The 50,469-nt window shown below is 58.8% G+C and carries 45 protein-coding genes and 4 pseudogenes; 26 read left to right on the top strand and 23 right to left on the bottom strand.

All coding sequences use genetic code 11. From position 1 onward, the window contains the following. Positions 1-90: 90 nt before the first annotated feature. Positions 91-306: pseudogene (locus DY251_RS21835) on the top strand (FAD/NAD(P)-binding protein); the annotation flags it as partial. A gap of 219 nt (positions 307-525) precedes the next feature. On the opposite strand, the pseudogene DY251_RS19805 reads toward DY251_RS21835, so the two are convergent. The 5 genes and pseudogenes from DY251_RS19805 to DY251_RS19785 form a co-directional block, all read right to left on the bottom strand. Then, positions 526-863 (bottom strand): annotated as a pseudogene (locus DY251_RS19805) (IS5 family transposase); the annotation flags it as partial. A 108-nt stretch (positions 864-971) separates the two neighbouring features. Next, the gene (locus tag DY251_RS19800; protein ID WP_109459821.1) at positions 972-2,597 is read right to left on the bottom strand and encodes an ABC transporter ATP-binding protein; all 1,626 of its coding nucleotides are present in this window, start codon (positions 2,595-2,597) and stop codon (positions 972-974) included. After that, positions 2,587-3,426, bottom strand: a complete 840-nt coding sequence (locus tag DY251_RS19795) for an ABC transporter permease (protein WP_245416055.1) — start codon at positions 3,424-3,426, stop codon at positions 2,587-2,589. The genes DY251_RS19800 and DY251_RS19795 overlap by 11 nt, the downstream gene beginning before the upstream one ends. 58 nt (positions 3,427-3,484) lie before the next feature. Then, positions 3,485-4,420 (bottom strand): ABC transporter permease, encoded by a 936-nt coding sequence (locus tag DY251_RS19790; RefSeq protein WP_109459984.1) that lies wholly within the window; start codon positions 4,418-4,420, stop codon positions 3,485-3,487. Between the two features lie 188 nt (positions 4,421-4,608). Continuing rightward, positions 4,609-6,393 (bottom strand): ABC transporter substrate-binding protein, encoded by a 1,785-nt coding sequence (locus DY251_RS19785; RefSeq protein ID WP_199498889.1) that lies wholly within the window; start codon positions 6,391-6,393, stop codon positions 4,609-4,611. A gap of 24 nt (positions 6,394-6,417) precedes the next feature. Between DY251_RS19785 and DY251_RS19780 the strand changes: the two genes are divergently transcribed. The 3 genes from DY251_RS19780 to DY251_RS19770 all read left to right on the top strand — a co-directional run bounded on the left by DY251_RS19780 (position 6,418) and on the right by DY251_RS19770 (position 10,235). After that, positions 6,418-7,845, top strand: a complete 1,428-nt coding sequence (locus DY251_RS19780) for an amidase (protein ID WP_109459822.1) — start codon at positions 6,418-6,420, stop codon at positions 7,843-7,845. Continuing rightward, positions 7,820-8,911 (top strand): histone deacetylase family protein, encoded by a 1,092-nt coding sequence (locus tag DY251_RS19775; RefSeq protein WP_281004485.1) that lies wholly within the window; start codon positions 7,820-7,822, stop codon positions 8,909-8,911. Before DY251_RS19780 ends, DY251_RS19775 begins: the two co-directional genes overlap by 26 nt. A gap of 61 nt (positions 8,912-8,972) precedes the next feature. Further along, positions 8,973-10,235 (top strand): NAD(P)/FAD-dependent oxidoreductase, encoded by a 1,263-nt coding sequence (locus tag DY251_RS19770; RefSeq protein ID WP_109459823.1) that lies wholly within the window; start codon positions 8,973-8,975, stop codon positions 10,233-10,235. On the opposite strand, the gene DY251_RS19765 is transcribed toward DY251_RS19770, so the two are convergent. The 7 genes from DY251_RS19765 to DY251_RS19725 all read right to left on the bottom strand — a co-directional run bounded on the left by DY251_RS19765 (position 10,236) and on the right by DY251_RS19725 (position 20,288). Then, positions 10,236-10,877 carry a TetR family transcriptional regulator C-terminal domain-containing protein gene (locus DY251_RS19765; RefSeq protein WP_116625628.1) on the bottom strand — a complete coding sequence of 214 codons (642 nt, stop codon included), beginning with the start codon at positions 10,875-10,877 and terminating at the stop codon, positions 10,236-10,238. A gap of 130 nt (positions 10,878-11,007) precedes the next feature. After that, positions 11,008-11,877, bottom strand: a complete 870-nt coding sequence (locus tag DY251_RS19760) for an amidohydrolase family protein (RefSeq protein WP_245416054.1) — start codon at positions 11,875-11,877, stop codon at positions 11,008-11,010. Beyond that, entirely contained in the window at positions 11,874-13,469 is a 1,596-nt protein-coding gene (locus DY251_RS19755; RefSeq protein ID WP_109459825.1) for a phytoene desaturase family protein, read from the bottom strand. The genes DY251_RS19760 and DY251_RS19755 overlap by 4 nt, the downstream gene beginning before the upstream one ends. 1 nt (position 13,470) lies before the next feature. After that, positions 13,471-15,126: a class I adenylate-forming enzyme family protein gene (locus DY251_RS19750; protein WP_245416053.1), complete on the bottom strand. Its 1,656-nt coding sequence runs from the start codon at positions 15,124-15,126 to the stop codon at positions 13,471-13,473. 58 nt (positions 15,127-15,184) lie between these two features. Next, positions 15,185-16,675 carry an aldehyde dehydrogenase gene (locus DY251_RS19745; RefSeq protein WP_109459827.1) on the bottom strand — a complete coding sequence of 497 codons (1,491 nt, stop codon included), beginning with the start codon at positions 16,673-16,675 and terminating at the stop codon, positions 15,185-15,187. 27 nt (positions 16,676-16,702) lie between these two features. Then, on the bottom strand, positions 16,703-18,094 hold the full coding sequence (locus DY251_RS19740) for an aminotransferase (protein ID WP_116625627.1): 1,392 nt from the start codon (positions 18,092-18,094) through the stop codon (positions 16,703-16,705). Positions 18,095-19,128: 1,034 nt separating this feature from the next. Then, positions 19,129-20,288, bottom strand: a protein-coding gene (locus DY251_RS19725) for an IS3 family transposase (RefSeq protein WP_116625635.1) whose coding sequence is annotated in 2 segments (ribosomal slippage) — positions 19,129-20,024 and positions 20,024-20,288 — 1,161 coding nt in all. Because the reading frame shifts where the segments join, the coding sequence is not laid out codon by codon here. A gap of 121 nt (positions 20,289-20,409) precedes the next feature. Here DY251_RS19725 and DY251_RS19720 point away from each other — a divergent pair. The 11 genes from DY251_RS19720 to DY251_RS19670 all read left to right on the top strand — a co-directional run bounded on the left by DY251_RS19720 (position 20,410) and on the right by DY251_RS19670 (position 32,840). Next, entirely contained in the window at positions 20,410-21,888 is a 1,479-nt protein-coding gene (locus DY251_RS19720) for a TonB-dependent receptor (RefSeq protein WP_158553290.1), read from the top strand. 38 nt (positions 21,889-21,926) lie between these two features. Beyond that, complete coding sequence (locus tag DY251_RS19715; protein WP_158553289.1) at positions 21,927-22,880, top strand: MFS transporter; 954 nt, start codon at positions 21,927-21,929, stop codon at positions 22,878-22,880. A gap of 131 nt (positions 22,881-23,011) precedes the next feature. After that, on the top strand, positions 23,012-23,992 hold the full coding sequence (locus DY251_RS19710; protein WP_199498893.1) for an MDR family oxidoreductase: 981 nt from the start codon (positions 23,012-23,014) through the stop codon (positions 23,990-23,992). A 54-nt stretch (positions 23,993-24,046) separates the two neighbouring features. Then, positions 24,047-24,676: a TetR/AcrR family transcriptional regulator gene (locus tag DY251_RS19705; protein ID WP_147307486.1), complete on the top strand. Its 630-nt coding sequence runs from the start codon at positions 24,047-24,049 to the stop codon at positions 24,674-24,676. 52 nt (positions 24,677-24,728) lie between these two features. Next, positions 24,729-26,870, top strand: a complete 2,142-nt coding sequence (locus tag DY251_RS19700; RefSeq protein ID WP_116625621.1) for an acetate--CoA ligase family protein — start codon at positions 24,729-24,731, stop codon at positions 26,868-26,870. After that, entirely contained in the window at positions 26,870-28,036 is a 1,167-nt protein-coding gene (locus DY251_RS19695; protein ID WP_116625620.1) for an acyl-CoA dehydrogenase family protein, read from the top strand. The genes DY251_RS19700 and DY251_RS19695 overlap by 1 nt, the downstream gene beginning before the upstream one ends. 9 nt (positions 28,037-28,045) lie before the next feature. Beyond that, positions 28,046-28,918 carry an ABC transporter permease gene (locus DY251_RS19690; protein WP_245416049.1) on the top strand — a complete coding sequence of 291 codons (873 nt, stop codon included), beginning with the start codon at positions 28,046-28,048 and terminating at the stop codon, positions 28,916-28,918. Continuing rightward, positions 28,915-29,718, top strand: coding sequence for an ABC transporter permease (locus DY251_RS19685; RefSeq protein ID WP_116625619.1), 804 nt, complete (start codon positions 28,915-28,917; stop codon positions 29,716-29,718). The genes DY251_RS19690 and DY251_RS19685 overlap by 4 nt, the downstream gene beginning before the upstream one ends. A 1-nt stretch (position 29,719) precedes the next feature. After that, positions 29,720-30,796, top strand: a complete 1,077-nt coding sequence (locus tag DY251_RS19680; protein WP_116625618.1) for an ABC transporter ATP-binding protein — start codon at positions 29,720-29,722, stop codon at positions 30,794-30,796. Between the two features lie 77 nt (positions 30,797-30,873). Beyond that, the gene (locus tag DY251_RS19675) at positions 30,874-31,935 is read left to right on the top strand and encodes an ABC transporter substrate-binding protein (protein ID WP_116625617.1); all 1,062 of its coding nucleotides are present in this window, start codon (positions 30,874-30,876) and stop codon (positions 31,933-31,935) included. Continuing rightward, positions 31,911-32,840 (top strand): enoyl-CoA hydratase/isomerase family protein, encoded by a 930-nt coding sequence (locus tag DY251_RS19670; protein WP_245416048.1) that lies wholly within the window; start codon positions 31,911-31,913, stop codon positions 32,838-32,840. Before DY251_RS19675 ends, DY251_RS19670 begins: the two co-directional genes overlap by 25 nt. 309 nt (positions 32,841-33,149) lie before the next feature. Here the strand turns inward: DY251_RS19670 and DY251_RS19665 are convergent. From DY251_RS19665 to DY251_RS19650, 4 genes and pseudogenes are all read right to left on the bottom strand, one after another. Then, a pseudogene (locus tag DY251_RS19665) lies at positions 33,150-33,374 on the bottom strand (transposase domain-containing protein); the annotation flags it as partial. A 34-nt stretch (positions 33,375-33,408) separates the two neighbouring features. Further along, positions 33,409-33,621: pseudogene (locus tag DY251_RS19660) on the bottom strand (integrase core domain-containing protein); the annotation flags it as partial. Between the two features lie 35 nt (positions 33,622-33,656). Further along, positions 33,657-34,825, bottom strand: a protein-coding gene (locus DY251_RS19655; RefSeq protein WP_116625616.1) for an IS3 family transposase whose coding sequence is annotated in 2 segments (ribosomal slippage) — positions 33,657-34,561 and positions 34,561-34,825 — 1,170 coding nt in all. Because the reading frame shifts where the segments join, the coding sequence is not laid out codon by codon here. 218 nt (positions 34,826-35,043) lie between these two features. Continuing rightward, positions 35,044-35,343 carry an XRE family transcriptional regulator gene (locus tag DY251_RS19650; RefSeq protein WP_116625631.1) on the bottom strand — a complete coding sequence of 100 codons (300 nt, stop codon included), beginning with the start codon at positions 35,341-35,343 and terminating at the stop codon, positions 35,044-35,046. 1,343 nt (positions 35,344-36,686) lie between these two features. Here DY251_RS19650 and repA point away from each other — a divergent pair. From repA to DY251_RS19620, 5 genes are all read left to right on the top strand, one after another. Beyond that, positions 36,687-37,904, top strand: coding sequence for a plasmid partitioning protein RepA (repA, locus tag DY251_RS19640; RefSeq protein WP_116625614.1), 1,218 nt, complete (start codon positions 36,687-36,689; stop codon positions 37,902-37,904). Next, positions 37,901-38,881: a plasmid partitioning protein RepB gene (gene repB / locus DY251_RS19635; RefSeq protein ID WP_116625630.1), complete on the top strand. Its 981-nt coding sequence runs from the start codon at positions 37,901-37,903 to the stop codon at positions 38,879-38,881. Before repA ends, repB begins: the two co-directional genes overlap by 4 nt. A 221-nt stretch (positions 38,882-39,102) precedes the next feature. Then, a complete protein-coding gene (gene repC, locus DY251_RS19630) occupies positions 39,103-40,302 on the top strand; it encodes a plasmid replication protein RepC (protein ID WP_116625613.1) in 1,200 nt (399 codons plus the stop codon). 229 nt (positions 40,303-40,531) lie between these two features. Next, complete coding sequence (locus DY251_RS19625; protein ID WP_116625612.1) at positions 40,532-40,765, top strand: AbrB/MazE/SpoVT family DNA-binding domain-containing protein; 234 nt, start codon at positions 40,532-40,534, stop codon at positions 40,763-40,765. Next, entirely contained in the window at positions 40,762-41,166 is a 405-nt protein-coding gene (locus tag DY251_RS19620) for a type II toxin-antitoxin system VapC family toxin (RefSeq protein ID WP_116625611.1), read from the top strand. The genes DY251_RS19625 and DY251_RS19620 overlap by 4 nt, the downstream gene beginning before the upstream one ends. Before the next feature lie 51 nt (positions 41,167-41,217). Here the strand turns inward: DY251_RS19620 and DY251_RS19615 are convergent, their stop codons facing one another. Continuing rightward, positions 41,218-42,369, bottom strand: a complete 1,152-nt coding sequence (locus DY251_RS19615) for a site-specific integrase (protein WP_116625629.1) — start codon at positions 42,367-42,369, stop codon at positions 41,218-41,220. A gap of 747 nt (positions 42,370-43,116) precedes the next feature. Between DY251_RS19615 and DY251_RS19610 the strand changes: the two genes are divergently transcribed. Together DY251_RS19610 and DY251_RS19605 are read left to right on the top strand one after the other, a co-directional pair. Then, entirely contained in the window at positions 43,117-43,497 is a 381-nt protein-coding gene (locus DY251_RS19610) for a helix-turn-helix transcriptional regulator (RefSeq protein WP_116625610.1), read from the top strand. After that, the gene (locus DY251_RS19605) at positions 43,497-44,825 is read left to right on the top strand and encodes a type II toxin-antitoxin system HipA family toxin (RefSeq protein WP_116625609.1); all 1,329 of its coding nucleotides are present in this window, start codon (positions 43,497-43,499) and stop codon (positions 44,823-44,825) included. Before DY251_RS19610 ends, DY251_RS19605 begins: the two co-directional genes overlap by 1 nt. A gap of 372 nt (positions 44,826-45,197) precedes the next feature. Here the strand turns inward: DY251_RS19605 and DY251_RS19600 are convergent, their stop codons facing one another. Then, positions 45,198-45,689 (bottom strand): thermonuclease family protein, encoded by a 492-nt coding sequence (locus DY251_RS19600; protein ID WP_116625608.1) that lies wholly within the window; start codon positions 45,687-45,689, stop codon positions 45,198-45,200. 34 nt (positions 45,690-45,723) lie between these two features. Here DY251_RS19600 and DY251_RS19595 point away from each other — a divergent pair, with 34 nt between their 5' ends. Further along, entirely contained in the window at positions 45,724-46,074 is a 351-nt protein-coding gene (locus DY251_RS19595) for a hypothetical protein (protein ID WP_116625607.1), read from the top strand. A gap of 12 nt (positions 46,075-46,086) precedes the next feature. On the opposite strand, the gene DY251_RS19590 is transcribed toward DY251_RS19595, so the two are convergent. After that, complete coding sequence (locus DY251_RS19590) at positions 46,087-46,269, bottom strand: hypothetical protein (RefSeq protein ID WP_116625606.1); 183 nt, start codon at positions 46,267-46,269, stop codon at positions 46,087-46,089. A gap of 56 nt (positions 46,270-46,325) precedes the next feature. Next, positions 46,326-46,577: a hypothetical protein gene (locus DY251_RS19585; RefSeq protein ID WP_147307485.1), complete on the bottom strand. Its 252-nt coding sequence runs from the start codon at positions 46,575-46,577 to the stop codon at positions 46,326-46,328. Between the two features lie 116 nt (positions 46,578-46,693). On the opposite strand from DY251_RS19585, the gene DY251_RS19580 reads away from it, so the two are divergent. The 3 genes from DY251_RS19580 to DY251_RS19570 all read left to right on the top strand — a co-directional run bounded on the left by DY251_RS19580 (position 46,694) and on the right by DY251_RS19570 (position 48,028). Further along, positions 46,694-47,278 (top strand): recombinase family protein, encoded by a 585-nt coding sequence (locus DY251_RS19580; protein WP_116625604.1) that lies wholly within the window; start codon positions 46,694-46,696, stop codon positions 47,276-47,278. Positions 47,279-47,354: 76 nt separating this feature from the next. Then, positions 47,355-47,786, top strand: coding sequence for a single-stranded DNA-binding protein (ssb, locus tag DY251_RS19575; protein ID WP_116625603.1), 432 nt, complete (start codon positions 47,355-47,357; stop codon positions 47,784-47,786). 14 nt (positions 47,787-47,800) lie between these two features. Further along, positions 47,801-48,028: a hypothetical protein gene (locus DY251_RS19570; RefSeq protein ID WP_116625602.1), complete on the top strand. Its 228-nt coding sequence runs from the start codon at positions 47,801-47,803 to the stop codon at positions 48,026-48,028. A 230-nt stretch (positions 48,029-48,258) separates the two neighbouring features. Here the strand turns inward: DY251_RS19570 and DY251_RS19560 are convergent, their stop codons facing one another. The 3 genes from DY251_RS19560 to DY251_RS19550 are packed head-to-tail and all read right to left on the bottom strand — an operon-like array spanning position 48,259 to position 50,114. Beyond that, positions 48,259-48,882, bottom strand: a complete 624-nt coding sequence (locus DY251_RS19560; RefSeq protein ID WP_147307484.1) for a hypothetical protein — start codon at positions 48,880-48,882, stop codon at positions 48,259-48,261. Beyond that, the gene (locus tag DY251_RS19555; RefSeq protein WP_116625599.1) at positions 48,879-49,739 is read right to left on the bottom strand and encodes a hypothetical protein; all 861 of its coding nucleotides are present in this window, start codon (positions 49,737-49,739) and stop codon (positions 48,879-48,881) included. Before DY251_RS19555 ends, DY251_RS19560 begins: the two co-directional genes overlap by 4 nt. A gap of 12 nt (positions 49,740-49,751) precedes the next feature. Then, complete coding sequence (locus DY251_RS19550; protein ID WP_116625598.1) at positions 49,752-50,114, bottom strand: hypothetical protein; 363 nt, start codon at positions 50,112-50,114, stop codon at positions 49,752-49,754. Between the last annotated feature and the right edge of the window lie 355 nt (positions 50,115-50,469).

Genomic DNA, 50,469 nt, shown 5'->3' with positions numbered 1-50,469 from the left:
CCGCCGCTCACCGCTTTGGGGAAAGGTTCACATGGCTCAATTCTCAGTGGAAATTAGACGCCTACCCGGCTCACTTCTGGGTGGAAATCAACAGTCGGCCTCGGCCTTGCGGTCGATGACGACAGCCGCGCCGTCGGCACGAGTGGAGAGGCCGCCGAAACGCTTTTCATCGCCGGCCCGCTGGCGCGCGGGACCTTCGGCGAGCTGATGGGATTGCCCCAGGTGACCGAACATGCCCTGCTGGTGTCGGAGAACATTGCCCGGGGATTGGCTTCGGCACGGGAACAATCTCGCGCAACAGGATAGTCGCCGGCAGCTCCGGGAGCGTGTCGCCCGCTTGGGCTCGATTCATCCCAATCCTTCCCAGCACGACCTCAGGACGGCGATACCATATCGTGGATTTCCGTCTCTGTATTGTGGCGTTCCGGGAGCATGAGGTCGAGAAACGTCTTCGGATGTGATCGCAAACGCCGTGCCGTTGCTCGCGTCGCCCGTCGCGTGGAACGCCATATCTCTCATTCCACGCGCGCTGATCTTTGTCGTCAGTCCGCCGCGTGAGCGCCCGATGGCCTGATGGCAAGCCCCCCTTTTGCTCCCATCCCGTGCTGATGAACGCGAATGATCGTGGCGTCGATCATCGCGTATTCGAAATCCGGTTCGCCAGACAAGGCATTGAAAATCCGTTCGAACACGCCTTTCTTCGCCCGTCGGCGGAACCGCTTGAACACCGAGTTCCATGGACCGAACTCATCCGGCAGATCGCGCCACGGCGCGCCGACCCGGACCTTCCAGAGGATCGCCTCAAGGAAGAGACGATTGTCGTAGGCGGAACGTCCGGGATCACTGTCCTTACCGGGCAGCAATCCCTTCGCGCCCGTGCTGACCTCAGTTCAATCAGGATATCCATCGTTTATGTTTCATCCGTCAGGCGGTATGGGCCAGGCAGCACTCGCCCCTCTTGCTGCGATGCGTCAATTCACGGCGGAACTGCGTTTCGTCAACAGGCGGTCGAGCCAGTCGGGCGCCATTTCCGGCACTGAATCGAGCAGCAGCTTGGTGTAGTCGGGATAAGGCGGCGAGAGCACTTCGGCCCGCGAGCCCTGGTCGACGATGCGCCCCTGGCTCATGACGATGACGCGGTCGGCGATTGCACGGACGATCTCCAGGTCGTGCGTGATGAACAGGTAGGATACGCCGAGCCGCTGCTGCAGGTCCGCCAACATCTGCAGAATGCCGGCCTGGACGAGCTGGTCGAGAGCCGAGGTGATTTCGTCGCAGATGATCAGGTCGGGATTGGCGGCCAGCGCACGGGCGATCGCTACGCGCTGTCGTTGGCCGCCTGAAAGCTGGGCCGGATAGCGACCCGCATAACCCGGATCGAGTTCCACCATCTTCAGCAGCTCGATGACACGCTGTTCACGCGCCGCGCCGCGCAGGCTCTGGAAGAATGTCAATGGCCTGCCGAGAATCTTGCGGATCGTATGACGCGGATTGAGCGCAGTGTCGGCCGATTGGTAGATGATTTGGATCCGGCGTAGCATGTCTTTGTCGCGCTGGCGCACGAGCGTCGGCAGAGACTTGCCGTCGAGCTTGACTGTGCCTTTGACCGGCGGCATCAGGCCGGCGATCAACCGGCCGAGCGTCGATTTGCCCGACCCGGACTCGCCGACCACGGCCAGAGTCTGGCGCTTGCCGATCGAAAAATCGATGTCCTCCAGCGCCTTGAACCTGCCATAGGCAGCCGATATGCCCTCGACTTCAAGCAGCGGCTCGAGTTCGGGTTTTGCGGGCGTCTGCAGGCTGCGAACCGCCCAGAGCGACTTGGTGTAAGGGTGGCTCGGCGCCTCCATGATCTGGCGGATCGGCGCTTCCTCGACGGCCTCTCCGTAGCGCAGCACCATGACGCGATCGGCCATCTGCGCCACGATTGCCAGGTCGTGAGAAATATAGAGCACCGCTGCGCCATGTTCCTTGATCGCCCGGCGGATCGACACCAGCACTTCAACCTGTGTCGTCACGTCCAGCGCGGTGGTCGGTTCGTCGAACACGATCAGATCCGGCTGGCAGATCATCGCCATGGCCGTCATCGCACGCTGCAACTGGCCGCCGGAGACCTGATGCGGATAGCGTTTGCCGAATATTTCGGGATTTGGCAGTTGCAGGGATCGGAATAACGCCACGGCGCGTTGCTCGGCCACGGCGCGCTGCATGCCGCCGCGCGTCACCGCCGCTTCCACGATCTGGTCCATCAGTCGCTTGGCGGGGTTAAAGGACGCGGCCGCGCTTTGCGCAACATAGGCGACCTGGGTACCGCGCAATGTGCGGCGTTTCGCTTCCGTGAGCCCGAGCACGTCGGTTTCGCCGAAACGCACGCTGCCGCGGGTCCGACGGCATCCCGGGCGGAAATAGCCGAGAGCGGCCAGGCCGATCGTCGACTTGCCGGCGCCGGACTCGCCGACCAGACCCAGCACCTCGCCGCGGCGCAAGGTCAAGTTCACGCCCTTGACGATCTCGATCCAACCGTCGTTGGCCTTTGCCTCGATCCTGAGATCGGTGACTGACAGGACGATGGGGGGCGATTGGGGCTCACTCTTCATTGGACAGTCCGCTCGATTTGCTCAACAGCCAGTCGGCGACGAAATTGACGCCGACGGTCAGCAGCGCGATCGCGCTGGCGGGGATCAGTGGCGTGATGTCGCCGGAATTGATCAGCACCGCATTGTCACGCACCATCGATCCCCATTCGGCCATGGGTGGCTGTAGCCCGACCCCGAGGAAGGACAGCGCGGCGATGACCAGGAAGACGAAGCAGAAGCGCATGCCGAATTCCGAGATCAGAATCGGTAGAATGTTAGGCAGGATTTCGTGCACGATCCTCCAGTACAGACCTTCGCCACGCGCGGTGGACGCCTCGACATAATCAAGTGTCACCACATTCATGGCGGATGCCCGGGAAATGCGGAAGATACGGGTCGAATCCAGAACGGCGATGATCAGGATCAGGTTCAGCACCGACGAGCCGAAGATTGCCAGCAGGAGAAGGGTGAAGATGAGATCGGGGATCGACATTACCGCGTCGACGAGACGGCTAAAAACCTGGTCGACCCAGCCCCTGAGCGCTGCGGCCATGATCCCGAAGAAGCCGCCGATTGCGAAGGCGAGCAAGGTCGTTACGAAGGCGATGCCGATGGAGTTGCGGGCACCGTAAATAATTCGGGTAAGGAAATCTCGCCCCAGCTGATCGGTGCCCAAAAGGTTGGCTTCGCTCCAGGGCGCAAATGGAATGTCGGAGACGACCTCGTATTCGCCATAGGGTGCGATCCAGGGCGCGAAGACGGCAGCGACGACATAGATGCCGACGATGACCAAGCCGGTCAGCGCGGTTACCGGTGCCTGTCTTAAGGCATGGATGATCTGTTGGACCATATTGCGATCCGGTGCAGATGCGGGCGAAGCGGAAAGGCTGGATTCGGACATCATCGCCTCATCTCGGATGGAGCAGTCTCGGATTGCTGACGATGGAAACAAGGTCGGCAACGAGATTGAGAATGATATAGTTTGCAGCGAAGATCAGGGCGCAGGCCTGTACCACGGGCACGTCGCGATTGCGGACAGCGTCGACCATTGTCTGGCCGATACCCGGATAGACGAACACCACTTCAACGACCACCACGCCCGCAATCAGATAGGCGAGATTGATGGCGATGACGCTGGCAATAGGTCCGATCGCGTTGGGCAGCGCATGGCGCAAGATGATGCGCATTTCCGGCTCGCCCTTCAGCCGGGCCATCTCGATATAGGGATGCGACATGATGCCGATCAGCGCGGCTCGGGTATTGCGCATCATGTGAGCGAGGGTCACGAACATCAGCGTCAGAACCGGCAGGGCCATGCGGTGCAGTTGTTCCAACATGTCCATGCTTCCCCGAATGCTCGACAACGTCGGGAAGATGTGCAGTTTGGTGGCTAGGAACAGCATCAATACATAGGCGATGAAGAATTCCGGCAGCGAGATCGAGGCGAGCGTGATGGCGCTCAGGAACCGGTCGATCGGCTTGTTGCGGTAGCGTGCGCAGATCGTGCCGAGGAATACCGCAATCGGTACGGCAATCATCGCGGTCAAGGCCGCCAGCTTCAGCGTGTTGAACAGCCGGGAGCCGATGACGGCGCTGACCGGCCGGTTGCTGAAGGAGTTGCCGAAGTCGCCGATCAGCGCGCCAGCGAGCCACTGGAAGTAACGCCGCGGCCACGGTTGGTCCAGACCAAGGTTCTGCTGGAAGGCGGCGACGGTTTCGGGTGTCGCCGACCGTCCCAAAACGGCGCTGGCGAAGTCACCCGGAAGCATGCTGACGGCCGTGAAGATGACGATCGACACGATCAGCAGGCTCAACAGCCCGAGGGCGAGCCGCTGCAGAATCATGCCGAGAATGGGATGCGAATTCGAAACCAAACCGATGTTCCGTTATGGCTGGATGAGAATGGTGACCGTCCCTGATGACGACGAGAGATCGGGGGCGGTCACGCCGCGTGGGTGCGGCTATTCTCATTCAATGTAAAATCCGGCCGCCTGTCACCTCCGAAGTAGAGCCGGGCGGCCGGGCGAAGGCATCAGGCCATCCACCAGCGCTCGGTCATGCGCAGGTTATCGCAGGGGAAGATGCCGCTGACCGGTCCGTGGGCGATCTTCTTGTTCAGGCCGTAGACCCAGTTGACAAAGGCAACGGTGATCACGCCGCCGTCATCGTGCAGCAGCTGTTGCATTTCGCCATATTGCGCCGCACGCTTGTCATTGTCCGTCTCCGAGCGGGCGGCAACAAGCAGCTCGTTGAAACGCGGATTGTTCCAGTGTGTGTTGTTCCAGGAGGCGTCGGCGGCATAGGCAGTCGAAAACAGCCAGTCGCAGGTGGCGCGGCCGTACCAGTCACAGCCGTTGAAAGGCTTCTTCAGCCAGACGTTTTCCCAGTAGCCGTCGTCTGCCTCGCGGATGATATTGATGTTGATGCCGGCCTTTGCAGCGTGCTCCTTGTAGAGCACCGCCGACTCTGTCGCGCCCGGGAAGGCGGCTTCGGACACCGACAGGTCGACGTCGAGAGTCTTCAGACCCGCTTTGGCGAGATGTTCCTTGGCCTTTTCGATATTATAGTCGAACTGTGGCGTCGGATCCTTGAAGAACGGCATGGCCGAGGCGACCGGCGTGTCGTTACCTTTCTTGGCTTCATTCAGGAAGACCTTGCGCAGGATGTCGTCGCGATCGAGCGCATATTTCATGGCAAGCCGGACATCGAGATTGTCGAAGGGCTTGGCCGTGGTGTCCATGTCGAAGGTGAAATGGCGCAGGCTCGGGATGCGCAGGATCTCAAGTTCCGGGTTGCGATCGATCAGCGCCATGTTGCGGACATCGATATCGCCGCTGAAGTCGACTTCGCCGGTGAGGAAGGCATTGAGCCGCGCCGTCTGGTCCATGATGGCAATGAATTCGACTTCATCGAAATAGGGCTTGTTGTTCTTGTGGTAGTTCGGATTGCGCTTCATCTTGACCGACGAACCCGGCTCGAAATTCTCGAGGATGAAGCTGCCTGTGCCCACGCCGCGCTGCCAGTCGATTCCGCCTTCTTCCTTCGCCGGCATGATCGACAGATGAAAGTCGGCAACCAGGTAGGGGAAGTCGGCCGTGCCGGATTTGAGGTTGAAGATGATGGTGTTCGGGCCATCGGCGTCGATCGATTCCACCTGCGACAGCAGCGACTTTGCGCCGGATGTCGACTTGTCGCCCATATGATAGTGGAACGCCTCCTGAATGTCCTTTATCGTCAGGCTCTTGCCGTCGTGGAAGGTGATGCCGTTGCGGATCTTGAAGATCCATTTTTTGGCACCATCGGCCGGCTCGAAGCTTTCGGCGAGGTCGCCGACGATGCTGCCGTCCGCCGCGATCTCGGTGAGGTTGTTGCACAGCGAGCCGTTGAACGCCGCCTCGGCGAAGCTGGTAGGCCATGTGCCGGGGTCGAGTGTGTCCTGCTGCGAGGCATCCGACATGCCGAAGCGCGCATAGCCGCCTTGCTTGGGTTCCGACGCGAGAAGCGTCGCCGGATTGAAGCCGAGTCCGGCGGCCGACACTGCTGCGAGGGCCGAAGCCCGACCAAGAAATTCGCGCCGAGAGATACCGCCATTGCGATAACGATCAGCCCAGAAGTTCATTTCACGAATACGTGCATCCGACATTTTCAGTTCCCCTTTATTGGCCGACTTACGCGCCGGCAGAAACCATGCGATTTTTCGGATGGCGGTCGTCAGTGCCGCCTTGGGAAAAAGGCTAGAATCGAGAAACGCGGCTGTCAATAAAATTTTGATTGACCGATCAATCATTTTTTTGCTTACTGCCCGTGTTCGATCCATTCCATTTCATCGCCGGGGATTTTGATGTCCGATCTCAACATCTGCTATCTCACTGCCTCAGAGGCGCTTCGTCGGTTCAAGGACCGTACATTGTCGCCGGTCGAATTACTGCAGGCCTATCTCGCACGGGCGGAAGAGATCAAGGATACCGTCAACGGCTTCACGGCGCTCTATGCCGAGGAAGCGCTGTCTGAAGCGCGCAAGGCGGAAGCAAGATATGCGGCGGATGCCGGCGATCTCCGGCCCCTCGAAGGCCTGCCGACGGGCATCAAGGACGAGAACAATATCGAAGGCAAGGTCACCACCTTTGGCTCGCTGATCTACAAAGACAATGTCGCGACATCCACGACGCCGGTGGTGCAAAGGTTGCTCGACGCAGGCGTTGTCGTCCATGGCCGCACGACGACGCCGGAATTTTCCTCGGAGGGCTTCACGCATTCGCGCCTGTGGGGCGTGACCCGCAATCCCTGGAACCTCGATTATACGCCGGGCGGCTCGTCGGGCGGCTCGGGTGCAGTGCTGGCTGCCGGCATGGCGGCGCTTGCGACCGGCTCCGATATCGGTGGCTCGATCCGCATCCCGGCCTCGGCCTGCGGCCTGGTCGGCTACAAGCCGCCTTACGGGCGCAACCCCGCGACGCCGCCTTTCAACCTAGATTTCTACAATCATCCGGGGCCGATGGCGCGCAGCGTCGAAGATTGCCTGCTGATGCAGAACGTCATGTGTGGGCCGCATCCCAAGGACATCGTCTCGCTCAAGCCGAAACTGGAACTGCCCATAGATCGCGGCGGCGTATCGGGCTGGAGGATCGCCTATTCGCTTGACCTCGGCTATTACGAAGTCGATGGGGACGTACGTCGCAACACGCTCGCAGCGCTGGATATCTTCCGATCGCTTGGCGCCGAAGTCGTGGAAGTCGATCTTGGCTGGACCAAGAAGAGCGAAAAGGCTGCCGACGATTATCTTCGCACCATATTCGGGGCCTGGGTGGCGGAATATCTCGACGAGCGTGCCGAAAAGCTGACCGAATACAGCCGCGCATTTGCCCAGGCGTCGCAGTCGGTAACGGCGCAAGATTTCCTGGCGTCGCTCTATACCGCTGGCGAGATGTATTCGACGTTCGGGCCGATGATGGAAGAATTCGACGTGTTCGTCTGCCCGACCTTGGCACTGCCGGCCGTCAAGGCGGACTACCAGCCGGTCGACGGCCTGACCATCAACGGCAAGACCGTCGATCCTCGCCATGGCTGGATCATGACCTATCCTTTCAACATGCTAAGCCGTTGCCCGGTGCTCAGCGTTCCCTCGGGCCACGCGGAGAACGGCGTGCCGACCGGTATCCAGATCGTCGGCAAGACCTATTGCGACGCCGACGTTTTCCGCGCCGGGCTGGCCTTCGAAACGGCGGTCGGCGGCTGGTTTGCCGATGCAGCAAGCCGCCCGGCTCTTTGACGCGCTTCGTTACCACGATTGCAACGGGATCATGATGAAAACCGTCTACTCAGATCTGCATGGCTTGCAACACGCAGAAGCCGAATATATCCGCGGCAAGCGTGTTGCGAGTTTTGAAATGCCGCGCCGCGTCGAACTCGTTCTCGAAAGAGTGCGAGCGGTGGCGCTCGGCCCGGTTGTCGGCATCGGCGACTACGGCCTGGAGACGGTCGGCAAGGTGCATGATGCGGAATTCGTCACGTTTCTGTCGACGGCATGGCAAGCGTGGTCGGCAGAAAACGGCGAAATCGACGCTTTTCCCAATGCCTGGCCGCCGCCGCGCGCGTCGCGTCGCGCCACAAAGCGTCCGGGGGCCGAGCTCGGCCGTTTCTGCATCGACATGTCGAGTCCGATCATGGCCGGGACATGGACGGCCGCCAAGGCGGCGGTGGATGCCGCCGTAACGGCGGTCGATATCGTCGCCGGTGGCGATCACGCCGCCTTCGCGCTCTGCCGTCCGCCCGGCCATCATGCCGGCCGCGATTATTTCGGCGGCTATTGTTTCCTCAACAATGCGGCGGCGGCAGCGCAGGCTTTCCGCGACCGCGGCTATGGCAAGGTCGCTGTGCTGGATATCGACTATCACCACGGCAACGGCACCCAGGATATTTTCTATGATCGGGCAGACGTGCTGACTGTATCGATTCACGCCGATCCGCAGGTCGAATATCCCTATTACAGCGGATATGCGGAAGAAACAGGCGAGGGCGCCGGCGCCGATTTCAACCTCAATTTGCCGCTGCCGTGGGGCACGGAGTATACCGGGTACGGGGCGGCGCTGGCGACGGGGCTCGGTCGTATTGCCGCTCATGGAACAGAGGCGCTGGTGGTCTCGCTCGGCGTCGATACGTTCGGCGGCGATCCGATTTCCCACTTCAAGCTGGTCAGTGACGATTTCACCCGTATCGGCCAGGCGATCGGCGGGCTCTCGCTGCCCACAGTTTTCGTGATGGAGGGCGGCTATGCGGTCGAGGAAATCGGCGTCAACGCCGTCAACGTTTTGAGCGGGTTCAAGGCGGTGGCCTGACCCGGCCGCGCCACTGCCATTTTGGAGACATGCCGTGCTATCCTCGTCAAGCCATAACGAGATGCGGAAAAAAGCCGACGTCGTCATCATCGGCGGCGGTATTGCCGGGGTCTGCACGGCGCTGTGGCTGGCGAGAGATGGCGTCAGCACGATCCTCTGCGAAAAAGGCGAGATCGGCAAGGAACAGTCCGGCCGAAACTGGGGTTGGTGCTGGTCTTTCGGCCGCGATCCGCGCGAGCTTGAACTGCGGCTGATGAGCCTCGACCTCTGGCGTTCGATGAACGAGACGATCGGCCGCGACACCGGCTTTCGCCTCTCCGGAATTGCTACACTGGCCCGCAACGAAGCGGATATGACGCGGCTTCTGGCGGCCTTTGCCGATGCGCAGGCCACTGGCCAGCCGGTCGACATGCTGACTCCGGCAGAATGCGCAGCGCTCACACCGGGTGCCACGCGACAGTGGACGGGTGGCCTGATCTCGCGCAACGACGGACGCGCAGAGCCGAAACTGGCCGCACCGGCCATTGCCGAGGCCGCGGTCGACAGCGGCGCGGAAATCCTTCGCCACTGCACTGTGCTCGATATCGAGACCAGTGGCGGCGCCATATCGGGCGTCCAGACGTCGCAGGGCCGGATCGATTGCAAGGCGGTCGTCATCGCGGCGGGGGCCTGGAGCACCAAGCTCTGCCGGATGATCGGCGTGCGCATGCCGCAACTGATCGTCAATGAAACCGTTTTTCGGACAGCGCCGCTTTCCGGATTGCCCGAACTTACGCTGCGCGCCGGTCTCTACGCGATCAGGAAGCGACTCGACGGCGGCTATACGGTCGGCGGTGGCGGCCGGATTCGGGCCGAACTGACGCCGGACAGTTTCCGGTTCCTATCGGATTTCCTGCCGGCCCTGCGGGCGCACGGACATTGGATCCGCTTGCAACCAACCGGCCATTCGCTCAACGAATGGCGCAATATTTTCAAGATGCATCCGGAATTCAGATTGCTCGATCCGGCACCGGATGCGCCGCTGACAAATCATGTGCTCGAGGCGCTGGCGCAGGATTTCCCGGCATTCCGGGACACTGCTGTGGAGGAGCGCTGGGCTGGTAGCATTGACGTGACGCCGGACGCCATTCCGGTGGTCTCGAAGCTCGCCGTGGCCGGCGCCCACCTCATCACCGGCTTCTCCGGCCACGGTTTCGGAATGGGACCGGGCGCGGGCAAGTTGATGGCCGCTCTGGTCCGCAACGACACGCCGCCGGTCGACCCGGCGCCGATGGACATCGTGAGGCTCGCCGATCGCAGCAAATTGCGCGTTGGGCCTCTGTGATCAGAAATCGTCGGGAAAGATGCCGCGCAAATAGGCCAGGCAGGCTTGCTTTGCCACCGTCTGGCCTGCCACGCCGGTTGTGCCATTGACGAGATTGGCGATCCAGAAGCCATCGATCATTGCATTGAGCGATTGGGAAATCTGCAGTGCGTCCACCGTTAGACCGCGTGCCTCGGCCAGCGTTTCGATATCGGATTTGACGACGGCCACATAACGGGCCTTCACCTCGGCGCAGCGCTCCCGGTAGGTTGGGACCCGGACCGACTCCGCCCAGAAAGCGGCCCACACGGCAATGCGCCGCGCGCTGGCCACCTTGCCGGAGAAGTCACTCTCCATCATGTTCTTCAGGCGGTCGGCGGGCTTGTCCGTCTCGCGCATCAGCGTGTGGTCGTAATCGTCGACGAGGTAATCGAGGGCGGCCAGAATGATGCCCTCCTTCGAATTGAAGTGGAACGATACGACGCCATAACTACACTCGACTTCCGTCGCGATGCTGTTGATCGTCGTGCCGATCAGCCCCTTTTGGGCGATCACCGCCACGGCTGCATCAAGCAGGCTGCGGCGACGCTCGGCGACCTGATCTTCGCGGGTGGAAGACTGGGTGCTGCGTGACTTTGTTTTTCCCAGCGCGTTGCGAGCCATAGTGCAGTAGATCCGATGGTGACGTGTATAAGGCGATCCAAAATTGCAGCGGTTGCCGCAAAGATTCCCGCCCCTACTTGTGGCGGAGGCAGAAGAATGTCAATCAGTCGCATGTCTTGCGACGATCGTCTCAGCCTACACTGTCAAGTTTAAGGAACCGGGCGGCGTTGTCATGCAGCCATTTCTGCCGGGTGGCGACATCCAAGCCAAGTGCGTCGATTTCCGCAATGGCATCGACCGGCGACATCATCGGGAAGCTGGATCCGAAGATGATCTTGTCCTTGAGGATGCTGCGTCCGTATTGCAACAGCGGTTCGTAGCCGGAATGCGGCTTGGCCAGCAGTTTCGGCCGCACGGCGAGCACACCGATATGGAGCGTCGGATGTCGCCAGCAGACGCCGATCAGTTCCGTTACCCAGGGCCAGCCAGGCGGTGAGGCGCAGACTCTGAGTCCGGGAAAGGCCACCATGACTTCGTCGATATATTCGGGCCGCCCGTAAGACATCGGCGTTGCGGTCGAGAAATTGATGCCGCAATGGATGTTGACCGGCACGTCCAGTTCAAGTGCCTTCTCATAGAGGGGAAACAGCAGCGGGTCGTTGGGCCGAAGCTTCAGTTCGAAACACTGGATGTTGAGCCCGCACAATCCGAGCGTGCGAATGGCATGGTCGAATTCTGCCACCGCCGCAGCACCCTTGTGCGGATCGACACCGGCAAACCCGAGATAGCGTGGACCTTGGGCCTTGCAGAAATCGGCGACGGTTTCATTGGCGATCTTGAAGCCGAAGGTGGTCTCGACGTCGCGGGCCTTGAGCACCACATGCCGGGCGCCAATCTCTTCGTAGAGGGAAAGATAGGCGTCGAGATCGGCCGTCGCGCCGGTCTCTGCCGAGCGTGTCTCGCTGGCGGCATAGATGCGCCGGTAGTTCTGTAGATGCGGCGCCGCTGCATTGAAACCCGGTGCCGGCGGGCGGCTGGAAAAATCGATCAGCATGGTCATGCCCAACGTTTTCTGTCGCCAAGGATCACCCTCGCGGCATTGTAGCCCGGCATCCCGGTGACGCCGCCGCCGGGATGGGTGGACGCGCCGCATTGATAGAGCCGGGCGATCGGGCTGCGATAATCGCCGAACTGCGCTGCCGGGCGGCGGAAGAACATCTGGTCAGCGCTGATCTCGCCATGATGGACATGGCCATTCGGCAGGTCAAAAATTCGCTCGAGGTCGAGCGGCGTCAGCACTTGGGAATGCAGGATGTGCTTGCGGATATTGGGGAAATAGCCCTCCAGAATGCGAAGCACATTGGCATAGAGCTCGTCACGCCGCTCGTCCCAGGTGCCCTCACGCAGAGTATAGGGCGCATGACCGCCGAAAATGCTCAGCACATGCTTGCCTTCGGGCGCCATGGACGGATCGGCGAGCGTCGGCACCTTGATGATCAGGAACGGGTTGTCCGACATCTGGCCGCGGCGGGACTGGGCATGGGCGTCTTCCATATAATCGATGCTTGGCGCGATGGTCAGTTGGATCGGATAGTGGAAACCGGTGATCTCGGGCCGGAAGGATGGGCAATCGGGCAGGCCGTCCAGAGCCAGATTGACGCGGAAAACCGTCGATTCACAGCGGATCGAACGAATGTCGCGCAGGAATCCTTCGGGCAGTCCCTTTCCATCGACCAGCTTGAGGAAGGTCGTTTTTGCGTTCGCATTGGCGATGACGATCTTGGCGCCGATCTCTTCGCCGGATGCGAGGCGCACGCCGCGTGCAGCGCCGTTGGTGGTGAGGATCTCGGCCACTTCCGCGTCCGTGCGCACCTCCATGCCATGTGCCTCCCCGGAAAGGCGGATAGCCTCGGAGATTGCCCCCATGCCACCCTTCATGAAGCCCGACGGGCCGGCGGCAGTGGTATTGTCGCGTACGATGCCGCGCGCCAGCATATAGGCCGAGCCAGGTGTCTTGAGGCTGGAATTCGCCCCGCCGCCGCCAGCGAAGAAGCCCATGACGAGCTTGACCTCGTCGGATTCGAACCAGCGGCTGAGATAGTCGTAGGCGCTGAGCGTCAGCAGATTGTAGATATCGTAGAACTGGGCGCCGACCTTGCGGAACCGCCAGGCGAATGCGGCCAGACGCCTGACGTCGCCGAACTTGCCGCTGCCGGGATCGACCGGAATTTCGAAGATGAGTTGTTTCATGAATGGCGCAAGCTTCAGCATATGCGCGCGATAAGCCGGATAGGCGGCCGCATCCCTGGCCGAGAACCGTGCGATTTCGGCCTGAAACTTATCCGGATCCCCCCACATGGTGAAATAGGCGCCGTCGGCCAGCGGGAAGGTGATGGGCGCGGCCGGGATCACCTCGAAGCCGTATTTTTGCAGTTCCAGATCGAGGATGACCTTCGGCTGCATCAACCCCATCACATAAGATGCGGTCGAGACCCGGTAGCCGGGCCAGACCTCTTCGGTCACAGCCGCGCCGCCGGCCATGGACCGGCGCTCCAGTACGCAGACCTTGACGCCGGCGCGCGCCAAGTAGGCACCGCAGACCAGGCCGTTATGGCCACCGCCGACTATGATCGCATCATATTGCCTGCTCATTTCAGCCTTCCTGGATCCAACGGTTTTCAACGCGATCGAAACTGCCCGCCCTGAGATCGGAAATGCCGGCGGAAATCTGCGGCTTGGCAATCTTCAGCGAGACAGTACGGGGGAAATCGTCGACGAATGTGTAGAAGCGCGGCACCTTGAACGGCGCCAGACCCTTGCGGGCCTCGTCGATGATAGCGCCGAGCGTGGCGTCCGAGCGGTCGAAGCCATCCTTCAGCTTGATATAGGCCTTGACCTCTTCGCCCCGCAGGGGGTCCGGCACGCCGATCACCGCAACCTCGGCCACTGAGGACACGGCATTGAGGACCGACTCCACCTCGCGGGCCGCGATGTTTTCGGCGCTGCGCCGGATCATGTCCTTCTTTCGGCCGACGATGAAAAAATTGCCGTCCTCATCCTTGCGGAACAGGTCGCCGGTCCGGAACCAGCCATCGGCGAACACCTCTTCGGTGGCCTGCGGATTGTTGTAGTAGCCGCCCATGATGCCGGGGCCGCGGACCAGCAATTCGCCCATCTCGCCGTTCGGCAGTTCCTGGCCCGCCTCGTCGACGATCTTGCAGTCACGGAACGGGCAGGGCACGCCGCAGGAGCCTGAGCCGACCATTTCGCTCTTCTCGATCGGCATGAACATGGTGGGTCCGAGTTCGGTCATGCCGAAGGCTTCGCGGGCATTGAGGTCGTAGCGGTCCTCGAGCTTGGCATGCAGGTCGCGCGGCGCGCCGTAGATGTTGGAGCGGATGACCTCGTTGTTGCGATCGTCGGGGTGATCGGGTTGGCTGTGCAGCACCCAGGGCAGCAGGCAGAATTCGATGCGGTAGCGCCGTACCCATTCCATGAAGCGCGACGTGCTCTGGCGCGCGGCGACATAGAGCGTGCCGCGATGATAAATGGTCATCAGCAGCAGCCATTGCGGATCCATATAGAAGAACGGAGTCGATGCCAGGATTCGACGATAGCGGCGGCCGTCGCGGAAGGCGTTGACCTTGCCCGCGCTGATCCAGTAGCGCTGGGTTAGAATACAGCCCTTGGGAAAGCCGCTGGTGCCGGAGGTGAACTGAATGTTGAGCAGGTCGTCATGGCCGACCGGCGCCGGGGCCGCGAACGTGTCGCGCGGGTCGGAAGCGAGGTCCTTCCAGGCAATCATTTCGTCATCGGCGTCGCCCACGACGATGACCCGCGATGGCGAAATCGAAATCTGCCCGTGGGCGCGTGCCGCATCGATCACCGGCAGGCAGTCCTCGTGAGCCACGAGCCAGGTCACGTCGGCGCTGCTGACGACATGCGCCAGTTCGCGCTCGCGATAGCTGACATTGATCGGCACCATGACTGCGCCGATCCGGCCGATCGCCAGCCAGGTCAGCGGCAGGGCGGCGATATTGGGCAGCATGACGCCTATATGCGTGCCCTTGGTGATGCCGAGGGCCACCAGCCGTGTCGCAAGCCCGTTCACGGTCCGCCGCATTTCGGAATAGGTGATGGTTTCGCCGGATTCAAAGAAGTCCCAGAGCAGGGCGTCGCCAGCCTCGTCCGCGGCCGCGTCGATCAGCGCGCCGATATTGGCCGGCAGCGGTTCGGCCTCGATCCGGCGCCGCCGCTCCGCATAGGCGGGTACCGGAGCCGCCAGAACTTCTTGCCTCTTGCCCATCATTGAATTCCCGTCATGCTCGCCGTGGAGACAGCCTCCCGTCGCCGGGAGGCCGTCGATGTCAATGTGCGAACCAGATCGCCTTCAGGTCGGAATATTTGTCCATTGCATGCAACGACTTGTCGCGACCGAAGCCGGATTGCTTGAAGCCGCCGAACGGCACCGAGAACAGGCCGCGATCGAAACAATTGACCCAGACGACACCGGCCTTGATGGTCTTGGCGGCGCGATGCGCATTCTTGACGCTACCGGTCCAGACGCCGGCGGCCAGGCCGTAGATCGTGTCGTTGGCCACGGTCATCGCCTCATCGAAATCTCGCACTGTGATGGTGGACAGCACCGGCCCGAAGATCTCCTCCTGGGCGATCCTCATATTGTTGGCGACGGAATCGAACACCGTCGGCTCGATGAAGAAGCCACCGGTCTCGCTGCGCACACGGCGCCCGCCGGCGACGACCTTCGCGCCATCGGCACGACCGGCATCGATATAGCCGAGGACGCGCATCATCTGCTCTTCGGTGACGATCGAGCCGAGCTTCGTCTCGGGGCTGAGCGGGTCGCCCGGTGTCAGGGCCGTGGCATGCGCCATAATCTTTTCGAGCAGCTTGTCCTTGATCTTGTCCTCGACGATCAGGCGCGAGCCTGCATTGCAGACCTGGCCGGAATTGCCGAAGATGCCGGCGGCGATGGTCTGGGCCGCGAAATCGAGATCGTCGCAATCGGCCAGCACGACCTGTGGCGACTTGCCACCGAGCTCGAGCCCGATACGCTTGATGTTGGACTGGCCGGAATACTGCATGAAGTAGCCGCCGACCTCGGTCGAACCGGTGAAGCCGACACAATCGACATCCATGTGCAGGCCGAGCGCCTTGCCGGCAATGTGGCCCAGCCCGGGCACGACATTGAGCACACCCCTGGGAATGCCGGCCTCGATGGCCAGTTCGGCAATCTTCAGCGCGGTGAAGGGCGATTGTTCTGCCGGCTTGAGCACGACGGAATTGCCGGTCGCCAGCGCCGGACCGAGCTTCCAGGCCGCCATCGACAGCGGATAGTTCCAGGGCACGACGGCGGCGACGACGCCGAGGGGTTCGCGGACGATCAGCGTCGTCATGTCATGACTGGTGGCGGCGACCTCGCCATAGACCTTGTCGATGGCCTCGGCGTACCAGGCGATACAATTGGCAGCGCTCGGGACATCGCCATTGTAACTGTTGGCGATCGGCTTGCCGACATTGAGCGTTTCCAGCAAGGCAAGCTCGTCGCGATTGGCAAGGATCAGCTCGGAAAACCGCATCAGAATTCGCTTACGTTCGATCGGCGGCATGCGCGACCAGGCGCCGGATTCGAAAGCCGCGCGTCCGGACTTCACGGCCGCATCGACATCGTCCTGGCCGCAGGATGCGACCTTCACAAGAAGCCGGCCATCGCCCGGGAAAATGCAGTCGAAGGTCTCGTTCGTGCGCGCATCGACATAGGCGCCGTCGATGAAGGGGCGCGACGGCAGCGTCACGCTTTTTGCCCTGTCATGCCAGTTGGTGGTCTGGATGGTCATTCCCAGTCTCCATTGTGGTGTTTCGTGTCAGATTTGGCTGATGTCGCCGCGTGCCAGCTCGTCGGCGGCCTGCAGGATGCCCTGGCGCAGGATGGAGATCATGCGGTCGATCTCCTCGCGTGTGATGATCAGAGGCGGCGACAGCACGCACATATGACCGATCGGCCGGACGATCAGCCCGAGATCGAAGCAGATCGCATCGATCCGCGCCCCGATCTTGCGGTCGAAATCGTCGGCCACGACATGCGTCTTGTCGGCAAGGCATTCGACACAGCCCACCAGTCCGTTCGACCTGACATCGGCGACCAGCGGCAGGTCGGCTAGCGAGCGCAGACCGGCGGCGAAATGTTCCGACATCGCGCGTACATGATCGAGCAGGTTGCTCTTTTCCATGATCGCGATATTCGCCAACGCCGCGGCGCAGCTCACGGGATGGCCGGTATAGGTATAGCCATTGGTGAAATAGCTGCCCTTGGCATTCTCGCCGCTAACCCGCGCCAGAAGCTTTTCCGAGATGGCAAGGCCGCCCAGCGGCACATAGCCCGACGTAACGCCCTTGGCAAAGGTGATAATGTCGGGCACGACGCCGAACATCTTTTCGGAGGCGAACCATTCGCCGCAACGGCCGAAGGCGGTAACGACCTCGTCGGAGATATAGACGATGTCATGTTGCTCGCAGAGCGCCTTGATCCGGGCGTGATACCCCTTCGGTGGGATGATGACGCCACCGGAGGCCAGCAGCGGTTCGGCCAGGAAGGCAGCGACGGTGTCGGCACCCAGTTCCTCAAGCGTCTGCTGGAATTCGGCGACCAGATGATCCAGGAACTCGGTTTCCGATTTTCCGTCGGCCAGCCGCATGTTGGGACTGGAGATGAAGACGATGCGATCCTGCTCGATATCGAAATTCGGCCAATTGCCGGCGCGACCTGAACAGGCGGCTGTCAGGTTGGTGCTGCCGTGATAGCCGTCCTTGCGAACGATGATCCGCTTCTTGTCGGGTCGGCCGAGGACATTGTTGTAGAATTCCGTGAACCTCAGTGCCGAATCCACAGCGGTCGAACCGCCAGTGGTGAAGAAGATGCGATTAAGATCGCCCGGCGTCATTTCTGCGATGCGGGCGGCGAGCTCGGCCGCTGGCGAATTCGTCGTGTACCAGGGCGAGTTGTAGGAGAGCTTCATTGCCTGAGCCGCAATGGCATCGGCAATCTCCTGGCGCGCATAGCCGACCTGGGTACACCACATGCCGGCAGGGCCGTCGATCAGCCGCCGGCCGCGCGTGTCGACCACGTAGATGCCTTCGCCATAAGCAAGCAGAGGCCGGCTTTCTTCACCGAGTTTTGCCATTTCCTCAGCCGGCGACAAAAGATGCCGGCGGGTATCCGCTTCTCGCTCGATAGCATCCAACTGTGCCCCATGCATTGCATCCACCCTTTTGATTCCATCGCCTGACCGGCGATCTTTGTTTGCAGGCTGGCCCTCAGTCCTCTCGGGGACGAGGTCGTCGAGAGAGAGTGCCGTTGGCGCGACTATTGCTTGCACGGCCTTCCCGTGTCAACAATTTGATTGCTCAATCAATCAGAATTTTGTCGATATCGCCAAGCAGGACAGCGAGAAAATCGACGCAGAAAGCCTGCAAATCCAAGGATTCAGTGAGATAAGGGCAAGGCTGGCGCAATGCGCGACGGCGTGGAAAGAGCTTGGAGGAGCGAAAAGAATTGGCGTCGGAGGTGGGCTACCCAGGCGAAGCTCACGACTCCGCAGCGATGAACACGAGGCGCTTCTCCAGAAGTTGGTCGAAAATGGCGGTAATGTTCCGCGTGAACTCATGGATTGACAGCAGGATCCGCGGGTCGAACTCCCGCTCACCCTGTCGAAGACATGGAAAGCCTGCCGCAACTGTCGCACGGCTTTTTGTCGCTAAGCGCGTCGGTAACAATGAGGGGCCCGAGACTTGGTAAGCGACGAGGTCCAACGTGAAAGAACGTCGGTGAGTGGTTTTACCATGACCGCTACCGGCGCATGGGAGACTTGAGGTCGTCGCTCTATTGGCCCGAAGCTGCCGTAACGACCGACGATGAGAAGATAGCGAGATTGATAGTTCGCTTCCCATCAAGATCTCACTATGCACCCCAGCGAGTTGCCGAAGAGACCGCCAAACCTCAAGCATTGATGAAAAAATATCAGATCGGCAAACTCGTCAGGATCCAACGGGCCATTCCGTCCGCTGACCCCTCGTTTATCTCCTCATGCATGAGATGGTCGCACCCCAAACCTCTGCCGATAACAGCTTGGTGAAGGGCTTGCGCGCAGTCAATGTCACCGCCTGGATGCACCGGTCTTCCTGGGGAGGCCGGTGCATTCTATTTGAGAACGTTGTCATTCGGCTGGATCGGTTCAGGCAGATCCGCCTCACCGAGGATGGCCTGCCCCCATGGGGTGATCCGGTTTGAATGTTAGTGCGTGCTCGGTCTGCTGGCCACCGCTGGTGTTGAAGCAGGTCCATTCCGGTGAGGCCAAACAAAGGCTTCGGGGGACGGTGGCTTGTAGCCCAGCGATGAGTGCGGCCGCACAGTGTTGTAGTGACGTCGCCAGTTTTCGATGACGATCTTTGCCTCCTTGAGCGTGTAGAAGATTTCACCGTTGAGCAGTTCGTCACGGAGCTTCGAGTTGAAGCTCTCGCAATAGCCGTTTTCCCACGGGCTGCCCGGCATGATGTAGGCGGTCTTGGCACCCACTGCCGCGATCCATTCCCGCAACGCCTTGGCGATGAACTCCGGCCCGTTGTCGGAACGAATATGGGTGGGAATGCCCCGCAGAATGAACAGGTCGGAAAGCACGTCGATGACATCAACGGCCTTCAGCTTCCTCTCGACGCGGATGGCGATGCATTCCCGCGTGAACTCGTCGATCACATTGAGCATCCGGATTTTCCTGCCATTGTGCGTCCGATCCTCGACGAAATCGTAGGACCAGACATGGTTGGGGTATTCCGGCCGAAGCCGGATGCACGAACTGTCGTTGAGCCACAGCCGACCGCGCTTGGGTTGCTTGTGCGGCACCTTCAGCCCCTCCCTCCGCCAGATACGCTTGACCCGCTTGACGTTCACAATCCAGCCCGCCTGATGCAGCATCGCTGTGATGCGGCGATAGCCATAGCGGCCATACTGGAGAGCGAGCGCCGTGATGTCGGCGGTCAACGCCGCTTCGTCATCCGGGGTCTTGGCGATCTTGCGCTGTGTGGAACGATGCTGACCGAGAACCCGGCACGCCCGACGTTCGGACACCTTCAGTTCATCGGTGACATGGTCCACGCAAGCGCGGCGACGGGCAGGGCTCAGAAGTTTCCCTTGGCGGCCTCGGCAAGAATCATCTTGTCCAGAGTGAGATCGGAAACAGCCCGCCGGAGCCGGGCGTTCTCCGCTTCCAGCTCCTTCAGACGCTTCACCTGGTTGCCCTTCAGGCCACCGTATTCGGACCGCCACCGGTAGTAGGTAACTTCCGTCACACCTATCGACCGGATCGCCTCCGCCATCGATTTTCCCTGCGCATTCAGCACGTCAACCTGACGAAGCTTCGCGACGATTTCTTCTGCCTTGTGTCTTTTCGCTGCCATTTCAATGTCCTTCCTCGGCCCATAAGCCATACTTCAAGAAGGATCACTTTTCAGGGGGCAGACCAATCTCGCCAACTACCTCTACTCATCGCCCGGCACCGTCGGTTCGGTGGAGAGTGATTTGCGGGCACGTCTTTACGGCACGGCTTCGGGCAAGCTGGTCGCCGCCCCCAGCGACACGACCAAGGTGACGGTCACCGGCGGCTGGAGCCGCGACCGTCAGAAGCCGACCACCGGCATCTGGCTCGACGACCCGGGCTTTCCCCGCAATGCCTTCAACCCGCTGCCGGAGACGCAAACCGAGACCGCGCATTTCGGCCTGACCCTGGAACATGACCTTGAATGGGCACGCCTGACGTCGGTGACCGGCTTCCAGCATTACGAGACCGAACTCGAAGCCGATATCGTCGACGGCTTCATCGGCACGGCGCAGACAGGCTTGCCGGGTTTTGCCTTGCAGATGCCCGGACTGAACGTGCGCAGGATTGACGAACACAGCAATCAATGGACCCAGGAACTGCGTCTCGATGGCGAGACGGAAGGCGGCACGCGCTGGCTGGCGGGCATCAGCGGCCTGGCATCGACATTCGACTCGACCACCGACATCACCAGCCTGCAGCTCGCAAACGGCGCCTATCGCGGCCGCATCGATACGGTGAACATTGCCCTGTTCGGTGAAGTCACGGTCCCGCTGACCGAACGGCTGGACTGGATCGGCGGCCTGCGGCTCAGCCACGAGCGCAAGGAATTCGAAGGCACATTCCGTGGCCGCAACGGTGCCCGTGCCTATTTCTCGGAAAACGGTGACGAAGATTACACGTTCGCCACCGGCCGGACGGGGTTCACCTACGCGCTCGCCGACAACATGACGGCCTTTGCAACGGTTGCGCGCGGCGAAAAGACCGGCGGTTATCTCTTCTACAATCAGTTCGCCGCCATGGGCATGCCGCTGACGCCCTACGACAGCGCCTCGACCTGGTCCTACGAGGCCGGCCTGAAGGCAACCGATCTCGGCGGCTTCCTGACGCTCGGCACGTCGCTGTTCTACAACGATACCAGCGACGAGCAGTTGTTTACCTTCAACCCGGTGCTCGGCCGGTTCAGCGTTCTCAACGCCGATACGCGTTCGTACGGGCTGGAAATCGAAGCCAAGGCGCAGGCCACCGAGACCATGGCCTTCAGCGCCAACCTGGCCTTGCTCGATGCGGAGATCGATGGCGGCGCCAATCCTGCCATCATCGGCAATGACGTTCCTTATGCACCGGTCTTCACGGCCAGCCTTGCCGCGGACTATCGGCGGGAACTCGATCTGGCCGGCCTTTCCGGCTCGGGTTTCGTCCGCGCCGAATATCTTTACACCGGAAGCCGGCAAATCGACCCCGCAAACAGCCGCAAACTCGATGGATACGGCCTCGTCAACCTGAGGGCAGGCTGGCAGAAGGGCAACATCGACATCTATGCGTCGGTGGAAAATCTGTTCGACAAGCGCTACGTCAGCTCCGCGTTCCAGGCCGGAACGTCGACGACGGGTTCGGCTGTCTTTGCCGGCATTCCCGGCGAGGGCAGGACGTTTACACTCGGCGCAAGGGTGAAGTTCTGATGCCGGCTGCCCCCTCCTTTCGCGTTGCAGCGCTTCCCATGCTGTTTGCATTGATGGCCAATGCCGCGGCGCAAGCCTTCACCCTCGTCGTCTTGCCGCCGCTCGGACGATCGTTGGGCTTCACCGACATCCAGACGGGCGCACTGCTTGGCCTGTCGGCGCTGGTGCTGCTCGTCGCGGCGCCGATCGGCGGAACCCTCAGCGAAAGCTTTGGGAGAAAGCCGGTCCTGCTCGTGGCGTTGGCGGCAGCGTCGGCAGGACCGGCTCTATCGGCGCTGGTGATCGGCGCTCGCCTGAACGGTGCGATCACGGCAATGGCTGCCCTCGGGCTGCTCTTCGGCATCCGCTTCCTGCAGTCGGCATTCGCCGCGGGCCTGCTGCCCGCGGCCCAGGCCTTCATGGCCGACAGCACGAAGGCGGAGCAGCGGGCGGAGGGCATGGGACTTCTCGGTGCCGCCTACGGCATCGGCGCCGTGGCCGGGGCGGCCTGCGCTTTCGCAATCGGCGGGACGGCGCCGGTCGCCGCATTTGCAGCCTTGTCCGCCACCGTCACGGCGGGGTTCCTGGCCGTCTGGACGATGTTGCGGGAACCGGCGCCAAACCGAATGAATGCCATGGAGAAGACGCCGCTATCGCTGACGCGCCTGTTGCCCAACCTGACCGTCACCTTCCTGGCGATCACCGTTTACGGCATTGTCCAGCATGTCACCGCCCGGCGCTTGCAGGACGGTTTTGGCCTCGACGTCGCCAACTCGATCTCGCGAGCCGGGGTCACCCTGATGGGGGCCGCATTGTCGATGGCACTCGTGCAGACATTTGCCTTGCGATGGCTGCGATGGCCCGCGACACGGCTGATGCTGGCAGGCGCCGGTGTTGCCCTCGTGGTGATGACGGTGGCCGCAACGGCGCAGTCATTCAGTCGCCAATTCCGTGCTCATTTTGGGAGTGGTCCACAACAGTATCGTGAAAATATACAGTTGGCTTTGCGATAGCCTGATTGGCTCCAGATTGCTCATCTTGGTGCTCGGATATCGGTGATGTTTGCAAAATGGACTCAAAAAAAGTTGTAGACGACCAGTCTAAAAGATTCCATAAACCCGACGAACTGAGTTTGCATATTGGAATGTTGATGAGAGCGATTGTCCTAAGGAAAGACGGATCTGAATTTTCAGCGCGCATGGAACAGTTGGAGATAGCCAGCGACGATGACGACAATATTTTGTGCGAAGTGGCCTACTCCTCGCTGAATTATAAGGACGCCATGGCCATCGCGAACAAGGGCCCTGTGGTCCGCAAATGGCCTATGGTTCCAGGAATCGACGGTGCCGGGAGGGTCATTCGAAGCGCTTCTTCTGCCGCACCCGAAGGGGCCCAAGTCGTGGCAACCGGGTGGGGGCTTGGCGAAACTCGTTGGGGGTGTCTAGCCGAAGCGGTATCCCTCCCGGACAAGTTCTGCACTGAGCTGCCGACAGGATTGTCATTGCGGGAATCTATGGGCGTCGGCACTGCGGGGCTCACCGCTATGCTCTGCATCCTGGCCATTGAAGGGCACGGTGTTCGTCCGGAGGATGGACCTGTCTTGGTGACGGGGGCGTCTGGCGGTGTGGGCGGCATGGCGCTTATGTTACTGAAAATGCTGGGGTATACTGCTGTCGCGTCCACGGGCAGGGTGAATGAGGCGTCATATTTGCAAGAGATCGGGGCATCTCGTGTGATGGATCGCAAGCAGCTTTCTGAGCCTGGAAAGCCATTGCAAAAGGAAGAATGGGCCGCGGTCATCGACAGCGTGGGAAGTGTAACTCTCGCAAATGCATGCGCCAGTACCAGGTATGGTGGGATTGTAACGGCCTGCGGTCTTGCGCAGGGAATGGACTTCCCGGGCTCGGTTGCGCCGTTCATCTTGCGGGGCGTCACTCTCGCGGGAATCGATTCAGTGATGGCCTCGCCAGCAGTCCGCCGCATTGCGTGGGAGAGGATCGCAACCGCACTCGATCGCGCGGCACTTAACAGAATAACGTGCGAAATCGAATTGGCCGATGTGGAAGCGGCCGCACAAGATTTGCTAGCTGGTCAAGTGCGTGGTCGTCTCATCGTAAAAATCTAAGCCAGGTGCAAATTTTGTTGACCGCAACTAAGAGACCGGTCTAATTTGGACCTCATGAGCACACTTCAAGAGCCAAAAGCTAAAGCATCTGCGCGAAACGATACGCGCACCCGGCTTCTTACTATCGGCACGGAGGTGCTGTCGCAAAAAGGATTTGCAAGTACAGGTGTAGAGGAAATACTTAGCGTGGCGGGCGTGCCGAAGGGGTCATTCTATTATTACTTTGAGAGCAAGGCCGCATTTGGCCTCGCTGTAATAGAAAACTACGAATACATCTGGGCCCAAAAATTAACGCGGCTGCTTCGAGATCCTGCGGTCCGGCCGCTCGATCGGATAGACAACTATATCTCTGAGGGCGCGCGGGGTCTTGAGAAGTACGCATTCAAGAGAGGGTGTCTCATTGGCAATATAGGTCAGGAGTTGGGGTCATTAGATGATCAGTTTAGGGATCGTATTCTTTCCGTTTTTTCTTCGTGGGCAGAATACATAGCTAGTTGCTTAGAAGATGCAAAGCGTCGAGGTGATCTTCCAAAAGAGCTAAATGTTCCAGAGATGGCGAAGTTTTTTTGGTTTGCGTGGGAAGGCGCGATATTGCAGGCAAAGCTTGAGCGATCGACGGCGCCAATTGAGCAATTCCGGTCAGTAATAGTTAAGGCGATGGGTGGAAAGGCGCAGTCGGGCTGAGCGGCTGTTTGAGCTTGTGTGCACAATCGGGTTTTCGGGGAGGCTAGTAGGAATGAACGTTCATCGGTTTGGCGTAGGAGCCGAAAGCATGGTGAGCCAATCGGAAGGGTCAATGAGGGCGTTGCTACAGCCGCGCTCTATTGCACTGGTTGGGGCTTCTGAGAGGCAGGATACACTGGGGCGCGCAATGGTCGACATGGCGCGTGTCGGAGGCTACGCTGGTTCAGTCTATGCGATAAACCCCAAGTATCGCGAAATAAATGGGGTGCCTTGTTTCGGAAGTATTGCTGAGCTTCCGGAGGTGGTTGACCATGTTGTGCTTGGGGTGGGCAATGAGCGCCTCGAGGCCGCTCTTGACGATGCGATTGCCCATGGCGCTCGAGCAGCTACGATTTTCGCATCCTGTGGGGTCCACGGAGATGGTGGAAAGTTACGTGAGAGCCTGGCTGCCAAAGCGAGAGCCGCGGGAATGTCCATCTGCGGCGGAAACTGCATGGGGTTCTACAACAACGAGATTGGGTTGCGGGTAGCGGGTTATCCGGCTCTGCAGGCTATGGAGCCCGGTTCAATTGGATGGCTTGCACAGTCGGGCTCGGTGTTCGGCGCATTGGCGCACAACGACGAGCGACTTAAGTTCAACGTAGCAATTTCCTCCGGAGCAGAATTGGTAACAACAGCTGCCGATTATCTTCGGTGGATGGCCAATCATGAGAATATCCGCGTGATCGGTATGTTCTTGGAGTCGGTGCGGGACCCGGCTGGCTTTGCTGCGGCGCTCGAACTAGCTGCAAACAAGGATGTCCCTGTCGTAATTCTGAAAGTTGGAAGAACGGCAGCCAGCGCTGAGATGGCTCTTAGCCATACCGGCGCAATCGCGGGAAGCGACGCGGCCTATACAGCTCTTTTCAAACGATACGGCGTAGTTCAAGTCGATGACGAGGATGAATTAGCCGCGACGCTAACGCTCTTTCAATATCCGAGAAGGCCTGGACGCGGTGGGTTGGTCGCTATTCACGATTCCGGCGGCGAGCGTGAACTCGCTGCCGACATTGCGGACGCTGTTGGGGTGAATTATCCGCAGTTGTCGGAATCTACCAAAGACAAGATTGGAGCGATAATCGACGCCGAGCTTATTCCAGCAAATCCGTTGGACGCTTGGGGAGGGGCTCGGGATTTTCGATCTGTCTTTACTGAGAGCTTTACAGCTCTCGTCGAGGACGACAATGCGGCAATTGGAATGATGTTTTGTGACATTAGAGACGGATACTACGTTTCTAATGGATTCGTTGACGCAGCAATTTCTACGCACAAAAGCTCTGAAAAGCCTGTGGCGTTGGTCACGAACTATTCGATGGTCAATCATCGAGAGCTTGTGTTGAAGCTAACATCGGCGGGTGTCCCCGTAATTGACGGCACGCGTGTTGCACTCAGGGCCGTAAAAAACATGCTGTACTGGCGCGATCGCCAAAGACTGGCGAGAGCGCAACGTCCAAACGGCTGTGGCGGTACAGAGATAGTTCAGTCCTGGAGAAAGCGCCTCGCAGCGGGGGCAGCGCTAAGTGAGCGTGAGGCCCTTTCGCTTATGGCCGACTATGGGATCGCAACCGCGAAAAGCAGGTCGGTCGCCCATGAAGGTGATCTCGCCCCTATTGCCGAAGAGCTCTCATTTCCCGTCGTCCTGAAGACTGCGACTCCAGGCATATTGCATAAATCTGACGTCGGTGGAGTTGTTCTCAATATCCAGGATGTATCCGCGCTGCACTCTGCATACCGCGAGATGAGCGACAAGCTTGGATTGGAAGCTCTTGTTTCAGAGATGGTGCCCAAGGGGATCGAGTTAGCCCTCGGGGCAGTCTTTGATCCTCAATGGGGCCCTCTCGTCGTCATCTCCGCAGGTGGTGTTCTCATGGAGTTGTTAGACGACAATGCCGCCGCTCTGGGTCCCATTTCTTACGATGAAGCCGCAGAAATGGTTGCATCCCTCAAGATTAGCAAATTGTTGGACGGTTATCGAGGCTCGGATTTTATCGACCGAGACAAGTTGATCGATAGCTTGGTGCGATTGAGTTGGCTGGCAAACGACTTCGCTGGTTGCATAGGCGAGATCGACGTTAATCCAATGATAGTGAATGTCGCTGGTTGTGTGGCGGTAGACGCCCTCGTGCTGCCGATGCATTCAGACCGGGGGCACTGATGGATCTCTCCTTGAACGAACGTCATAAAGAACTCCAGCGGCGTGGCCGCGACTTCTTTGAAGGCGTGTTGGCTCCAATGGAGCTGATCGTTGACCAACATGGCGAGCTTCCTGAGGAACACAGAGCAAAGATTCGGCAGGAAGTACGCTCTGCTGGACTGGGGTCTATCAATCACAGCGTTGAAGAAGGTGGCCAAGGCTTTACTGTTTTTGAGCAACTGTTGATCAATGAACAAATTGGTCGGGCAACGAACGGCCTTTGGACTGTGGTTTGGCAGCCGCCCGTTTCGCTGAAATTTGGTACCGTGGAGCAAAGGCGCTTATATCTGGCACCTAGCTGTCGCGGAGAAAGGCGAGGGGCTTTTGCCATTACAGAGCCTGGTGCGGGGTCCGACGCAGGGGCTGTAACGACTAGCGCTGCGCGTTGCGAGGGCGGTTATCGGCTCAACGGCGAAAAATGGTTTGTCACGAATTGGAACGCATCTGATTTTGTAATTGTCCATGCGCATCTCAACGGGGATCCGGCACTGCCGACCTTGTTCATTGTCGACAAAGCCCAAAGCGGAGTGAGACATATTCGTTCTCCGCAATTCATGCACAACTACGCGCACGACCACGCAGAGGTCATTTTCGAAGACGTTGCGCTGAGCGCGGATTCGATGTTGGGCCAGCCGGGGCAGGGATATGACCTGACCAAAGATTGGTTCGTCGAGGCACGGCTCCAAATCGCAGCCCACTGCATCGGTGCGGCAACGCGCGCGGCGGAAGAGGCGGAGAGCTACGCGCGAAACCGAATCCAATTCAATCGGCCGATATGGGACTTCCAGGCTATCGAATTCATGATCGCGGACATGGCTGTGACGATTATGGCGGCAAAGTCCATGGCGTATCGTATCGCTTGGGAAATCGATCACGTGGATGACCGAAAACTAATTCACGCACGGGCTAGCGCAGCCAAATTGTTCTGTTCCGAAGCGGCGGGGAGAGTGATCGACACGGCTCTGCAGATATTGGGAGGACGTGGCTACATGCGAGAAAATCCGGTCGAACGGCTCTACAGAGATATTCGCGTTGACCGAATTTGGGAGGGAACCTCTGAGATCCAGCGATCAATCATCGGAGGTCAAATTCGCAAGCGTGGCTTAGACATCTATACGGGGTGGTAGCAGCGAAAAATGGTCCACACGCTCCGTCAAACATCTGGGACTACTCTCACGTCCAGGGAGAATTGGGGGACACTCTTCCTCATTCTCCCAGCCCTGGTCTTTATTGCCTCCTGGTTTCTCATTCCGCTCGGACAGCTATTTGCGCTCAGTCTCAGTTCGGAGGCAGGCCCGCTTGCCTCTTATGCTGAGCTGATAGGAAGCTCGGTGTTTCGACGTGTATTTGTCAACACGATGGTGCTTGCCTGCATAGTGACAATTATATGCGTCGTTCTTGCTTATCCGACGGCATATCTGCTTACAAAGCTTCGAGGGTTTTGGTTTTCTGTCGCGCTGTATTGTGTTCTTGTACCGTTTTGGATCAGTGTTTTGGTTCGGACGTTTAGCTGGATGCTTCTACTCGAGCGAAATGGTCCAATAAACAGTTTCCTGATGTATTCGGGAATCACAACCTCACCGATCAATATGTTGTTCAACAACTTTTCCGTATATCTTGGCATGGTTCATGTCTTGCTTCCATATGCAATATTCCCGATGTATTCATCGATGCTGCGCGTAGACAATCGTCTTTTGCAGGCTAGTGAAGGTCTGGGCGCACGCGGAACGACAACGTTTCTTCGTGTCTATCTTCCGTTGACCATGCCGGGAGTGCTGGCTGGTGGGGCATTTGTATTGCTCTTAGCGTTAGGCTTTTACATTACCCCAACTCTTCTCGGTGGATTGCAGAATCTTACAGCGGCGATGCTGATCGACAATTTCGTCAATGAGCGACTTGTGTGGCCGTTGGCTGCGGCGGCTTCGTTCATTCTGCTGGGACTGGTTCTGGGCATCCTAGCTCTGGCTTCAAAATTCTTATCACTCGGTTCGTTGGTTGGGATGAGATGAACAGTTCGCTTGTAAAAACGATAAGTCATATAGTTGGCGCACTTGTTCTGGCCTTCCTGTTGTTACCAATATTTGCGGTAGTTCCAGCATCGCTGAGTGACCAATCGTTTGTGAAGATACCGCCTGAGAGCTATTCGTTTAGGTGGTATGAGGCATTCTTCGCAGACGCCGGATGGGTTTCGTCGATGCTGAACAGCATCAAGGTGGCGACGATAGCGTGCATCTTTACGGTCATTGTCGGGACAATGATTGCAGTAGGACTTACTAGAGTCGGAGCGACGACGAGAATGCTCTTAACTGGTCTGCTAATGGCTCCCATCATTGTGCCAGCGATAATGATCTCAATAGCTATATACTATGTGAGCAGACAAGTTGGACTGTACGGAACCGTTCTCGGGTTGGCGCTCGGCCATTCGCTTCTGTGTTTGCCATTCGTGGTAATCAACGTTGGTGTCTCACTGCGGAGGCTCGATCCAAGTCTCTTGCGCGCTGCGGCTGGTCTTGGGGCGAGTGGCTGGCAAGTGTTTAGGACCGTAACCCTGCCAGCAATAAAGCCTGGCCTTGCTGGTGGTGCCGCCTTCGCCTTCGTTACATCGTTCGACGAAGTGATCGTCTCAATATTCATTTCGGGATATGGCGCGAAGACACTTCCAGTGAAATTGTGGGAGCAGATTAGGGTGGAATTCACGCCAGTCTCCGCCGCTGGATCAACAATAATTCTAGTTCTTACCGTGATTCTATTCGTAGCGGTACAAATGCTTCGTTTCCGGGCAGCCCCAGGCAAAGAGGCGCAGGTGTAAAATGGCCAAAAGTGCAGAAAGCGGAGTTCAGGTTAGCTTTAGAAACGTGGGAAAGGACTTTGGTTCTGTTCGCGCACTGGATCCGATCTCGTTAGATATTCGTTCAGGCGAGTTTCTCACGCTTCTCGGACCAAGTGGCTCCGGAAAGACGACCCTGTTAAATATCGCGGCTGGTTTTCTAAGCCCGGATACCGGGCAGGTTCTGCTCGGTGAGCGCGACGTTACTCACGTTCCGCCTAGAGATCGAAACATCGGCATGGTGTTTCAGAACTATGCTCTATTTCCCAATCTCAATGTTGGAGAGAACGTCGCATACGGTCTGAAGGTTCGTAAGTATCCGAAGGCTCAGGTTGAAGCTCTCGTCACCAAAGCGCTAAACATGGTTCAGCTGGGCGGCTACGCTGGTCGAGCAATCCAACAGTTGTCGGGTGGTCAACAGCAACGAGTGGCCTTGGCGCGGGCTATGGTCATTCAGCCGGACGTTCTCCTGATGGACGAACCATTGGGGGCGCTTGACCGCCAGTTGCGAAAGCATGTGCAGTTGGAGATTCGGCGACTTCATCTAGCCGCACCGCGTACAACCATCTCTGTAACGCATGATCAAGAAGAGGCTATGGTGATGTCTGATCGTGTGGCTATAATGAGTCAGGGCCGTATTGAGCAGATCGGAACGCCTCACGAGCTTTACGCAACACCAAAGAACACTTTCGTAGCGAGGTTTCTCGGAGAGTCGAATATTCTTCCAGTATTCGTACTTGGTGAGAAAGACGGCCAGATCTCATTTACCATCGACGGATCTGACGGTGTTTGGTCGGCCTCTGCTGGTAACACTTCGGTCACTGGGGCTGCATCTCTTCTTGTTAGGCCGGAAAGGCTGCAGATCGCTGAAAGGGGCCAGCCCGGCTTGGCGGGGAGGGTCGCTGAGGTTGTGTACCTGGGTGAGCTAACGGCTAGGCGCGTCACGTTGGATTGCGGCAAAGAACTCTGGATGCGATCGATGTCCGCTAGTCCGGCTGACGTTGGAGACCGAATCGAAGTTAGGTGGCGTGGCGCCGATGCGCGGGTTCTTTCTAGCTAGCATTTTGCAATAGGAGCGAATGTCAGGCCCCAAAAAGGTGTTGGTGATCGCGAGTCAGTATAAATGGGAGAAGTTGAATGATTACACGTCGAAACGTTTTGCATGCTGGTGCAGTGCTGGGCGCGGCTTCAGCATTCGGTAGTGCGATCGGTAAGCGCAGTTGGGCGCAAGGCCGCCCCTTTACGTTCTGCTCGTGGGGTGGTGCGCTCTCAGAAGTCGAGAAGATGGCGTTTGTTGACCCGTTTGCCAAGGAGAAAGGCATCGAGATCGCCAATGTCTCTCCCACAAACTACGCGAAGCTGAAGGCAATGGTTGAAGCCAATGCGGTTGACTGGGATGTTGTCACCGTAGGTGGATATTTTATCTATACGGGAAAAGATACCAATCTGCTGGAGCCGGTCGACTACTCCATTGTGAAGGCTGATCATGTGGCTCCGTATTGGCGAACCGAATACGGCGTCTATACCACCACAGGTGCGTCGGTAATCGCTTACAACACTGATGCGTTCCCAGAGGGATCGCGCCCGGAATCGTGGGCAGATTTTTGGAATGTTAAGGACTTCCCTGGCCCACGAAGCCTCTATTCGAGGCTCTGGTATAACTACGAAGCTGCTCTTCGCGCAGCGGGTGTCTCCAAAGAAGAGATTTATCCGGCTACAGAAGAGAAAATGAAGCTGGCCTTTGCCAAACTCAAAGAGATCAAGCCACACGTGTCTGTTTGGTGGACAGCAGGAGCTCAGCCGCCCCAATTGTTGTCGACTGGCGAGGTTGCAATGGCCATGGCGTGGAGTGGGCGAGTGGCTGCTGCAATCCATGAGGGTGCGCCAGTTGCGATGACTTTCAAGGATGCTATTGCCTGGGGCAACGCCTTTGTAGTGCCAAAGGGGACGCCCAACCGTGACCTAGCGATGGAGCTAATCAGTTACGCCGTGTCTCCTAGCTCACAAGAGCGGCTGCTTCCGGTTGGGACTTACGGTCCTATTCTTGAAGATGTTTCCGCAAGGGCAACCTCGGAGCAGGCAAAGTTTATTGTTACCCATCCTGACAACATAAAGGATGCAGTTATTCAAAACGATGCTGAAGTGTCCGCGTATGTGATAAAATACGAAGCCGAGTGGCAAAAGTTCCAGCTTGGTTGATGTTTCAAAATAAATCGTGGAGCCGGGTTTATCATGACCCGGCTTCTGCCATGGCGAATGGATTTCTTGCTGAAATGACTAAAGATGTCGATTTTTCTACCATTAACTTCAAGGTATCCGACGGAATTGCGTTCATCACGCTCAATCGCCCTCGCTCATTGAACGCTATCAATCCGGAAATGGTCAGCGAACTCAATCTCGCAATGGATCGAGTAGACAGTGACGACGCTATCAAAGTTGCAATCGTTTCTGGCGAGGGACGTGCATTCTCGGCGGGTTTTGATCTCAAAGCCGCCGCCGAACGAGGCCCCATGGATCCTATTCGATGGAGATCTGTGCTCGAAGCCGATCTCGATCTAATTCTTCGTTTCTGGGATAGTCCTAAACCGACGATAGCCGCGGTCCACGGTCATTGCATCGGTGGGGCGTTTGAACTGGCCCTGGCTTGCGATATTTCCATTGCAGCTGAATCAACACTAATGGGCGAGCCGGAAGTTCGGTTTGGCTCGGGTATCGTAGCGATGCTACTCCCATGGATTACGGGACCAAAACAAGCGAAAGAGCTTCTTCTAACTGGAGAGGATCGTCTTACTGCGATTAGGGCTTTGCAGTTGGGGATCGTCAATAGCGTTACTCCGAACGACGAGGTGCTGAATAGTGCGATTGCCACAGCAACCAAGATAGCATCAGCGGCTTCATCGTCGGTGATGTTCACGAAGAAAGCTATCAATAGAACTTACGAGATAATGGGACTGAGGCAGGCGTTACTGCAATCGTTGGAACTGGACATTTTTATCGAATCTAGCGGCGGGCCTGAAGGCGATACCTTCAACCGAATACGTAGTGAGCAGGGGCTCCAGGCAGCATTGGCTTGGCGCAATTCACGATCAAACGTTTCCAACTGACGCTTGGTCTCTGAAAATGGGGTCTGACTCACATTCGATGAATTTGGCTGGCGAGGTGGTGCTGTTTTCTGAGGGGAATCAGCACCATGGCGGACAGATTGCGTTTGTCGTCTCTGATCCGTAACCATCCGGTCTGGCCTCACCGGGTGCTTACCCTGATCCCGGCCGGATTGGTTGTCGAGCGTTCCACCGAGGTCGAGGGAATATTGGTAGTCTCGGCGCGAGCGATGGTCGACGAGCGGGCCTGTCCGCTTTCTCCATCAGGACGACGCGACCATTGTCGGAAAGTAAGCGGCAAGCTGAGGCCGTTCAGGCGGCGTAGTTCCACGGCATGAGCGCGTCAATTTCCGAGCTTGGCCAGCCATTGGCCATGCGCTCGAGGGTCTGGGCGAGCCAGGCAAGCGGATCGATGTTATTCATCTTTGCAGTCTGCAACAACGTGGCGATGGTTGCCCAGGTCCTTCCGCCGCCGTCGCTGCCGGCGAAGAGTGAGTTCTTTCTCGTAATGGCCTGAGGTCTGATTGCTCGCTCGACTGGCCTGACCCCTTAAGGTGGTCCGGTTTCAGTCTTAATGCATGATCGGTTTTCCCGCCATTGCCTGGGCGGATGGTGGTGCCGATCGCCGTGGCGGTGCAGGCCAGACAATGGTCTCCGGGGCCGGTGGTTTGTATCCGAGCGATGAGTGCGGCCGCTCGGTGTTGTAGTAGCGCCGCCAAGCCTCGATGATGATCTTTGCCTCGGCGAGGCTGTAGAAGATCTCACCGTTGAGCAGTTCGTCGCGATGGCCTGACCCCTTAAGGTGGTCCGGTTTCAGTCTTAATGCATGATCGGTTTTCCCGCCATTGCCTGGGCGGATGGTGGTGCCGATCGCCGTGGCGGTGCAGGCCAGACAATGGTCTCCGGGGCCGGTGGTTTGTATCCGAGCGATGAGTGCGGCCGCTCGGTGTTGTAGTAGCGCCGCCAAGCCTCGATGATGATCTTTGCCTCGGCGAGGCTGTAGAAGATCTCACCGTTGAGCAGTTCGTCGCGAAGCTTCGAGTTGAAGCTCTCGCAGTAGCCGTTCTCCCAAGGACTTCCCGGCTCGATGAAGGCGGTCTTCGCGCCGACAGCGGCAATCCACTCCCGCACGGCCTTGGCAATGAACTCCGGACCATTGTCGGAACGAACATGGCCGGGCACCCCGCGCAGGATGAACAGATCGGATAGGACGTCGATGACGTCGGTCGAGTTGAGCTTACGATCGATGCGGATCGCTAGGCATTCCCGGGTGAACTCGTCAATGATGTTGAGCATGCGGAACTTCCTGCCATTGTGGGTCCGGCCCTCGACGAAGTCGTAGGACCAGACATGGTTGGGATACTCGGGCCGAAGCCGGACGCATGATCCGTCATTCAACCAGAGCCGTCCTTTCTTCGGTTGCTTCTGGGGAACCTTCAGCCCCTCCCGCCGCCAGATGCGCTCAACGCGTTTGGCGTTCACCATCCAGCCCTCGGACCGCAGCATCGCCGTGATCCGGCGATAGCCATAGCGTCCGTAGCGCGAGGCCAGTCGGATGATGTCTGCCGTCAACGCCTCTTCATCCGGTCGGCCATGCGGCTTCTTGCGCTGCGTCGAGCGATGCTGGCCGAGAACCCTGCAGGCAAAGCGCTCCGAAACAGAGAACTTCGACATCACATGGTCGACGCAGCGGCGACGGCGGGAAGGGCTCAGAAGTTTCCCGAGGCAGCCTCTTTCAGGATTAGCTTCTCGAGCGTCAGGTCCGACACGGCCTTGCGCAGCCGGTCGTTCTCTTTCTCGAGCTCCTTGAGACGCTTTACCTGATCTCCCTTCAGGCCGCCGAACTCCTTGCGCCACCGGTAGTACGTAAACTGCGTCACGCCAATCGAACGAACCGCTTCGCCAACCGATCGGCCTTGTGAAAGCAAAACATCCACTTGGCGTAGCTTCGCGACAATCTCTTCGGGCTTGTGCTTCTTCTGGGGCATTCCAACGTCCTCTCCAAGGCTCAATAGCCTACTTCACGGAGGACCACTTTTCAGGGGGCAGACCATTGGCAGAAGAGTGCAATCGGCGTCCAGGACAAGGCGACGAGCGGGGCGATCTTCGCGCCCCTGCGCAGGAAGTCGGTCAGCGACAGCCGCAGCCACGGTCATCCATCGCTGCGGCAACACCCGCCATTCAGCTATCGGAAGTCGAACGGAATTCAGGGGACCCTGTTGGTTGCGACTATGCCGCCTTCCCCCTCCAGGCGAGCGATCCGCTTGGCGTCGGATTCGGTAAATTTCAACCGGACGCCGATGCCGCCGCCATTTTCCTCGATGAACACAGCGCCGAGCGTCTCGAGTGCCGACTTGAGGGCTGCAATCGTCTCCGGCGCCGGTTGCTCAAGCTTGCGCTCGAATTGTTCGATGACGGCTTCATCAACGGCAGAACGGCTGGCCAGCTTGGCACGGGTAACTTCGACAAGTGCGCGTCCAGCACGGCATTGCGACCCAGTGATCACGAGGCCCTCCTTTTTATGCCAACGGAGAACAAAATGGCCAAAATCCATTCTAAATCAATTTGTGATGTCAATCGAGCTGGAGTGGCCGAAAGCCAATGGAGGCTTCTGGGGCATCGCCCGCCTCCCATACCTCGGACGCATTCAACGGCGCGGCGCCGGATTGGCAACTACATTGCCGACGGCTGAGTGTGTATTCGGTCAATTGCCCGAATGTGGCGTTTCATCCCGGATGGCCTCCGCGGCAAGGACGACGCTTGCTCCGTGAAACACCACGGGCATCGGATGGCGGCTCTCGGCCATCTTCCGGCGCAGTGATGGCAGTGAAGGCTTGATCGGTAGTAATGCATTGACGGACTCCCTTCGCCGCCGAAGGCGGCTGGATTTGCTTTTCTGGTGCAACTCCCGGGACGGTACGTGCGCCTGATATTCAGGCGCGTGCAACTTCGCCCCGGGCGCGATCATGCGCCTGAGTGCGAGTTCCTGAAAAGTTCTGACTTGGATAGCGTGCCATGAGTTCAAAGTAGGAACTCACAGATAAAAAGCAATGATGTGCGGCCTTCTGCCACGATTGTTTGCTTGAATATTTCCGGCGTATGACGCTACTGCTTTCGCGTGCTAACCGGCGCTCAGCAAACCAGATGATCGGCCTCAGGTGCTCTCGACACTGGGCGTCAAATCTAGCTGCTCTCCGCCAGGAAGATACGCATTCAGCGGGCTGAGTATGGAGGGCGGCTTCTGGGCGGCCTTTTTGCTAATTAAGAATGGTTTGATGAAGCCGTCCAATTTTTACCGACCTCCGACAGGGCGCTGCTGATTATATTTTCAACGGCCTCTCTTTTCTTCCTTGGCATCAGATCTAGCCGTTACGGATAGCCTCCCGCCACGCCTGTCCCCTGCCCCACGCTTCCGAAATCCCTATGCGCGATCGTTCGGACAGCGGGTTTCCTGAAGCCCCCGCGAGATGGCAATGTATCCTGCTAGTAGCCGTGGCGGCCGATAGAAAGTCCTAGGCGAGAGCACCCGCAGTTGCCACTTGAAGGGTAGAAAGCGGGGCGATGTTTCGGCTCCAACTCCTGACGAAGCAACCGGAGAACGAGGGCTTCACGACGATGGATGGCGGGATGCTAAACTGGTTCAAATGGCTAGACTTGGCATTGACGCCGAGTTCTGATCGCCGCTCTCGAGTAGCCGATATCGCGCGAATCAATTGTCAGCTGACAATTATCGTTTGCCGGTGGGTGAACGATTCCGGTTAACTTTTTATTAACTCAATACTCCTTGACGGTGCGGGCAGACTCGGACACGTTCACGCAAAAGTACCCCATTTGTCGGAAATATCGTGAATGACAACTTCGCCCGCTAATCTTGCGAACGCGCGAGTAATCGCTCCGCAGTCCATTGAAGAGACGATTTGGAGCGATTCTCAAGCCTTGGGATCGCAACTCCAAATGCTGCGCGAACGCCTGTTCCCGCCCTCGGCCGAAAAGGAACTCCGCAGATTTTCATCACCAGAAGTGGCCAAGCTGATCGGAGTTACCGAGAGCTACATCAGGCACTTGGCCTTGGCCGCAGAAGGCCCCTCCCCCGACAAGACGGCTGGCGGACGCCGTGCGTATACCCTCGAACATGTGCACGAACTCCGCCGTTTCCTCGGGAATTCGAAGCCTGCCTATTTGCCTAACCGCAGATCAGGCGATCATCTACAAGTCATCGCCGTCACCAATTTCAAGGGCGGTAGCGGAAAAACTACTACGGCAGCCCATCTTGCCCAATATCTGGCACTACATGGCCATCGTGTCCTGGCGGTTGATCTTGATCCACAGGCGTCCATGAGCGCCCTATTCGGCTATCAGCCCGAGTTCGATGTCGGTGAAAATCAGACACTTTATGGTGCCATCTGCTATGACAAACCGCGGCAGCTGTCCGACATCATCAGGACTACGTATTTCTCGGGTCTCGACCTCGTTCCCGGGAATCTGGAACTCCACGAATTCGAACATGACACTCCTCGAGTTCTCGCAAGCAGGGAACACGCGGACGACATGTTTTTCCTGCGCGTCGCGGAAGCCTTGCGATCCGTTGACGACCGCTACGATGTCGTTGTGATCGACTGTCCGCCGCAACTCGGATTTCTCACAATGTCTGCGCTTTGTGCTGCGACCTCGGTGTTGATCACCGTTCATCCGCAGATGCTTGACATCGCGTCGATGAATCAATTCTTGGCGATGACCTCTAACCTGCTGTCAGTGGTCAAAGAAGCTGGCGGCAATCTCGACTACGATTGGATGCGCTATCTCGTCACCCGCTACGAGCCGAACGATGCTCCGCAGGCGCAAATTGTCGCCTTTTTGCGGAATTTGTTCGGCGAGCGTGTGCTGACGGCGATGATGGTGAAATCTACAGCCATTTCCGATGCCGGATTATCAAAGCAGACCATCTACGAGGCCACTAAAGATTCCATGCATCGACAGACGTACGAACGCGCGTTGGAATCCATGGACAGCGTCAATTCTGAAATCGAGCAACTCGTGCTCAAGGCATGGGGGAGGGCGACCGAATGAAAGGTCGGGATATCCTTAAAAGCTTGGTGGATGCGGGCAGGCCTGCGGCACCTGACGGGTCGTTGCCCCACCAACGGCCTGCGGGAGCCGTCAAGGCGCTGAACATGGGCCTCAACCGGCTCAATGAGGAAGCAGCCGAAGCCAAGGTTCTGCGGGAGGCGTTGGCGAACAGCGAGAACGTGCTCGAACTTGATCCTTCAACAATCGATGCCTCGATTGTTTCAGATAGGCTGTCTTCATTCGATGATCCAGCTTTCGCCGACTTGAAGAACGCTATCGAGACCAGCGGACAACAGGTGCCTGTCCTTGTCCGCCTGCATCCGCTGGAGCAGGGGCGATACCAAGCTGCCTACGGACATCGCCGCATTCGCGCTGCACGGGAGCTCAGGCGAAAAGTGAAGGCCATCGTTCGCCCGTTGACCGATATAGAGATGGTCATTGCGCAGGGCCAGGAGAACGGGCAGCGGGTTGATCTCTCATTTATCGAGCGCGCCGTCTTCGCATCGAAGCTCGATGCCCAAGGCTTTGACAGGGATACCGTCTGCGCCGCGCTGGGCGTCGATAAGCCCGAACTTTCGCGTCTGTTGACGGTCGCCAATTCGGTCGACCGGGACATCATCAATGCGATCGGCCCCGCAATGAAGGCAGGACGGCCTCGTTGGCTGAGGCTTGCGGAGGCACTGAAGGATGCCGATGCCGCTTTGCTGGTTGGAGCCCGCATTAAGCGGGAGGATTTTAGGCAGGCTGACAGCGATACCCGTTTCAAGTGGGCGTTGGCTGCTGCTTCGTTGATGAAGGGAGAAGGGGACCAGCATTCAAAGTTGCCGATCGTTAAATCAGGCGTCGGCTCGATTGAGAGCGATGGCGAGACATGGCGGTTGACCACCACGGATAAAGCCTTCGGGGCATTCCTGGAAGGCCGTCTGGATGCGCTTTTCAGGGAATTCGAGACCACCCGTAAGGGTGCTGCTTCGTAAAATTGTCAGCTGACAATCGCTTGGGCTCGTTTCAAGAAGTCAGCTAGCGTTCGCAACTGGAGACTAGAAACCGCAAAAGAAAAAGGCCCCCGAGCGACTTTCGTCGTGGAAGCCCTTCTCCGTAGTAGCTGACCGAGAATCGCATTTCCACGAATCAGTGTCAAGCGTTTGAACGTCGATTCGGCGAGCAGGGTTCTTTTGCCTGATTGAAGGCGAAGAGAATGGAACTGGGAACAACGCCCTTCGGTGGGCGAACGATGACGCTTGCCCTTTTACAAGCGCAAATCAGTTCACAAGAAATCCCCGAGGGGATGGCGGTCGACAAATGGCAGGCTTACCGGGATCTCTGTGAGGGGAAATCAATCATCGGTGTTGGTGACCGCGCCCTGGCGGTCCTGGCGGCCCTGCTGTCATTTTATCCGGACAGTGAACTGTCGGAAGAAAACGGCTTGATCGTGTTTCCGTCGAACAGGCAGCTCTCATTGAGGGCGCACGGAATGGCGAATGCTACTCTCCGGCGGCATCTGGCGGCTTTGCTGGATTGTGGCTTGATCACACGGCGAGACAGTCCGAACGGCAAACGTTATGCCCGCAAGGGCAGGGGAGGGGAGCTGGAGGATGCATTCGGGTTTTCTCTGGCACCGCTGTTGGCCCGCTCGGAGGAGTTCCAACTGGCTGCCGAGCGGGTTCGGGCCGAGAATCGGGCACTGAAGCTGATGCGCGAACGCATCACGCTGCATAGGCGCGACATTGGCAAATTGATTGAGACGGCGATCGACGAGGGTGTTCCCGGGAACTGGGGAGAACTTTGGAGGCGTTTCCGTGAGATTGTCGCTGCGATACCCCGCAAGGCTGCATTGGCCGAATTGGAGGTCGCCGGGGCCGATCTGGCTGCACTGCGCGAAGAAGTGGATATCTTGTTGGAAACGTTCATGAAAGTTACGAATCCGAGCGCCAATGAGTCCCATAATGAGCCGCAGCAATCTAATTCAAACACCGACACCCCTACTGAATTTGAACTCGCTTTGGAAAAAAGCAAGGCGAGCGTTGAGCCAATCACGCGACTGCAGGAGCCGCCGAAAGGATATCCCCTGGGGCTTGTGTTGAGAGCCTGCCCGGAAATCATCGACTACGCCGTCGACGGAATAGGAAACTGGCGCGACTTGATGGCGACGGCGGCCCAGGTGCGCGGCTATCTTGGGGTTTCGCCATCCGCTTACGAGGAGGCCTGTGAAGTCATGGGTCAGGAAACGGCGGCGGTGGTGGTCGCTTGCATCCTGCAAAGGGCGCAGCACATCCATTCAGCGGGCGGCTATCTGCGGGCCCTGACAGGAAAGGCGAGGGCAGGGGCGTTTTCGGTCGGTCCAATGCTGATGGCGGCGTTGAAAGCCAACGGGGCGTCGACGAGGATGGCAGGTTGAGTGCGTGCATGGAAGAGCGGGCGTTCCCCGGACCGAAGAGACTTGAGAATTCCGGTCGCTTTGCGAGCCAAAGACGTCGTGGAGAGGCGTTGGTCAAACACGCGGGGAATGGATAAGCGATCATTTGTAAGCCGTTTCTCCGGCGGAGAACGAGCGGATCGAGCCAGGCATTGAAAGTCGGCCCTTGCGGTAATACCTTACAGAGAACTAGCATTACCGAGGAACAGAAATGACCACGACAGTCACAGCCAAAGGTCAGGTAACCATCCCGAAGCCGGTCCGCGACCTTCTGGGGATCGTGCCGGGCAGCAAGGTTGATTTTCACCGCGCCGCTGATGGCAGCGTCGTGCTTGCGCGCGCAGACAAGAGCCAGCCTGCTAGCCGCTTCGCCAAGCTACGCGGCCATGCCGGTAAAGGACTCGATACGGATGCGATTATGGCGCTGACGCGCGGTGAAGCGTGACGCTCGTCGACACCAACGTTCTGCTTGACCTCGTCACGGATGACCAGCGCTGGGCTGATTGGTCGGTTGCGCAGCTTGAGTCGGCCAGCCTCGCTGGGCCGCTGGTGATCAACGATGTCGTCTACGCCGAGCTTGCCGTTCGTTATGACCGGATTGAGGATCTTGACGAGTTTCTCGACGAGGCCAGTCTAGAGATGGCGCCGATGCCACGGGCAGCACTGTTTCTGGCCGGCAAGGTGTTCACGAGATATAGGCGTGCGGGCGGATCGCGCACCGGCGTGTTGCCGGACTTCTTCATCGGTGCCCATGCGGCAGTCAGTCAGCTTTCTCTGCTGACCCGCGATGTCAGTCGTTACCGCACCTATTTTCCGTCTTTAAGGCTGATTGCGCCGGATTCTTGAGCTGCACTTTCTGGTCAAAGGCGCTATTCCTTTGGTTAACGGGAGGGCGCCTTACAGCCCGGATGCCTTGGTCAGGTTGACGCGGAATCTGTCGCGGCGGCGCTGGTAGCGGCGGGTCATTTCGGCTGAGGCATGGCCGAGCTGTTTTTGCACGTAGCGCTCGTCGACCTCGGCCGAGGAGGCGAGGCCGGCGCGCAGCGAATGGCCGGCAAATTTCTGCGCCCGCTCGCCTTCGGCCAGATCGCCACGCACGCCGGCGGCGAGCGCGGCGCGCTTGACCAGGCGGGCGACCTCCTGGGCGTTGAGGCGCTCGGCGCCCGTCTTGCTGCCCTGGCCGGTGACGCGGCGGAACAGCGGGCCATGGGCGATGCGGGCCAGCGAGAGCCAGGTCTGGAGCGCCACCACCGGGCAGGTGGCGTCGGCCGAGCCGCGGCCGATCTCGACCTCGCGCCAGCCGGTCTTGCCGCGCAGCGTCACCAGCATGCCCTTGTCGAGGATTTCGATCCAGCCGCGGCCGTCCTCGGTCTGGTCGCGGCCGCAATCCAGCCCGACGATCTCGGAGCGGCGCAAGCCGCCGGCAAAGCCGACGAGCAGCATGGCGCGGTCGCGCAGGCCGCGCAGCGTGCCCCGGTCGAGCGTTTCCAGCATGGCGATCAGGTCTTCGGGCAGGATCGCCTCCTGCTGCCGCGGCGGGGCGGCGTGGCTGTTGCGGATGCCGGCCATCACCGTGGCGATATGGCGGTCCTTGCGATCGAGCGGCTGGCCGCGCTGGGCATAGTTCCAGGTCAGCGACGACAGCCGCCGCTCGATGGTCGACACCGCGTTCGGCTTTCTGTCGCCGGCGGCTTTACCGGATGCACAGGCGGTGATGTAGAGCCCGACAAGGCGCGGATCGGGCGCAAGTGCCTCGACGCCCTGGCGACGGCACCAGCTGGCAAAATGCTTCCAGTCGGCGGCATAGGCGCGGCGCGTGTTGGCCGAGCTCGCCGCTTCGACATAGTCGCGGGCCCGGTCGGCAAGCCGTTCAAGATGTGCTGGCAGGCGGGGATTGGCGGCGACTGCAAGGGGAAGGGAGGGGACTTCAGCCTGCGGCTCGTCCGGTGCGCGGCCCATCGCCATCACCACGTCGACGATGTCGGGGAGATCGTCGTCGGTCCGCTCCGTAGCGAGGTTCTGGGCGGAGAAAGGCAGTTTTGACGACATCGCAGATGTGTCCTGTGGTCGAGCAGAACGGGGAAAGGTGCGCTTCCCGACATTGTGCGCAACGAGAGAGGCTGTCATTCGCATGCCGTCGGCTGACGGCAAGTCATTGATCTGGCGCGAATTAAGCTTTGAGTCCATGGGCGGAATTCTAGCCGAATCGGCGGGTTTTTTGTAACCTTCTAAATGGACGAACCGCGCAGCGAGCCTGGCGTCGCCAGACTGTCCGCGGCGGCCAGGTTTCTCCTGAGCTTGCCACGAACTCGGCGTCGCGCGATCCCTCTATGGGTTGATCCGGGCGTATGCGAGCATCCGCTTATGAGTTCGCTGCTCGCGTGCCGGCCGGCACGCGACGCGGCAGCCGCCGATTGCCGGGCGAGACCGAGCGGTCATCGCCGAAGCGCTGCGAAAGGCGGCAGGGCATGGGGATGCTGAGACTTCGCTCGCAGTCACCAGTTGCCCGGTTCATCCGGCCGTAAATGCAACGAAATTTCCGCGGCGTGGCCGCGTGGCGCGGGTTTCGGCATTCGGCTCGCCGTGAGCGGGCATTCCTGTGGCCGGGTCGGGAATTTGAGCGCAAACCCGGTCCGCGCAACGAACGCGCATTTTCGTCGAGCTGAGCGTCACTGAGCATCGTTTTCGGCCATTTGCCCGCCGAGAACGGCGGTTTTTTCCCCTGCGGTGCCGACGACCGATAAGCGCACTTATATGTAGCGTTACCATGCCGTAATGGTGTATATATGCGTTATTATGAGCAGAAAACCGGTCCCCTCCCTCCGCGCGCAAGCCGAGCTGAATAAGCTCGGAAGCGACATTGCTATTGCACGCAAGAAACGACGCTTCACCCAGCAGCGATTGGCCGATGGCGCTGGCGTAAATGTGGTGACGATCCGCCGCCTCGAAAAGGGCGACGGTGGCGTTTCGCTGGGTGTGCTCGCGATGGTTCTGGTGACGCTCGGAGAGCACAACAGGATCGCGGATATGCTGGATATCTCCAAGGATGATATCGGGTTGGCGCTTGGTGTGAATGCCCTTCCTCAACGCGTCCGGCCGAAAGGCGACGGCAAGGGAAAGAGAAAGAAGACCGAGCCGCAGGAACCCTCGGGCGGCTCCGACAAGGTGTCGTTCTGATGGCTCAAAGTGCGTTCAAGGTTTGCATTGGTGATGCGGGGCTGGAGGTCGGAACCCTGTGGTTCGAGACGGCCGGGGGGCGCGAGCATTCGAGCTTCCAGTATGCCGCGAGCTGGCTCGATCATTCGCGAGGCTTCGCCATCGCTCCCGCGTTGACGCTCGACGGCGAGCGGAAGTTCTTCAAGGCGGCAGGTGAGCACGGATCGCCGCTACCGCCACCTATAGCCGACACGACGCCCGATTCATGGGGCCGCAATATCATCCGTAAGGATTCGCGGCTTAGCGGCACAAATAGCGGGCCTCTTTCGGAGATCGACTTTCTCACGGCCGTGGACGATTTCAGCCGCGTGGGCGCGTTGCGCGTGCGTGGCATAGAGGACAGCTCCCCGTTCCTGTCGGCTGCGCCGAATGGTCGGCATCCTATCCCACCCCTCCTGCATCTGGACCAGCTCAGCGCCGCCATATCGAATGCTGAGAGCGATGCGCCCGAGGCGGCGGCGCTCCGGCGTCTCCGGCAGATCGGCAGTTCATTGGGCGGCGCTCGCCCCAAGTGCTCGATCATCGACAGCGATGGCACTCTTGCCATCGCCAAGTTCACATCAAAGCATGACACGTATCCAGTCGAGAGAGCGGAGGTCTTGACGTTGCGGCTCGCCCGGCTTTGCGGTCTCGATGCGCCCAAGGCGCGGATCGAGATGAGTGCGAGCCTGCCGGTGGCGATCATCGAGCGCTTCGACCGAACGCCCACCGGCCGGGTGCCCTACATTTCCGCACAGACCATGATGGATTTCCCGGCCGCGACCGGCGGCACATACCTAAACCTTGCCGATGTGATCCGCGAGCAGGCGGCATCACCCTATACGGAGCTGAAAGAGCTGTTCCAGCGAGTGGCCTTCACGATCCTCGTCTCGAATGTTGACGATCACCTGAAAAACCACGGCTTCCTTTATGCCGGCGACGGCCGCTGGCGGCTGTCCCCGGCGTTCGATGTCAATCCAGCTCCCGAACGCTTTAAGGAGCTGAAAACAGCCATTGCCGACCCTGCTGCGCCGGATGCCTCGATCTCGATGCTGATGGAGTATGCTTTCTATTTCGAGATAGATTCCGACGAGGCGGCCAAGCTCGTCGGATCGATGGCCCATACCATCGGAGACAATTGGCAGGGGTTGGCGCGGGAGGTTGGTATGAGCGGCCCGGAGATTGCCATATACCGCCCTGCATTCGAACACAGAGAAGCAGAGAACGCTCGTTCGTTCGTGAAAGCTCCCGAAGGGGCATCCCCTGTGGGAGCAGCAGCGCATCGCCCGACCGGACCATCTATAGGGTAAGGAGGCCGATATTGGACCGAATAACGGGCGCGGCTCGGCCGTCATAGGCTGAGACGAATGCGAAGGGAGACTATCTACATGACTCAAACCCCGCTCCTGTGGAGCTTGGCAGTTTCCATTGCCCTGACTGTTTCAGCGGCCCGTGCGGAAGAACTGGTGCGTGCTAACCCGAGTTCTGTTCGCAGCTCGACCGATACGCGGTTCATTCCCGATGAACAAAGGCAGGAGAAACACCGGTCAGCGGTGCCCCAAGGGGAACTTCCACCGCCGCCGCCGCCGAGTGCGCCCAAACCCTGATTTGATAGCGGATGCTAGCAGGAGCAGGCTAGCACTAGCGTGCGGCGGGCGTGGTCATCGACCCGCCGCATTTATTTATGATCGGCACCATCGACCTCGATCCGGTTTGCCAAACGGCGCAGCAAGCCCTTCGGAGATCATCTGCGGGGAAACGTCACCGGAATTGGTGAACACCCTGACTAGAACACGCCCGTAGCGGTCCTTGCGATTGAGCGATTTCAACTGGACGCCGCCACTGTCGAGCAGCTCCTTGAGCCGTTGCGTTGCCAGCCCCGCAAGAATGCGCTCGTCTTCGCACTGTGCTCGCTCGCCACTTTCAGGAGCATCAATATCCGCGATCCGGTATTTGACGCGATCCTGCCAGAAAGTATCGCCATCGACCACGCATGTGATACGCCGCTCCGCGCCGCAGATCGGCCAAGGAGAGGCGTTGGCCTCGACTGAGGGGAGAAGTGACAGCAGCGCGGCAAGCGAGGCTGCAACGCTTAAATGCCGGAAAAGAGGTGTATCGATAGGCTTCGATAGACAGGTGATCGTTTCACATATAATTTTTGCGGAATATTTCATGTAGAACCGAAGTTGGTGAGGGACGCAGAACAATATGAAGCTGAGACTATGTTTAGTTGTGATACCAGTCATTCTAACAGGCTGCGGCGGTAGCGCGCCATCCGATGCGGATATCAGTGAGGCATTTAAGAATGCCTTCTCGCAGGCTCAGCAGCAGATATCGGGCAACCCGTTTGCTCAGGCGCTGATCGGTGCTGCCACCGGAGGCGGCGAAGTCCACTATGGAGTTTCCAACTCGACCTGTAACCAGACTGGCGACATCTACGATTGCACGTTTAAACTCACGGTGCGGCAGGGTGAGAATGGCCCGGCCATAGGCCCCGAGAAGGCCATGCACGCTGTTTTCGTCAAGATGGACGGAAAGTGGACGATGAGGAACAACTGAGGGCGTTACATCTCAGATCGAACAGGAGCCTGTGCGGCATTCGGTAAGGCGGCGGATATTCGCAGCCGCTTCGGCCTCGATGACCAGCTTTTGGGCGTCATCAGGCGACGAAACGGGCTGTCCGTAGGTCATGCCGCTTCTGGTGTGAACTACCTGCCAGCGGCCGTCTTTGGTCTGTTCAGCGGTGTAGTGCATCGGGTAGCTCCGGCTAAGCTAGGAATTGTCGGGCACAAATGTTGTGGCATCCCGTCTCAATGGACGGAGCCGGAGCCTGCGGCATTGGCCGAATCGATAAGCACCACCGCTTGATCCTCAATGGTATAGGTGATTTCACGGCTCAACAGGCGATGCGCTGTCGCTTCGGGAAGGCCCCAAGTCTCCGAAACGAGCGAGAGCAGAACCTTTCGGTCGTTCTCAAAAGCATAGCCGTTGATGGCCCAAGCGATCACGCCGGGGGCGTAAACCATTTCGCTGGAACCGAGGCGATAGGTCTTGGCCTGCATTTCGATCTCCATTGCTTTCAAAGTGTCATTAGTTTAGTGTTTGACACAACACACGACTTTTGACACGCTGTCAATCATAAAAGAAACGGCAACCATTACCGCAAGGGCGTTCGGGAATGAACATTGGATATATACGGCTGGCAAAGGCGGCCCCCTCGAAGGAGGAACAGGAAGAGGCCTTGCACGCGGCTGGTTTGCCGAAAGCGGGCAAGATTTTCGTTGAGCAGGTCGCCACTCGCCGGAGAACCGAGTACGTGGACCCGACCCCGCAGCGCACAGAGATGATCAATAGTCTCGCCGCAGGCGATACCGTTTATGTCGCCAGCGCTTCGCGCCTTGGCACGGGCGTGGTGGATATCGAGGAGACGCTGCGCGCGATCAACGAGAAAGGGGCCGTAGTGATCGATGCGGCGACAAAGGAAGCTGTGCGCTGGCATCCTGACGCAAGTGCGGCCATCGCCTTTGTGTTCAGAGGATATAATGGCCTTCGGAACGAGCTGGCAGCGCATATGCGCGCCAAGCGCCCGGAGGACAAGAAGGGCGGCGCGCCCTCAGTGCCGCAAGAGCGCCTTGAGGAAGCACGCAAGCTGTTCCTCAACCTCGATCTCCACATCAATGATGTCATTCGGCGCACAGGCCTTAGCCAGAGGACGCTCTACCGACATTTTGGAAAACGGACGGGTAAGAATCCCGCGAAGTAGCCGATAGATAGAAGCACTCAAAGATTAATGATCGAACGAAATCTTGGGCGGCCGTGCCGCATGAAAGGAAATATCGATGGCGATCAATATCAATAAGGTCATTCTACAGGGGCGTTTGGGATTAGACCCTGAAATTCGCCGGATGAATGATGGAAAGCCGGTCGCAACTCTTCGTATCGCGACCTCTGATTTCTGGCGCGACAAACAGAGCGGAGAGCGTCGGGAGAATACGCAGTGGCATGATGTCGTTATATTCAACGAACATCTGTGCTCCTATGTGGAGAAGTACGGCAAAAAGGGCCGCGAGATTTATGTCGAAGGCCAGTTGCAGACTCGCAAATGGCAAGATCAGGAAGGTAAGGATCGCTATAGAACCGAAGTTGTTTTGCAGCGCTATAGCGGTGCCGTGCAATTAGGCCCGGCACCGGGCGGCGATAAGTCAGAGGATCAGGAACAGGGTGGCACTGACGACTATGATCGCCGTTATGATGACGAGATTCCCTTCTGAAAGGAGAGACCTATATGGCCGAAGTCATATTTGGATCAGCGCTCCAATTAGAGGCCGTGGCGGCAAGGCGTAACGAAGCGCATATCGTTCGCGACGATGTTGAGATGGCTCAATTTCTTGCCATGTACGGGACTACTGCGCTGGTTCATGGCGCGAGTGAAGAGCATGTGCGCAATCGGTTTCCTATTCTCAAAGGGAAGGGACTGGCAATTGTCCCAGCCAGTCAGCTACTTGCAATGTGAGGGCCTAGCTTATGAATGATGATCGTTGGAGAGAAGAGCAGCGACGGATGGAAGAGCAGCGCCGCGAGGACCAGCGCCGGGCTGAGGAACTACGCCGTGAAGAGCAACGCCGTGAGGATCAGCGGCGACAGGAGGAAGAACGACGGCGGATGGACGATCAGCGGCGGGCGGAGGAACAAAATCGCAGATGGTAATGAAAAATGGCCCGGCAGCGGGCCATTTTTTTTATTTTAGTTGGACCACGAGCCGAAGCGCTCGACCAGCGCACCAACGACCGGCTCTCTTCTGCGCTTGCCGGTGTCCGGCGCGCCACGCCATCGCTTGTTGCGAGGCTGTTCGAGCCACATGCCAACGACTGCCCGACCATCGTCAGCAGTCATTTCAAAGCCGGAGATACGTGAGAGACCGAAGACGGGCTGGCCCGAAGGAGCGAGCGGCAGCAGCACCATGCCGGGCAAGGCAGGCCATTGCGGCCTCGCCGCTTGGAATAGAGTGGTGTCTATCAGGAAACCCTCGTCTGGCAATCGTGCGACCATGTGGCCGGACCAACGCCCGGCCGCGTCAACCCCTTTGTCGTATGGATCGCCGATACCGAGCGAGTGTAGCTCTTTTCCGTCCTGATCGGCACGGATCACGAAGACGACAGGTACGACTTCCGCGCTGCGGAAACCGATTTTGAACAGGAAGTCCCGAACAGCGAGGGACGAAAGAACGCAGCTATCGCGACTACGGAGAGAAAGGCGCTCGAAATTCGGATGCAGGGCCTCCGCGATCACGGCCGCAGCCTTGATCAGCTTGGCCGGGGGAGCGCCGGAGACCATCATATCGCCAAGTTTCACGGGCTTCTCGTTCACGGCTGCGGCCTCCATTCTTCCAGCCGCTTCCGCAGGTGCGACAAGTCAGTCTCGACAAAGCGAATATCACTTTCAAGGTTGGCCTTGTAGATCGATAGCGTGCGAGGCCAGCGTGCGTCGGTGGGATCGATCTGGACGATCTGGCGGCTCGCTACGCGGTACGGGAGCGTGGTGCAGGTGTCGGCAGCACCAAGATCACGGCTCAGATCGGAAAGGCGCTTCTCGGTGGCTCCAACGAGCCACACGAGGCCTTCGTCGGAAACCTCAAGGGGTTTGAAGCGGATACCGGGGCAGCTTGCAGTTTGCCAGCCGTGGCCGGGCCGCTGATAGCCGTGATGAGCCATCGTGCCATCGGTGACGGCGATCTGCCGGAAGCAGCAAGGGCAGGTTTTCACGATCTTATTGGGGTTGACGGGCTTCGCCGGTCCAGTGCTCGGAGCGCGCCCCTTGATCACCTTGTCTTTTAGGGAGGCCACGGCCTCGGCCAGAGGCAGGGCCTCGGCCGCGAAGGTGCGCATAGCGTCTATGGCTGCGCCTTCGAGCTTGGTCTTCGCGAGCTTCTTGCTCACTGCCAGCATGTCGTGAAGGTACATGACGGTGAAGCTGGAATAGAACGTGTAGACCGCCTCGGGTTGCTGCTGATAGCGCCCGGCGAAGAAGAATGGGTCTTCGACGGCCTTTTCCCAGCCAGCATCGACGGCGCGGGAGAGCGTGTCCTTGGCATCCTTTAAGACGATGTTACGGATCGAGCCGGAGGCAACGCCGTCAGCAATCGCATAGACGGCCTTATCGAACTGATCAGGCCGACGAGCTGCGGCGCGCAAGGAGGGAAAATGATCGGGGTGCAGCGTGGTCATGGTTGCGGAGCCTTATAGAGGATAGGTGGAAATGAGCGCAGCGCGTTCCTCGCCGGTCTGAGTGTGCCAGACCTCACCATTGCAGGACGCATGGATTTCAATGAAGGCTTCGGGGCCGAGTTCATCAACCCAATCAGCGGTGTAGTCGATGTATGATTCGCTGGTGTAGTGGGCGGCACCGTATCGGAGAGCCACGAGAGCGGCGGCCCTTCCGTCAGGATGGTTTCTGGCTACCCAATGGAGAATGTTGCAGATCATATCGCCCGCGACGGATTCGGGTCCGTCAGCATCGAGCGAGTCATCCAATCCCATGGCGGCGGCGAATGCCTTGATCGCAGGGGCGACAGATGAAATGCGGTCTTCGTTCGTGAACATTGGCTGGCTTCCTCTGTTTGTTTTTATAAAAGTACACGAGGCTGGCGAGACGGTCAACACTAAAATAAAAACAAGAGAGAGAATTTTATAAAAAATATGCAACAAAAGGTGATGAAAGGGGCAAAAATCCGAGAGCAGAGCGGACGAAGTAACAGTATAATAAAAGCAAAGTATAAAAATGAGGGGCGAAGCTGTAATTAAATAAAAAAATGGCTAGAATAATAAAAAATAGCTTGACAATAGAATAAAAATGAGTGTGGTAAACCAGCAACAGTGGGGCAGGGCTTGACTTTTATATATAAACACACCGGTGTGTTTATATATAAAAGTCAAGCCCTGCCCCACTGTTGCTGGT

Origin of the sequence: Mesorhizobium denitrificans, from assembly GCF_003403035.1 — a bacterium.
GTDB lineage: Bacteria > Pseudomonadota > Alphaproteobacteria > Rhizobiales > Rhizobiaceae > Mesorhizobium_G > Mesorhizobium_G denitrificans.
The sequence above is the reverse complement of the archived record's forward strand: the minus strand, read 5'-3'. Positions and strand labels throughout refer to the sequence as shown.

Coding starts and splice junctions, on each gene's coding strand:
- DY251_RS19685 (WP_116625619.1), top strand. CDS start 28,915: ATGAACAGTTCGCTTGTAAAAACGATAAGTCATATAGTTGGCGCACTT.
- DY251_RS19570 (WP_116625602.1), top strand. CDS start 47,801: ATGGCCGAAGTCATATTTGGATCAGCGCTCCAATTAGAGGCCGTGGCG.
- DY251_RS19755 (WP_109459825.1), bottom strand. CDS start 13,469: ATGAGCAGGCAATATGATGCGATCATAGTCGGCGGTGGCCATAACGGC.
- repC (WP_116625613.1), top strand. CDS start 39,103: ATGGAACTGGGAACAACGCCCTTCGGTGGGCGAACGATGACGCTTGCC.
- DY251_RS19775 (WP_281004485.1), top strand. CDS start 7,820: ATGCAGCAAGCCGCCCGGCTCTTTGACGCGCTTCGTTACCACGATTGC.
- DY251_RS19710 (WP_199498893.1), top strand. CDS start 23,012: ATGTTGATGAGAGCGATTGTCCTAAGGAAAGACGGATCTGAATTTTCA.
- DY251_RS19580 (WP_116625604.1), top strand. CDS start 46,694: ATGAACATTGGATATATACGGCTGGCAAAGGCGGCCCCCTCGAAGGAG.
- DY251_RS19675 (WP_116625617.1), top strand. CDS start 30,874: ATGATTACACGTCGAAACGTTTTGCATGCTGGTGCAGTGCTGGGCGCG.
- DY251_RS19680 (WP_116625618.1), top strand. CDS start 29,720: ATGGCCAAAAGTGCAGAAAGCGGAGTTCAGGTTAGCTTTAGAAACGTG.
- DY251_RS19610 (WP_116625610.1), top strand. CDS start 43,117: ATGAGCAGAAAACCGGTCCCCTCCCTCCGCGCGCAAGCCGAGCTGAAT.
- DY251_RS19615 (WP_116625629.1), bottom strand. CDS start 42,369: ATGTCGTCAAAACTGCCTTTCTCCGCCCAGAACCTCGCTACGGAGCGG.
- DY251_RS19765 (WP_116625628.1), bottom strand. CDS start 10,877: ATGGCTCGCAACGCGCTGGGAAAAACAAAGTCACGCAGCACCCAGTCT.
- DY251_RS19700 (WP_116625621.1), top strand. CDS start 24,729: ATGAACGTTCATCGGTTTGGCGTAGGAGCCGAAAGCATGGTGAGCCAA.
- DY251_RS19785 (WP_199498889.1), bottom strand. CDS start 6,393: ATGGATCGAACACGGGCAGTAAGCAAAAAAATGATTGATCGGTCAATC.
- DY251_RS19595 (WP_116625607.1), top strand. CDS start 45,724: ATGAAGCTGAGACTATGTTTAGTTGTGATACCAGTCATTCTAACAGGC.
- DY251_RS19800 (WP_109459821.1), bottom strand. CDS start 2,597: ATGAAGAGTGAGCCCCAATCGCCCCCCATCGTCCTGTCAGTCACCGAT.
- DY251_RS19555 (WP_116625599.1), bottom strand. CDS start 49,739: ATGACCACGCTGCACCCCGATCATTTTCCCTCCTTGCGCGCCGCAGCT.
- DY251_RS19695 (WP_116625620.1), top strand. CDS start 26,870: ATGGATCTCTCCTTGAACGAACGTCATAAAGAACTCCAGCGGCGTGGC.
- DY251_RS19690 (WP_245416049.1), top strand. CDS start 28,046: ATGGTCCACACGCTCCGTCAAACATCTGGGACTACTCTCACGTCCAGG.
- DY251_RS19590 (WP_116625606.1), bottom strand. CDS start 46,269: ATGCACTACACCGCTGAACAGACCAAAGACGGCCGCTGGCAGGTAGTT.
- DY251_RS19750 (WP_245416053.1), bottom strand. CDS start 15,126: ATGATGGGCAAGAGGCAAGAAGTTCTGGCGGCTCCGGTACCCGCCTAT.
- DY251_RS19550 (WP_116625598.1), bottom strand. CDS start 50,114: ATGTTCACGAACGAAGACCGCATTTCATCTGTCGCCCCTGCGATCAAG.
- DY251_RS19585 (WP_147307485.1), bottom strand. CDS start 46,577: ATGCAGGCCAAGACCTATCGCCTCGGTTCCAGCGAAATGGTTTACGCC.
- DY251_RS19745 (WP_109459827.1), bottom strand. CDS start 16,675: ATGACCATCCAGACCACCAACTGGCATGACAGGGCAAAAAGCGTGACG.
- DY251_RS19600 (WP_116625608.1), bottom strand. CDS start 45,689: ATGAAATATTCCGCAAAAATTATATGTGAAACGATCACCTGTCTATCG.
- repB (WP_116625630.1), top strand. CDS start 37,901: ATGAAAGGTCGGGATATCCTTAAAAGCTTGGTGGATGCGGGCAGGCCT.
- DY251_RS19780 (WP_109459822.1), top strand. CDS start 6,418: ATGTCCGATCTCAACATCTGCTATCTCACTGCCTCAGAGGCGCTTCGT.
- DY251_RS19760 (WP_245416054.1), bottom strand. CDS start 11,877: ATGACCATGCTGATCGATTTTTCCAGCCGCCCGCCGGCACCGGGTTTC.
- repA (WP_116625614.1), top strand. CDS start 36,687: ATGACAACTTCGCCCGCTAATCTTGCGAACGCGCGAGTAATCGCTCCG.
- DY251_RS19605 (WP_116625609.1), top strand. CDS start 43,497: ATGGCTCAAAGTGCGTTCAAGGTTTGCATTGGTGATGCGGGGCTGGAG.
- DY251_RS19740 (WP_116625627.1), bottom strand. CDS start 18,094: ATGCATGGGGCACAGTTGGATGCTATCGAGCGAGAAGCGGATACCCGC.
- DY251_RS19715 (WP_158553289.1), top strand. CDS start 21,927: ATGCTGTTTGCATTGATGGCCAATGCCGCGGCGCAAGCCTTCACCCTC.
- DY251_RS19625 (WP_116625612.1), top strand. CDS start 40,532: ATGACCACGACAGTCACAGCCAAAGGTCAGGTAACCATCCCGAAGCCG.
- DY251_RS19770 (WP_109459823.1), top strand. CDS start 8,973: ATGCGGAAAAAAGCCGACGTCGTCATCATCGGCGGCGGTATTGCCGGG.
- DY251_RS19705 (WP_147307486.1), top strand. CDS start 24,047: ATGAGCACACTTCAAGAGCCAAAAGCTAAAGCATCTGCGCGAAACGAT.
- DY251_RS19795 (WP_245416055.1), bottom strand. CDS start 3,426: ATGGTCCAACAGATCATCCATGCCTTAAGACAGGCACCGGTAACCGCG.
- DY251_RS19790 (WP_109459984.1), bottom strand. CDS start 4,420: ATGATTCTGCAGCGGCTCGCCCTCGGGCTGTTGAGCCTGCTGATCGTG.
- ssb (WP_116625603.1), top strand. CDS start 47,355: ATGGCGATCAATATCAATAAGGTCATTCTACAGGGGCGTTTGGGATTA.